Origin of the sequence: uncultured Megasphaera sp., from assembly GCF_900539295.1 — a bacterium.
Taxonomy (GTDB): Bacteria; Bacillota; Negativicutes; order Veillonellales; family Megasphaeraceae; genus Megasphaera.
In genome coordinates this window covers 1-56407 of the sequence record NZ_UQBH01000001.1, presented here as the reverse complement: position 1 = coordinate 56407, position 56407 = coordinate 1, and the positions used below count along the sequence as shown (strand labels likewise).

Sequence of the window (56407 nt, the reverse complement as noted above, 5' to 3'; positions counted from 1 at the left end):
CCATGGCGTCGAGGTTGAGGTTTTCCCGGGCGTAGTCGAAAATCTGGGACAGGACCCAGTCCGTGTAGAGGACGGTGTTGTCGAAGTCGGCTGCGCGGTTCAAATGGCCGTCGTCAAATTTTTGGAATTCCTTGGGGTAGCGGTTGCGGTATTCGATGTGGCTGCCCATGAGATGGAGGACGACGAAGTTCTTTTCCTTCGGATTGACCCGCTTGAGGAACTGTAAGAGGGCGCCGTCCTGCGTCGATTCCTTCAAATCGCGGTCGACCCATTCTGAAACGTCGGCTGTGTTGGCGACTAAGGTAATGGGCGTATCGGCGACGCCTACCGAGCCCTGGTTGCTGAACCAGTACGTCTTATAGCCGGCCTTTTTGGCCATATCGATGATGGAAATCGATTCGTTGAAAGGCTTGTTGTTGTAAAAATTCGATTCTGTCAAAGCGTGTTCGAGAACCGGCACGGTGTACCACACGCTGCTGTAGGCGTTAGTGAACAAGGTGAAATCCGGGTTGGCTTTCATAGCCGTCAGCCACGGCGTATTGGGAACGTGGTCGGGATTATAGGCATTCATCAAGGTCCGCGTTTCCGACTCGCCGATGACGACGACGACCGTATTGGGGTAGTCTGCCGGATGGAGCTGGATGGCTTGCAGGCCGTCGTATTTGGAGTCGTGGTTTTCGGCGTATAAGGCCGAGCGCTGCATATAATCGTGGGTGTCTAAAAAGGTTCTGACCGGGAACGATTCCGGCAGGATTTCTTCACCTAAGGCGACGATGGACGGGGCGATGATGAAGAGTACCGACAGAATCGGAATCAATTTGCGGTACGTTTCCGTCCGCGGCAGGACGTCCTGACGGTAGTTCAACAAGAACAAGGCGCCGAGAAGGGCGAGCAGACTGACGGCGATGGTCACGACTTTAGTAACGCCTAAGGATTGGAAGTACTCCAGGGTTTCGGCTGGTCCGGTCTGAAAGATGAGCAGAGCCCCCGACGTTGTGATCGACGAGTGGTACAAGGCGTAGTAAGCCCACTGGAGGAGGATGAGGAAGACCCCGAAGAGCTGGACGACGGTCATGATGAGGGACCCTAATTTTCGCGGTACGTACTGCTTGATGAGCATATTCAGGCAGAAGAAGATAGCGAAGAAATAGAGGCCGACATAGATGTCGTAAATATTGTTTAAATAGACCGTATTGGTGTTTATCAGTGAGACATAACTGAGATAGGGCCCGGTGACGATCCAGCCGAGGCCGATGAGGGCCGGCGGGAGGACGTTCTGTACCGACAGGTGGCGCCAGTAAAAAGCCAGGGACAAGACGACAGCCGTAACGCCCGGAAGCAGACCAAAGGTCATGTCTTCGATATTGTCAGGTCCCATGCCAAGGGATACGATAAATTGCCATTGAAAGCAGGCAATATAGATGATGGCAAAGACGAGAAACAGTCGCAGCAGTCTGTGCCGCCATTTTTTGAGTGCGTTCATTGCGAGGTACATGGATTGATCTACCCTCTCTATCTCTGTGTAAAAATGATGTAAACAATGTAAATAAAGCGTATTGCCTATATTATACATCAAATACACAGAATAACATAGAGGACACTGCAAGTTTTTCTCGATGAAAAATGGACTGAAATTTCTCTTTTCGTGCATAGCTGTAAACTATGAAAATCCCTCGACAGATACGTATTATACAGGCTGACCGGCCTATGGTACACTGATTGTAAAGAGACATAATGGCATAAAAATCGGAATTGCAAAGATTTGATGAAAAACTGTTTGCCAATGGAAACAGTCATAATAGTTGTACTTGGATATACCTTAAAGGAGGCAGTCATAATGGAAAAAGAAATGCTGAAGAAAATGGGTTTTGCAACACAGGCCATCCATGCCGGTGCTATGAAAAATGAATTCGGAGCCCTGACCAATCCGATTTATCAAACGTCTACCTTCATTTTTGACTCGGCTGAACAGGGCGGCAACCGCTTTGCTCTGCAGGAACCGGGTTATATCTATTCCCGTCTGGGAAATCCGTCGAATACCCAGGTTGAAGAAAAAGTCGCCATGTTAGAAGGCGGCGAAGCCTGCTGCTCTATGGGTTCGGGCATGGGCGCCATCTCGTCGGCTTTGTGGACCCTGCTCAGTGCCGGCGATCACGTCGTGGCCGGCGATACCCTTTATGGCTGCACCTTTGCCCTGCTGAACCACGGCATGACCCGTTACGGCGTAGAAGTATCCTTCGTCGACATTACCGATCTTGAAGCCGTCAAAAAAGCAATCAAACCGAATACGCGCGTCGTCTATTTGGAAACACCGGCTAACCCGACGCTGAAGATTTCCGATATTGAAGGTATCAGCAAAATCGCCCATGAAATGGGTGACATTACGGTCGTCGTCGACAACACCTTCTGCTCGCCGTACATCCAGAAGCCTTTAGATCTCGGTGCCGACGTCGTCGTCCACTCGGCTACAAAATATTTGAACGGCCACGGTGACGTCATTGCCGGCTTCGTCGTAGGCAAACTGGACTACATCACCAATGTCCGCCTTTTCGGCCTCAAAGATATGACCGGTGCCGTCCTCAGTCCCTTTGATGCCTTCCTCATCTCCCGCGGCATGAAAACACTGGCACTGCGCATGGAAAAACACTCGGCCAATGCCATGAAGGTCGCCGAATTCCTCGAATCCCATCCGGCGGTAAAGAGTGTGGCTTACCCGGGACTCAAGAGCTTCCCGCAGTACGAATTGGCTAAAAAGCAGATGAGCCTTCCCGGCGGCATGATTTCTTTTGAACTGAAGGGCGGCAAGGAAGAAGGGGCCGTCGTCATGAACAACGTTAAACTGTGCAGCCTGGCCGTATCCCTCGGCGATGCGGAAACGCTGATCGAACACGCTGCTTCCATGACCCACTCGACATATACGCCGGATGAATTAAAGGCTGCCGGCATCAGCGAAGGTCTGGTTCGCCTCTCCGTCGGTCTTGAAGATCCGGAAGACATCATTGCCGATCTCAAGCAGGCCCTCGATTTAGTCAAATAAAAAATTTCCTTTTTCATAAGGTAAGCATGCTGAGGCGTCCCGAAATGACTGCGGGACGCCTTTGGTGTATTTATTACAGCTTGAAGCTGTATTATAGATTGTTTTTATGGCTGAAATAGTATTTAACTATATAAACGTTAAGCGAATAGATATTATACAAGGAAATGAATATGATGTACAATAAAGAAAAGATCGTGAGAGGGGCCCTTACGCCGGGAATAATCCTTTAAGAAAGGACGGTTAAAACAAAATGGTTCGTGCGTAAGATCTTGTCAGTCCTTGGCGAAGGGCTGTCCGTCAGCCTGAAAACTTGTGATACGGTGCTGCTGCAGGTTTTATAAGGCCGGCAAAACGATATGCTGAATAGTGAAAGGAGACGACCTATGAAAGAAAATGAAGGCCTCGAAAAGAAGGTGGAACAGGCTATTACCGAAGAAAAATATTTTAAAGATCACCCTATAAAGCCAAACGGCCTGGCTTTGATTCCTTTTGTCGTATTCATTGCCGTCTATTTGGGCAGCGGCATTATTCTCGATATGAGCGGCATGGAAATGGCGTTCTATCAGTTCCCGGCTCCGCTGGCAGCGGCTATCGGTGCGATTACGGCATTCATCCTTATCCGGAACAGCAGCTTTGATGAGAAATTTGAAACCTTCGTCAAGGGCTGCGGCGATTCAAACATCATCATCATGTGCATCATTTACCTCATGGCCGGCGGCTTTGCCGCGACGTGCAAGGCCATGGGCGGCATCGATTCGACGGTTAACCTGGGCCTGACGTACATCCCGCCGGAATACCTGGCAGCCGGTGTCTTCGTCATTGCCAGCTTCATCGCCACGGCGACGGGAACCTCCGTCGGCAGTGCGGCCGCTATCGGGCCTATTGCCGTAGCCGTCGCTGAAAGAGCCGGCATCCCTCTGCCGCTGATGATCGGCTGCGTCATGGGCGGTATCATGCTCGGTGACAACCTGTCCATCATTTCCGATACGACCATCGCTTCGACGCGGACTCAGGGCTGTGCCATGAAGGATAAATTCCGCCTCAACTTTTGGCTGACCTTGGTGCCGGCCGTCTTGACGGTTATCCTGCTGATTTTCTTCGGCGGTTCTGAAACGGCTGTCAGTGCCGGCGATCACCCCTTTAACCTGATTAAAGTCCTGCCTTATATCGTCGTTTTGATCACGGCTGTTGCCGGGGCCAATGTCTTCGCTGTCCTCGCCGGCGGTACGATCCTGGCCGGGGCCATCGGCCTCTTTTACGGTGATTTTACGGCCCTTTCTTTTGCTCAGGCCATTTATCAAGGGTTCTTGGGCATGACCGATATCTTCTTCCTCTCCATGCTGACCGGGGGACTGGCGGCTATGGTTAATAAGGCCGGCGGCATTGCCTATCTCTTGGCGACGGTGCAGCGCTTCATTAAAGGGAAGAATTCGGCTGAACTGGGCATTTCTGCCTTGGTATCCATCACCGATATTGCGACGGCTAATAATACTGTCGCAATCATCATCAATGGGGAAGTAGCCCGCCGTATCTGCTACAAGTTCCATGTCGACCCTCGCCGCAGTGCGGCCCTCTTGAGCACCTTCTCGACGATTTTCCAAGGCCTCGTTCCCTATGGGGCTCAGATGCTGATCATGGCCGGCTTCACCAACGGCAGGGTATCGCCCTTGGAAGTCCTGCCATACTGCTGGTTTATTTATCTCCTCGGCATTTCAGCCATCATTTCTATTTTCATTCCCTTCTCAGACGGTTTTATCCGGAGGGATCCCTGGAATTACGAAGCCAAAAAGCCGCAGAGCCAGGTTGCAGATTCTTCGGGAAATGCACCGGCTGTGTAGCAGCTGAACGATGAATCTGAAAGAGCTCTCCCCAAGGCGTCTTGGGAAGAGCTCTTTTTTTGCTTCATATCATCGGGGGTGGTTCTTGGTGAACAGGCTTTGGGCGATGATTTCCGGGGCCTGTTTTGCCGGCTCTCCGGCGGCCATGACGTGACTGTGGACCAGATTTTTTTCGAGCTGTTCGATATAGGTTCGGGCTGCCAGGGGCAGGGGGATTTCCTGAAGCTTGATCCAGCCGACGCGCATGATATCTAAGGGGTTGTCCAGAGGAATGGCGGTGATGGGCCATTTTTTTCGGTCTCGGAATAAGATGCCCGTACCAATGGTATAGGCGTCAGTGGCGGCGATGATGCTGAATAAGGTCGAGCGGTCGGTAATATTGATTTCCTTCTCCGGTTTGATGTCGGGAATGACGACTTCTTCGGAAAATTGGTACGAATCCTCTTCCTGGGTATATTGAATATAAGGATAGGGACGGAGTTGGTCGATAGTAAGTGACGGGTATTTTGCCAAGGGATGGCCCGATTGAATGAAGACCGACGGCGGATACGAGAAGAGTTCTGTGAATTTCAGCCGGTTCTTGCGGAGCGTACGGGTCATGAATTTTTGCGTCATCTTGGAGATGAAGATGATGCCGATTTGACTGCGTTGAGTGACGACGTCCTGGATGACCTGAGACGTGCGGCCTTCGCGGAAGGTAATGGAATACTGCGGCTTTTTGGCGAGGGTCTGCAGGTAGTCCGTAAATGCGTCGACGGCAAACATATAGTGCTGCGACGAAATGGACAGGCGCAGCTTATTACGGCTTGGCTGCTGTGGCGTGAAATGCTCCCGCAGGTTGGTCGTCTGCTCGATGATATGATTGGCGTAATTGAGAAATTCCAGCCCTTCCGGCGTAAAAGTGATGCCGTGGCGGTTCCGCTCGAGAATGGTGATGTGGAACTCTTTTTCGAGGTCCTTGATGGTCGTACTCAGGCTGGGCTGGGCGATAAAAAGAGCTTCGGCGGCGGCCGAGATGGAATTGTGTTTCGATAATTCGACAATATAATAAAGCTGCTGCAGTGTCATGGGAGGTACTTCCTTTGTATAAATGATGGATAGCCGTATCACATACTGCTATGTATTGATGATTTTATTTTAACAGAGTCCCTGGTAAAGTTAAAGGTGAGGCAGGTCTGTAAGGCAGTATTGTCAGAATCTTGAAAAGAGGAAACCAAGGGTCAGTAAAAAAGATAAAAAAATTACTTGCAAAATCTGGACGGCCATGATAGAATAATTATCGTTGAGGCACTACGTGCCGATACAATGGCAAACGGCCCCGTGGTGTAGCGGTTTAACATGTCGCCCTGTCACGGCGAAGATCGTCAGTTCAAATCTGATCGGGGTCGCCATATTCTTTTTTTTTAATTTTATATGCGGTTGTGGCGGAATGGCAGACGCGCTACTTTGAGGGGGTAGTGAACGAAAGTTCATGGGGGTTCAAGTCCCCCCAACCGCACCACCTGAACGGTCCTACCGCTATGCGGCAGGACCGTTTTTTTTAGGCATGAATCCACTCCGACGGGAGGAAATACGCGATGGATAAGGAACACGTTTTTTTTGAAAACTATGCCAAACACTGGGATCGGGACCGGAAAGAGAGCAAGGCCGTCTTATCGGAGTTTTTAAGACTCATGGCCCTGCAATCGGGCTCGAATGTCCTTGATGCCGGCTGCGGGACCGGCGTGCTGCTGCCCTATTTGGCCGAAGCCGTCGGCAGCGGTGGATTGGTAGAGGCCTTTGATTATTCTCAGCAGATGATCGACGTGGCTAAAGAGAAGTTTTCGTCTCTGCCAAACGTCGTCTTTACGACAGGCGACGTTCTTAAATATCATTTTGAGGCTAAGGGCTACGATGCCGTCTGCTGCCTTAATTTCTATCCTCATATTGCCGGTCACAGCCGCGAAGTCATTCGCCGCCTTTACGACGCCATCGTTCCCGGCGGCATGCTGGTCATCATGCACGATATGTCCCGCAGGGCCGTCAACGCCATTCACGGTGGCGCTCCCATCCTGCCGCCGGTGGATATCCTAGAAGAAAAATTGATCAGCGCCGGCTTTTCCGTCGTCGCAGCCCTGGATACGGATCAGTTTTATTTCATCAAAGTCGTAAAAGGTGCCGAAGCCGATGATTTTGTCTATGAAGACGACGCGCCTCTGACGGCAGAGCCGGCTCACGGTCAGGCCCACCATCATCACCATGCAGAAACGAAGCGGGTCATCAACCGCTTATCGCGGATTACGGGCCATATCGAAGCCATTAAGCGCATGGTCGAAGAAGACCGGGACTGCAGCGATGTCCTGGTTCAGCTGGCGGCTGTCCATTCGGCCATTGCCGGCGTCAGCCGGGTCATCTTAAAGGATCATATCGACCACTGCATCGTCGATGCCATTCGCGAACAAGACCAAGGGGCCGTAGAAAATCTCAAGAAGGCTATTAATACCTTTGTAAAGTAATGGTATAATGGAGCTATCCATTGTGAAAGGGTGTGACTGCCATGCAGTTTAGGGTATTAAACGGTGATATATCGGAATGGAATACCGACGGAATCATCTATTCTGCCAGTTCAACCCTGTTGCCGACAAGTCCCGTCAGTCGTGAGCTTCATCAAAAAGGAGGCCTCTCCTTTTCGGCGTCCTGCCGCCATATCGGCATGTGCCACGTCGGCCATGCCGTCATGACCCGGGGATTCCAGTTAAAGGCATCTTTCGTCATTCATGCCGTAGGGCCTTACTGGGCCGGCGGCAAGCGGGAAGAAGAAGAATCCCTCCTGTCGGCCTGCCGCGAGGCCTTGAGCCTGGCCCGGGAAAAGGGGCTGAAGGAGCTGGCACTGGCACCGCTGAGTTCGGCTGATAAAGGCTATCCTCTTCAGCGGGCAGCGGCAGCTGTCGTTCCCTTGTTGCTTACGGAAGGCGAGGGCTTTGATCGTCTGGATATCGTCTGTGCCGATTCCGAAGAACAGGCGGCCTATACGAAATCGGCCGTGTTCTACTGGCTTCAGGAGCTGAGCGAAGCTTCTTCCGATGAAAGAGGCGATTTGGCATCGAAGGTCTCGACGGCCCTGGCCTTGCTGCAGAGCCGCGAAGGAACGCCGGATCCCATCGCCCTTTCCGGGAAGGTCAAAATTGTAGACAGCCTGATTCAGCCTTTTTTGCAATGGGAACGACCGAGCCTGGCCGATATCGAGCAGACCGCTTCGAAGATACGGGCTCTGTATTCAGAAAAATCAAGAGAAAGGGGAGTAGCCCATGGCAGCGACCATAGGAACTCATGAAATGGACGCTTCCGTCCAGTGCCCGGCGTGCAGTGCGTCCGGACTATTCCATACCTGGGATGTCATCGACGCCGGTGACGCATCCTTAAAGGACAGGGTCCTTTTTGATGAAAATTTATTTTTCTATACCTGTCCGCAGTGCCAAAGCAAGATTCATATTGAAAGCAAGTGCCTCTATATCGATCGCAGTAAAAAAATGTTGATATGGCACATCCCGTCTCCTGATGAAAAAATCACCTTGGATGAGGTGCATCAGGCCTTAGGGACAACCTCTTTTGCAGAATACACCTGCCGGGCTGCCCTGACTTGGGGCGAATGGCGGGAAAAGATCATCGAATGCGAGGGCGCTTACGATGACCGTCTGTATGAAATCATTAAATATGGTGCCTATCAGCTCCTCAGCAAGGACGATAAGGAACGGCTTCCTTTAGATGCCTACCATATCGACTACGCCGATGATGACCATGATCCGGAACGCTTAGCCCTCATTTTCATGCGCAAAGATGAAAAAGGAATGGCCTATGTCTATCCCATTACAGAGAAACTGAAAGATGTGACCAAAGACATCTTCATGCCGATTCTCAATCAGATTTCCGGGGATGGTCAGGCGCAGTTCGAGCGCTTCGGCTATGCCTGGGCCAGCCAATTTATGACCTATCTCATAAAAGCTGCTGAGGCCGATGCCAACCGGGAAACGTACGGAAATCTCATCGGATTCTGGATAAAAACTATCGGTGAAGAAGTCTTTCAAACGGCGGTGAAGCCCCAGGCATAAGTTTGGGGGGAGACGGCTTCGCTGTCAGCTGAATAAGGGGCTCCATGGGAAAACAAGTCCTTATGGGGCAGTCCCTTTTTATTGACAGATTATTTTATAAAAAATATAATATTATTAATAGTTTAGGGTCCGATGGTACCTGTTTATCTATTGATGTTTAGAGAAGAAAGGGCGCATTTGATGTTTTCAATTTTAAAACGAATTATGTTGACTACGGTTATTGCAATTGGCTTTATGATTGGTTCCATGACGGTGACGGCCCAGGCCGATATGCCGCCGACGATTGCCGAATCGGCGTGTATGATTGATATCGATACGGGAAAAGTATTATATCAAGTCAACCCGACGAAGTGGGTCCATCCGGCCAGTACGACGAAAATCGTTACCTTGATTACGGCATTGGATCAGTACAAAGATAAACTCGATCAGCCGCTGCAGATTTCTTGGGAAGCCGCCAATACGGAGCCTTCCAGTCTGGGAATTGCACCGGGAGATCCTATTTCTATCCGTGAAGCCCTGCGGGGCATGATGGTCGTTTCCGGCAATGATGCTGCCGTCGCCGTCGCTCAGACCTTGGGCGGCTCTGTCGAAGGCTATTCCGAAAAGATGAATGCCGAAGCTGTTAAAATGGGGGCAGCTCATACTAATTTCGTCAATCCCAACGGACTGACGGCAGCCCACCATTATACGACGGCTCTCGACATGGCCAAAATGGCAGCCTATGGTATGAAGAATTTTCCGGAATTCCGGTACATCGTCGGCCTCAAGGCCTATGACGTTCATTATTTGGACGGCCGGGCGCCGAAACGGGTCACGACGACCAATCATTTCCTGACCAGCGGCTATCAAGGGGCCAACGGCATCAAGACGGGCTTTACCAACGCTGCCGGCGACTGCTTGGTCGCATCGGCTACGAGAGACGGTCATACCTTGGTGTTGGTCCTGTATAATGATGATAATCGCTGGACCGATGCACCGGCTATTTTGGATTATGGATTCCGTCGCCTGCAGACTGGGAACTAGGCGGATGTAAGCGTTTCTGAGGGGGGGATTGTTATGGCGCGTGTATTAATTATTGATCAAGACCGAATGATCGCTGCGATTGAGCGTGATTTTTTGGAGACGAACGGTTTCGACGTGGCCGTCGCCATGACAGGAAAAGAAGGGATGAAGCTTTTTGACGGAGGCGATATCGAGGCGGTCATCCTCGACGTTACCCTTTCCGATACCGACGGTTTTACCCTGTGCCGAAAACTGCGGGCCCTCAGCAACGTTCCCATCCTTTTCATTACGGCCTGCGACGCCTTGGAGGATAAGATAAAAGGCCTCAGCCTGGGTGCCGATGATTATATCGTAAAACCCTTTAATCCGTCGGAAATGATCGCTCGCTTAAAGGCCCATATCGACATCCATGAACGCCTCTTAGGCAGCCGACTTACGGATAATGACGACAGCAAGCCCGATATCCAAATCGGCGACCTGCGCATCTTCGTCAAACGCCATCAGGTATTTAGAGGAAGCCGGGAAATTACCCTGACGGGGAAGGAATTCAATTTGCTGTTATTTTTGGCACGCCATCCCAACCAGGTATTTTCTAAGAAGTATCTCTTTGAAATGATCTGGCATCTCGATGCCTTAGGTGAATTGGCGACGGTTACGGTTCATGTCAATCGCCTGCGGGATAAGTTGAATGAAGTAGAACCGCCGTTTACGGCGATTGAAACGGTTTGGGGAAACGGCTATCGTTTTCGCGTAGAAGAATAACGTACTGCTATTTGTGCAGTAATAAAAAAAGGGAGCCCTCGTAAGAGGGCTCCCTTCGTATTGCTTAGTAGTTCGTAGCTTGGATTTCAAAGAAGGATTGCGGATGAGCGCAGACCGGACAGATCTTCGGAGCTTCGTCGGCTTCTACGATGAAACCGCAGTTGCGGCATATCCAAGTCTTCTTTTCGGAGCGTTTGAATACCTGTTTCGTTTCGATGTTGTTGAGGAGCGCTAAATAACGTTCTTCGTGATGTTTTTCGATTTGAGCGACTTTTTCGAACAAGAAAGCAATCTTGTCGAAGCCTTCTTCGCGAGCTTCTTTAGCGAAGGTCGGATACATTTCCGTCCATTCGTAATGTTCGCCGGCAGCAGCATCTTTCAATGCGTCTACGTCGTTGGGCATTTCGCCGCCATGGAGAAGTTTGAACCAGATTTTAGCATGTTCTTTTTCGTTGTTGGCCGTTTCTTCAAAGAATGCTTTAATCTGTTCGTAGCCTGCTTTTTTAGCTACGCTGGCATAATAGGTGTACTTATTGCGTGCCTGGGATTCACCGGAAAATGCAGCCTGTAAGTTTTTTTCTGTTTTTGAACCTTTTAATTCCATAACTCAATTCCTCCTTATTTGTAATCAATTCATTGGGACGTTGTATTTCAAGCACCCCTCTGGGTTGCTATTATTGTAACACCTTTTGATTTTACTGTCAACGAAGAGCGATTCTTTGTTGATAAAAAGGAATAGGCCGAATCACTGATTTTTTTCGTTTGAAGCGCGATTATTGTCGTGAACATCGGAGGTTTCAGCCCGGGACTTGGTCTCTTGACGGTCCGCATCCTGCCGCTGTTCTTTACTACGGGAAGGGCGATCGGATGACTTTTCGGAATCGGAAGCTTCCTCCCGTCTGCTGCGGTTATCGCTGTCGTCACTTAGTTTGGAATCCCATTCGCTCTGGAGGTCTGTGCCGACTGTTTCGGCCGAATCTTTTAAATTGCCGTACTTGGCTTTAAATTGACTTTCGATTTCGGCAGCTTTTTCAGGATACATGGTCCGCAATTTGTCGAGCATTTCGGCCTTGCTGGCGTCGCCCTTATCTAAAGCGCCTTGGAGTTCTTTATATTCCTTATAATAAGTCATCCAGCGCTTCAAGGCCGGATAGTCGCTGCTCATGAAGGACGTGTAGCTGCCGAAGGCAAAGGCCAGGGTCAGGAAGAGGCAGATGATAACGCGTGCCATAGGTTAAGACCTCCTTCCGCGGGCTGCTGAATGGCAGGCCTGGCCGGCATAGCTGGCCGTTAAGGCGGCAAAGAGAACGGTCAATACCGTAAGAATACGGGTCATGACGGAAATGGTGGGAAGGGGCAAAAGGTCCGAATAGGCATAGGCGGGAATGAAGGAAATGGCAATGGAGGCCAGGATGACCAGGGTGAGGCCGACGTACAAGAAGCTGGCGGCGATGCCGAATAAGGTGCCGAGAATGTCTAAAAAGGGACTGGCAACGGCCTTGGCCGTGTTGTTGGCTCCGTCATTCCAATTAAAATCCCGCCCTGTTTCCCCATCGGGGACTTCGTAGGACCGACGCCGTGACGGCCGGGGTTCGTAAGACGGCTGGGGGCGTCGGGGCTGGCGGTAGTCGTCCCGTTCTTCCGGCGGATAATAGCGAGATGATGCTGTACCGGGACCGAAGTCGTCATAGTCTTGGTACGAGTCGTCATAGTCATCTCCCGGCAGGCGCGGGTTGTCTTCCGGGACGATGGGTTCGCCGATGTAATAGCGGTAGATATTTTTAGGATGACCGAGTTTACAGCAGATTTCTTCTTCCGATTTTCCTTGGCTGGCACCGAGGCGGAACTGCTCTTCACAGTCTTCGATGATTCCTTTTAAGTCATTTTTATCACTCTTGCGGAAATAATACCGCAGGAGATCCATAAATTCATTCTTTCTCATGTTTTTGGTCTAGAGGCCCTTCCTTTCTTACCGATTCTTCATAGCGCTGGTGAAATGACGCGCCGTACTGCCAGACTGCAATGGTGACAGCAGCTGTGACGGCGATGAGGATGAAGACACCGTAGGTTGGCATATCCGGTAAAAAGGCAATCGATGCCAGCGGTTCTTTTTCTAAGGCGATACAGACGGCTATCCAGCCCAAAAGGGCGACCATGCACAAGGTCAGGACAGAGCCGACAGCATAACAGAGTCGATATAATCGGTGCAGGGTTTGCTGGTTCGTCGATGACGTCAAAAAAATCCCTCCTCGTTTCTGTAATTATCCCTTATCTTAACACAGCCGCTGGGGACGGTCAATTGCCGCCGCTCTTTTGCGGTCCGGCGACTTGATATGCCGTGGTTCAGACTATATAATGATATATATGCATTATTTAGCTTTCCATATAGAGGAGGAATTTTAATGGCTGATTTTGTTCGTTACTATGTAGGTGATGTGGTGCAGATGAAGAAGGCCCATCCCTGTGGCTGCAACGAATGGGAAGTACTGCGCATCGGCGTCGATTTCGTTATCCGCTGCACGGGCTGCGGCCACCGGGTCATGATCCCCAGACCGAAGTTTGAAAAAGCCGTCAAGAAGCGGCTCCGGTCGAATGGTGAAGATACAGAAAAAGCGTAAAAAATTAGAAAAAGGTATTTTTATTTTTGGAACTTTGTGGTACAATAATCAACAGTTAATATTTTAACACTTTACTAAGATAAAGCACTAAAGAAAGGATGGTCATAGGATGAACTACAATACCTTGGATGGAGTGAAGATGCTCCACCACGATGAAATGCGCAATTATGACCGAATCCAGGGAAAAATCATTTCCGTCATCATGAACCACGGCTGTAAGATTATTGAAACGCCGAGTTTCGAAGATTACGATGTATACCGGGACTTCTTTCCCCAACTCCGCCAGCAAATGGTCAAGACCATCGATACCGACGGCCGGGTTCTCGTCCTGCGCCCTGATGTAACCTTGCCGGTCGTTGAAACGGCGGCCCGTGAATTTCCCCGGGCTAACCAGCTCATTAAATTCGGCTACGTCAGCACGGTCTTTCGCGAATATTACGGCCGGTCGACGTATGGTAAGGATTTTTTGCAGGGCGGCATTGAAATTTTAGGCGATTCCAGTCCGGAATGCGACGGCGAAGTCATCGTCACGGCAGCTGAAATCTTAAAGGCCGTCGGCGTTGAAAACATCCGCATCGACATCGGTACGGCGGCTTACACCAAGGCCTTGTTCGAAGGACTTCCCATTTCGGCAGAGCAGAAGGAAACGCTGAAGCGATATATGGCCGAACGAAACCTCGTCGCCTGTAAGTCTTATATCGAAACCCTGTCCCTTTCACCGGAAGCCCGTCAGGCCTTAGAAGCCCTGCCGGTCCTGTTCGGCTCCTATGCCCAGACCCTCAGCAAGGCCCGAGACTATTCGATTAACAGCGGCATGCTGAACGCCTTGTCCCGATTGGAAGCCGTTTACGACTACATCCTCTATGCCGGCTATGCCGATAAGGTTCAGCTCGACTTCGGCTTTGCCAGCCCCTTGGGGTATTATACGGATACGGTTTTTAAAGTTTATGTTGACGGTGCCTTGTACGATATCATCGACGGCGGGCGCTACGACCGCCTGTCGGGCCGCTTCGGCGTCGATCGTCCGGCCTGCGGCTTCGGCATGAACATCAACCTCTTGTATGAATATATGAGCGATGCCGGCCTCCTCGAAGATACGGAGCCGTCCTTTCAGTTAGCTGTTTCCTATACGACCAGCGATCAGCCGTTGATTAGGGATCTCATGAACTGGCGCAGTCGGGGATTCCGCGTGGCGGCCTATCCCGATTCTTCCTTTATCGACAGTGCTGATTACAGTATTCATGCCATATACCGCAACGGTTCGTATTATAAGGACGGCAAGTGCCTGACGGCAGATGACTTGGAAACATTGATGGGGAGGTTGTAAAGATGGCCATTCACATTGCCCTGGCTAAGGGCCGCATTCATAAAGCAGTCATGAAATATCTGGCCGACAGCGGCTATGAATTTCCGACGTATTCCGAAGAAAGCCGCCGACTCATTTTTGAAGATGCCAAGGGCCAGCTCAAGGTAACCTTGGTCAAGTCCCCCGATGTGGCGGTCTATGTTGAACGAGGGGCCGCCGACGTCGGCATTGTTGGGAAAGACGTCCTTCTTGAAGAAGCACCGGGAGCGGACGTCTATGAAGTCATGGACCTCGGCATCGGCTGCTGCCGCATGGCTGTCGCCGGTATTGCCGGGAAAAAGGTCGACATGAGCAAGCGCATCACCATTGGCACCAAGTATCCGCGCATTGCACGAAATTACTTTGAAGCCAATCATCACAGCGTGGACATCATCAAGCTCAACGGTTCTGTCGAATTAGCACCGATCGTCGGCCTGTCCGACGTCATCGTCGACATCGTGGAAACGGGAAATACGTTAAAAGCCAATGGCCTGGAAGTCCTGAATTACTTCATGGATTTCAGTGCCCGCATGATATGCAATCCCGTTTCGTTTAAAATGAAGTACCGTGACATTCAGCTGCTCATGGAAGTCATCCGTCAGCACAGCATGAAGGCATAAGTAGGGGGGAATCAACGTGGAATGGATAGATGTACCCGATAAGGGGCTGACCTTGCGCGATATTCGCCGCATTACCCGGCGCGATCAGGCAGAAAGTGAAGATATCCGCAAGGCTGTAGAAAAAATTTTAGCCGATATCGAACAGGGCGGCGACGCCGCTGTTCGTGCTTATACAAAACAATTTGATGGCGTCGACATCGAAGACTTTCTGGTATCTCCGGAAGAGATAGAGAAAGCCGTCGCGGCCGTCGGGCCCGAATTTATGAGTATCCTCGAAGAAGGGGCGGCCAATATCCGGGCGTATCACGAACGACAGGTAGAAAAGACCTGGTTTGATACCTTCCGTCCCGGCGTCCGCCTGGGTGCTAAGTTTACGCCCATCCAGCGCGTCGGCGTCTATGTGCCCGGCGGCACGGCGGCCTATCCGTCGACGGTCCTCATGGATACGATTCCGGCTCACGTTGCCGGCGTCCCGTCGATTGCTGTCTTTACGCCTCCTGCTAAAGACGGTTCGGTCAATCCTTATATCCTGGCAGCGGCCCACGTTGCCGGTGCGACGGAAATCTACAAAGTCGGCGGGGCCCAGGGCATTGCTGCCGCTGCTTACGGAACGGAATCCATCGATCCGGTCTTTAAAATCGTCGGCCCGGGAAACGCCTATGTGGCCATGGCCAAACGGCTGGTCTTCGGCACTGTCGGCATCGACATGATTGCCGGCCCCAGTGAAGTTGGCGTTCTGGCCGACCACGATGCCAACCCGGTTTGGATTGCTGCCGATCTCTTGGCCCAAGCTGAACACGACCGTCGGGCTGCCGTATTTTTGGTCACGCCCAGTGCCTCTTTTGCCAGTGCAGTGGAACGCGAAATCGCACGCCAGTTAGAAGAACTGCCGCGAAAAGATATCGCTTCGGAATCGATTGAAAAATACGCTAAATTCTTCATCGTCAAGAATAAGGATCAGGCCGTCGACATCATGAATCTCATTGCACCGGAACATTTGGAAATCGCCTTTAGCGATGCCGAAGCCTACGCTGAGAAAATCGTCAACGCCGGGGCTGTCTTCATCGGTCCCTACACGACGGAACCCTTGGGCGATTACTTTGCAGGACCCAACCATACCCTGCCGACTATGGGGACGGCTGCCTTTTCATCGCCTCTCGGCGTCTATGATTTCGTCAAGCGAAGCAGTCTCTTGTCTTATAATAAGGAAGCCTTTGAAGCCGTCGCCGATAAGGTCATCCGCTTTGCCAATGTCGAAGGATTACAGGCGCACGGCCTGGCTGTAAGGAGGAGAATCGATGAATAATAAGTGGCTTCGCCGGACCATCCAATCTTTTAAGCCCTATGCGGCTCCGGAAATAAATGAAAAAATCGTCATTGATGCTAATGAAAGTCCCTACAATGTCTTTGATTTTCCAAAAGTAAAGGCAGCCTTTATGGCCCGCATGGAAAAGACGCCGTCTTATCACTATCCGGATCCATTTGCCAATGAACTGCGGGGGGCTCTGGCCAAATACGCCGGCTGCGGGCCTGATGAAATCCTGGTCGGCAACGGCGGCGATGAAATCATCAGCCTGATTATGAACACCTTCCTCAATCCCGGCGATATCCTGCTCACCCATACGCCGACTTTCGATATTTACGGCCTCGATGCCGAAGTTCTCGGGGCTGAGATCGTTACCGTATCCGACCTCGACGGCTATCGCCGCGACTGCGACGGGTTCCTTGCAAAAGTGAAGGAACTGCAGCCCAAGGTGACCGTCCTATGCAATCCGAACAACCCCACGGGCGAACTGCTGCCCCTGCCCTACGTGGAAGCCGTTCTTCAGGCCTCGGAAAATCCTGTCGTCGTCGATGAAGCCTACTTGGAGTTTTCCGGAGTGCCCAGCATCATCACCAAGCTTTCCCAATACGACAACCTCATCGTCATCCGTACCTTGTCCAAGGCCTTCGGTTTGGCGGGCTGCCGCGTCGGTTACGGCGTCGCGCAAAAAGCCGTCATCGATGCTTTGAGCCTCACAAAGCTGGTCTATAATCTGAATGTCTTGTCTCAAAATGCGGCTTTGGCAGCCTTGGAATATGCCGATGAAATCTTGGCCCATAATGTGCCGCCGACCCTGGCGGCCCGCGATGTTTTCTGCAAATCGTTGGCGGATGTACCGGAAATTACGGTTTATCCCAGTGCAACCAACTTCGTCTTAATCCGTGTCCCTGACGGGCCGGCTATGGATAAGGCTCTTCGCGATGCCGACATTTCCGTCCGCTCTTATAAGGCCGGCAACCTTAAAAACTGCCTGCGGATTACCATTACGACGGAAGACGTCGTCAAAAAGGTCGTCGCTGTTCTGAAGGAAGGGGTGAAGAACGATGCGTAGCGCTCAAGTTGAACGGGAAACGGCGGAAACGCAGATTGCCGTATCTCTCAATGTCGACGGGTCCGGAACTTTTGGCGGGTCGACGGGCATCGGCTTTTTCGACCACATGATGAACCTTTTGGCCTGCCACAGCGGCATGGATATTACCCTTCACGTCCACGGCGATCTCGATGTCGACACGCATCATGTCCTGGAAGATTTGGCCATCGTCTTTGGCGATGTTTTGACCAAGGCTTTGGGTGACAAGAAGGGAATTCACCGTTACGGCATGTTCTACTGCCCTATGGATGAAGCTTTGACGCGGGTCGTCATCGACCTCAGCGGCCGGCCGTACCTCGTCTACGATGTGAAGCTGAAGGTAGAACGAATCGGCGCCTTTGAAACGGAAATGCTCCGGGAATTTCTCTACGCCCTCTCCGTTCACGGCCGCATGAACCTTCACGTGACCAACTTATACGGCGAAAACGCCCATCACATCGTCGAGTCGGTCTTTAAAGCCTTGGGCCACGCCTTGAAGGAAGCCGTCCGCATTGACGGCGATGAAAACAGTGTCTTATCGACAAAGGGGGTGTTGTAATGAAGATTGCCGTTATTGACTATGAAGTCGGAAATCTGGCCAATGTATATAATGCCTGGAAGCGCCTCGGCATCGAAGCTTCCATTACCCGCGATGCGGCTGTCATCCGCGATGCCGACCTCATCGAACTCCCCGGCGTCGGTGCCGTCCGCGATGCCATGGGAAATTTGGAAAAATTCGACCTCATCCCCCTCCTTCAGGAACAAGTGAAGGCCGGGAAGTTCTTTATGGGCGTCTGCCTGGGGATGCAGCTCCTCTTTGAAAAGAGCTTTGAAGACGGAACACATCCCTGCTTAGGTTTTCTGCCCGGTGATGTCGTACCCTTCCACACTAAGCTGAAGATCCCTCACATGGGCTGGAATGCCTTGGAGTTTCAACAGGACCACTGGCTTAAGAAGGACCTTCCAAAGGAACCTTACGTCTATTTCGTCCATTCTTATCATAAGTCACCGGCGACGACGCCCGATGTCATTGCCACGGCGGACTACGGCGAATCGGTGCCGGCCATCTGCGGCCTGGACAACGTTCTGGGATTCCAGTTCCATCCGGAAAAGAGCGGCCGTGTAGGCGAACAGCTCCTTAAAAATGTCATCGATTACGTTACGCAGGAAGGATGAGACCATGATTGTATTTCCCGCTATTGATATCCAAAACGGCCGTGCCGTCCGCCTGCGCCAAGGCGTAAAGGACGACAGTACGACCTATTTTGACAATCCCGTTGAAGCCGCCGTAAAGTGGGCTGATGAAGGCGCTCTCTTTCTCCACGTCGTCGATCTGGACGGTGCTTTTTCCGGGAGTCTTGCCAACGCCGCGCTTATCGGCGAAATTTGTGAAGCCGTCGATATTCCTGTCGAAGTCGGCGGAGGCATCCGTAGTGAAGAAGCGATTGAAACTTATTTAGAGGCCGGTGTCAACCGGGTCATCATAGGCTCTAAGGCTGTAGAAGATCCGGATTTTATGGCCGCCATGGCTAAAAAGTACGGCTCTTCTTTGGCCGTATCCATCGATGCTAAGGAAGACGTCGTCGCTACTCGCGGCTGGGTCGACGGCAGCGATAAACGCGTTCTGCCTTTTGCTCAGTCCATGCTGGACCTCGGTATCAACACCCTGATTTATACCGATATCAGCCGTGACGGCATGCTGACGGGCCCGAATTTTACCATGCTCGGCCAGCTCCAGCAGCTGCCTTACATCCGCCTCATCGCTTCCGGCGGCATGAGCAGTATCGATGATTTGAAGAAGCTGCAGTCCATGGGCATCTACGGAGCTATTACCGGAAAAGCGCTGTACGAGGGGAAGATTACCATGGCTGAAATCCGCAGTTTAGGGGGGATGTAAGATGTTGGCAAAACGAATTGTGCCCTGCCTCGACGTCCGCAACGGCCGCGTCGTCAAGGGCCGTCAGTTTAAACACCTGCAGGATGTCGACGATCCGGTCAGTTTGGGGAAATTCTATTCCGACCAGCTGGCCGACGAACTCGTTTTTTACGATATTACGGCGACCCATGAAAAGCGCCAGATTTTTCTCGACGTCGTCCGCGCCGTGGCCGAAACGATAACCATACCCTTTACAATCGGCGGCGGTATCAGAAGTATCGACGATTTCCACCAGGTACTGCGGGCCGGGGCCGATAAAGTGTCAGTCAACTCGGCAGCTGTCCTGCGTCCGGAGTTGATTCGTGAAGCCGCCCAGCGCTTCGGCAGCCAGTGCGTCGTCCTATCTATCGACGCCAAGCGCGACAGTCATGGCAGCTGGCAGGTATACGTCGAAGGGGGCCGCAAGAATACGGGCATCGACGCCATGGCCTGGGCTAAGCAGGGCGTCGCCTTAGGGGCCGGCGAAATCTGCATGAATTCCATGGATGCCGACGGGGAAAAGGCCGGCTTTGACTTGGAATTGAACCGCCGCCTGGCAGCGGAACTTCCCGTGCCGATCATTGCCTCCGGCGGGGCCGGTACGATGCAGGATTTCAAGGACGTCTTCGATACCGGCGTCGATGCCGCCTTGGCAGCTTCGGTATTTCACTTTGGCCAAATCGACATTCCCGATTTAAAGGTCTATTTACAGGAACAGGGAATTCCCATGAGAGGGGCAGAAGTATAAATGGATAGTGTATCGATGAAAGATATAAAATTTGACAGTCGGGGACTGGTCCCGGCCGTCGTCCAGGAAGGCTGCAGCGGGAAAATCCTGATGGTAGCTTATATGAATGAAGAAGCCCTGCGGCGCACCGTTGAAATCGGTGATGCCTGGTATTACAGCCGCAGCCGAAATGAACTGTGGCACAAGGGCGAAACGTCGGGCCATTTTCAGCGCGTCCGCTCCATTGCCGTCGACTGCGATGCCGACACGATTTTATTGACTGTCGATCAAATCGGCGCCGCCTGCCATACAGGCCATAAATCGTGTTTCTTCCGCGCTATGACGGAATGGGAAAAAAGCTATACCGGAAGCCTGTCCATCTTGTCCGATCTCAGTCAGGAAATCAGTGATAAACGGGTTCATCCGACGGAAAAATCCTACACGTCCTACTTGCTGCAGACGGGTATTGATAAAATTTGCAAGAAAATCGGCGAAGAGTCGGCCGAAGTCATCATTGCGGCCAAGAACGCCGATCCCGTTTCTGATGATGACTCCGAAAAAGCTGCCGACCTTCGACTCGAAGTCTGCAAGGAGTCGGCTGACTTACTGTATCACCTGGCTGTCTTGTGGGAAGATACAGGGGTTACGGTCAACGACGTCATGAAAGTATTGGAAGAACGGTCTCATGTCAAGGGGAATAAGAAGACCGTCGGCCATTTAGATAAGACGTTTTAAGAAAAAGGAGTCTTATGAAAAAAGTAATTTTTGACGTCGACGGCGTCTTACTCAGTGAAAAAAGATATTTTGACGTATCGGCCCTGGTCCTTTGGGAATGGTACGGAAGTGATCGGTACATGAATTTAGGCCATGAATCGATTACGGCCGATCTCAGTGATGACGCCATTGACAGCCTTCGCCGGCGGTTTTGGAAGGACGATGTCATCTTACTGTGGCTCAAGAAACACGGCGTCAACAGCAACTGGGACATGGTTCACGCCCATTTGGTCGTCACCTTGTGGATCCTTTTAGAGTCTTATAAGGGAGATCGCCGTATCGCCGATATCACCTTAGATAGTCATGACGAGATCCGGCAGCTGGGAGCGTTATTACAGGAGTATGACCTGCCGACTGCCGATGACGTCTATGAGCGTCTGGCTGAAGCCGTACCGGATGAGGCCGGTAAGGACGATGTCTTTTCGTATCTGACGGAAGCCGTTGCTGCGTCGCTGGGCGAGGGGACGAGGCAGTGGACGCCCCTTCATTCGCCCTTATGGGAGTTGGCTTTTGAAGCCTTCCAGGACTGGTACTTCGGCGATGATCTCTATGAGCAGACTTATGGGAAAAAGCCTTATGCGCCGGGAAAGACGGGCTTTCTCACGCGGGAAGAGCCCTTGGGTACGGTCGACGGCATCCGCTCGATGTTTCGCGAGCTCAAACGCCGGGGCTACGACATCGCTATCGCGACGGGGCGGTCGCGGGCAGAAATGGAAATCCCCTTCCGTACGTATGGCTGGCTGGCAGAATTTGATGAACACTACGTGGCAACCTACAGTGACGTCGAAGAAGCTGAAGGCATGCTGCACCTGTCCCTCGATAAGCCGAATCCTTTCGTTTATTGTTTGGGGGCCTTTGGGAAAGATAAGGCTCACTACGGCGACTATGTGAGCCGCATGAAAGACTTTAAAGAAGGTACGTACTATGTCGTCGGCGACTCCCTGGCCGATGTGTGGTGTGCCAAAGCCTTGGGTGCCGTCATGATAGGGACTTTGACCGGTATCGACGGAGCCGATGCCAGAGCTATGTTTGAACAGGAACGGGTTTCCCATGTCGTCACGGCTGTTGAGGATATTTTAGATATTTTAGTATAGGACTTATGTATGAAGATTACAGAAATTGAAGTCGGGAAAATTGCCATCCCCTTAAAAACACCTTTCATTACGGCCCTGCGCCGCGTCGATGTGGCTGAAGACTTAGTCGTAAAAGTTCACACCGATGACGGTCACGTCGGCTACGGCAATGCGCCGGCAACGGTCGTCATTACCGGCGACAGTCACCAATCGGTAGCAGCTGCTGTACAAAACGTCATCGGGCCGAAACTGATCGGCATGGACATTGACGACCGCGAAATCATTTTAGAGACGATTCAAACGGCTATGGTTCACAATACGTCGGCCAAGGCGGCCCTCGACATCGCCGTTCACGATCTCTTCGGCCAGCACTACGGCCTGCCCCTCCATCGCTTTTTTGGCGGCCGCCGTCAGCGCATCGCCTCGGACCTTACGATCAGCGTCAATCCTCCGGACGTCATGGCAGCCGATGCGGTAAAAGCCGTTCAGGACGGGTACCATCATTTGAAGCTGAAAGTCGGCATCGACAGTGCCGTTGACTTCCAGCGCGTCGCCGCCATTCGACAAGCTGTCGGGCCGGATATCGCCATCCGCCTCGATGCCAATCAGGGCTGGAAGCCCAAGGAAGCCATCCGCCTTATCCGGAAAATGGAAGACGCGAACCTTGCCATTGAGCTCGTCGAACAACCGGTACGGGCATCAGATTTTGAAGGCCTGAAGCAGGTAACAGATCATGTCGATACGCTGATCATGGCTGACGAATCGGCCTTCAGTACGAGCGATGTATTTCGCCTCTTGACCATGCGGGCCTGCGACTTGCTGAATATAAAGCTCATGAAGGCCGGCGGCCTCGGACCGGCGGCTAACATTGCGGCCATGGCGGACGCTGCCGGTGTCGAATGCATGATGGGCTGCATGCTGGAATGCAAAATTGGCATCACGGCGGCAGCGGCCTTGTCGGCCGGGACGGCAGTCATTACGAAAAATGATTTGGATGCAGCCGACCTCATGGCGGCAGACCCGATTCACGGCGGCATTACCTATGATGGGGACCGGCTCGTCCTCTCGGAACGGCCGGGCCTTGGAATTGAAAATGTTGAAGGCTGGACCCTTTTTTAACGGAAAGGGGCCGGCTTTTTTCAGTTGACACGATGGCTGACATTTTTTATAATAAAAAAAGTATCATACAGTTTGTTAAAGAACCCTTCCGGCTTGTGCAGCAGGTCTGAAGGGTTCTTGTACGATGAATCCATTTATGAATCGAGGAGGATACATGCGTTTACGAAGAAAACCGTGGATTGACGAGGCTATCAAGGAGTACAGTGATTTTCTCCACCTCGACGATTGTCAAATCTATAAGGGGAAGTGGCATACGCTCTTTGACTCCCCGGAAGCGCCGCTGTGGGTAGAACTTGGGACCGGCAAGGGAAACTTCATTTCCCAATTGGCTCAGCTTCACCGCGATGTCAACTTCATCGGCATTGAAATCCAGGCCGGCGTTCTCTATTATGCCGGTAAGAAGTGCGCTGATGCCGAAGTCAATAATGTGCAGCTCCTGCGCTTTGATGTCGCTCGTTTGGAGGATATTTTTGAGCCCGGAGAAGTCGACCGCTTCTTCATCAATTTCTGCGACCCCTGGCCTAAAAAACGCCATGCCAAACGACGTCTGACCTACCGCAGCTTTCTCGACCGCTATGCCCGCCTCTTAAAGGAAGGCGGCAAGATTTACTTTAAGTCCGACAATGCCGGTCTTTTCGATTTTACGCTGGAAGAATTTAAAGCCTGCGGATGGCCCTTGTCGGAAGTGACCTATGATTTGCATAACAGTTCGGTATTGAATGAAGCGATGACCGAATATGAGGCTAAATTCAGTGCCAAAGGACAGCCTATTTTTCATTGTGTTGCCACACGCCCACAGGAAGTGATAGCTCATGTTGTCGAAACAGATGAATGCCGAAACGAAGGCCCGGAGGAGTAATCTCCTTTGGATGCTGGCCTCCATATCCCTCTTGATTGTCATCGGCTTGGAAAATATCCTCAGCTCGACCTTTGTCCTCGACGAAGGGGCATCCCTGTCCGGGTATTTAGGCAAGCAGCTGATGTTTTTAGGCGCCGGTCTTGTCGCTGCCCGGATCCTTTGGGGCAGGGGATATCAGTTTATCCGCCGCTGGTGCAGTAAGTTCGCGCTGTTTAATATCCTTTGCCTCATTGCTGTTAAATTCGTCGGCATTACCGTAAACGGCGCCCGGCGCTGGCTGGGTTTCGGAGCCGTCTCTTTTCAGCCGTCGGAATTTGCCAAGTTGGCAGCTATCGTAACGATGGCCGCAGCCATTGCTTTTTATTTAGAGCGCCATGGCAATAAGGAATTGATGTCTCTTCATTTGCGGAACATCTTTCCCATCGATAAGTTGGAACGAAAAATTCCTTTTGGGAAGCGGCTGTTTAGGCTTTTTTTGCATCGCTACGGCCTGTTTGCTTTTTTTCCGACCCTCTTTTTTGCCTTCTTGGTCTTACTGCAGCCCGATGCCGGGACGGCTATCGTTATCTTTCTTCCCGTCCTTATGATGTTTTTTTGCTGCGAACTTACGGTGATTCACACTAAATTTTCGACGAAGCAGCGCATTGCTTTTGGACTTGCTCTTGTCGCCATTATTGCCCTCTTCGTCTATCTTTTTGCCCACTCCTACCAGATGATGCGAATCGTTACTTGGTGGGATCCCTGGCCCTATAGTCAGAGCAGCGGCTACCAGACGGTCCAAAGCTATATTGCCGTCGGCTCGGGCGGTGTCTTTGGTCAAGGCATGGGGACCGGGATCAGTAAGTTCAATTACCTTCCGGAAGCCCATACCGACTTTGCCTTTGCCGTCATCGCTCAGGAATGGGGCCTTATCGGGGGCGTTGTCGTATTGTTTTTGTTCTGCAGCCTCTTGTCCGTCGGTGTAAAGACGGCTGTCCGCTGCCGCGACCGGTTTGGCACCTTCCTGGCTTTGGGGATTACCTTTTCTCTCTGCGGACAGGGCCTTATCAATATGGCTATGGTTACGGGCGTTGTCCCCGTCGTCGGCGTACCGCTGCCCTTTATCAGTTATGGCGGCTCTTCGCTTATTTTAAATATCATTTCGGCTACCTTTTTACTGCGCATCAGTTATGATAATTTTTGTGAAGCCGAAGCAGGGCAGAATGAGCCCGAACAGGAGCCGTTCTGACGGGCGGCTCCCAGTAAAACCTGTTTTTATAAGAATATCTGTCTTTAATGGGAGGAGATTGCATGCAACAACATAGGGTTATACACGTAGAAGAACGGCTTCCCTTACTGCCGACCATTCCTTTGAGCCTGCAGCATTTATTTGCCATGTTCGGTTCGACGGTATTGGTACCGTTCCTGCTTCATGTCGATCCGGCGACGGCTCTTTTTATGAACGGCGTCGGCACCTTGTTGTACCTGACTATTTGTAAATGGCGGCTGCCGGCCTATCTCGGCTCCAGCTTTGCTTTTATTTCTCCGGTCCTGGCGGTTACGGCTGCACCGGGCATGACCTATGGCGATGCCCAAGGGGGCTTCATCGTCTTCGGCCTGTCCTTTATCGTTCTGGCAGCTGTTGTCGACCGAGTAGGGACGAAGTGGATTGACGTCCTGTTCCCTCCGGCTGCCATGGGCTCCATCGTCGCCATCATCGGCTTGGAACTGGCACCCTTAGCTATGAACATGTCAGGCTATATGGGCGAAGTCCAGGGCATGTCCAATGAAACGGCCATGATCATCTCGACCTTTACCCTTATCGTCACCATTTTGACGACTGTCCTCGGCCGCGGATTTATCGGTATCATTCCTATCCTCATCGGTGTCATTGCCGGTTATATCCTGTCCTTCTTCATGGGGGTCGTCGACTTGACCCACGTACAGGAAATGCCCTGGTTTGCCCTGCCGACCTTCTACAAGCCGGAATTTAACTTCAGTGCCATCATGATGATTATGCCGGCCTTGTTCGTCGTCCTGGCTGAACACTTGGGCCATCTCTTCGTTACCAGTGATATCGTCGGCCGCGATCTTATTGCTGATCCGGGCCTTCACCGCTCGCTCTTCGCCGACGGCGTATCCAACGTCCTTTCGGGCCTCGTCGGTTCGACGCCGAATACGACGTACGGTGAAAATATGGGCGTCATGGCCATTACCGGCGTATACAGCACCTGGGTCATCGGCGGCGCTGCCATCTTTGCCATCCTCTTTTCTTTCATCGGCAAGATAGCGGCTCTCATCCATGCCATTCCGACTCCGGTCATGGGCGGCGTCTGCATCCTCTTGTTCGGCTTCATTGCCGCATCAGGCCTGCGAATGCTGGTTGAAAAGAAAGTCGATTATACTCGTTCGAAGAACCTTATTTTAACGGCAGTCACCATGATTTCCGGTCTCAGCGGTGCTACCGTTGTCCTCGGACCGGTCCAGCTCAAGGGTATGGGCCTGGCAACGGTCGTCGCCATGATCATGAGCTGCGTCTTCCTATTCTTTGAAAAAATCCATTGGGCCAACGAAGAATAAAAAAAGTATCTTCCCATTGGTCTGTAAGGGCTGCTTTTGGCGGCCCTGGAAGGAGATATTGTTATGAAGATTAAACCACCGAAAACCCGCGATGATTTAATCGCCCTGCTGAGTCTGACTGATCCCGACGAGCTGCAGGAATTGTATGATGCGGCCTATGCCGTCAAAGCGGAAAACGTCGGCCGCGTCGTCTACTATCGGGGACTCGTCGAGTTTTCCAATTACTGCATTAAGGATTGTAAATACTGCGGCATCCGCAAGAGCAACGACGAAGTGGAACGCTTCGATACGCCGCGGGAAGACATCCTCGATATGGCACGCTGGGCCTATGAAAATCAATACGGCTCCTTGACCATCCAGTCCGGTGAACGGCAGGACGAAGCCTTTATCGATTACGTCGAAGGCTTGATTCACGATATCAAGGCCTTGAGCAGCGGTAAGCTGGGGCTGACCCTCTGCGTCGGCGAGCAGACGGAAGAGACCTATCGCCGCTGGTTTGAAGCCGGCGCTCACCGCTACCTGCTGCGCATCGAGACCAGCAATCCCGCCCTCTACGCGACCCTTCATCCTGATGACGGCCACCATAAGTGGCAGGTCCGCAAGGCTTGCCTTGAAAGCCTGCGCCGCATCGGCTACCAAGTCGGAACAGGGGACATGATCGGTCTGCCCGGTCAGACCGTCGGCGATTTGGCAGACGACATCCTCCTCTACCGCGACATGGATATCGACATGATCGGTATGGGACCCTACGTCGTTCACCATAATACGCCGATTGGAAAAGCCGTCCTTGCCAGCGGCATGGACAGCAAGGAAGAGCAGCAGAAGCGACTGGAAATGGGTCTCAAAATGATTGCCGTTACCCGCCTCTTTTTGCCTGACGTCAATATCGCCGCGACGACAGCCCTGCAGGCCCTGCATCCCTTAGGCCGTGAACTGGGCTTAAAGGCCGGGGCAAACGTTCTCATGCCCATCGTTACGGTTCCCAAATTCCGGCCGCAGTACCTCTTGTACGACAACAAGCCCTGCGTCGATGAAGTACCGGACCAATGTAAAAACTGTATCAGTGCCCGCGTCGCCTCCGTCGGCGATACGATCGGTTTCGGTCAGTGGGGAGATTCGCCGCACTTTTTCCACCGCAAGTAAGGCTGGAAAAGATCTGCCTGGCATGCGGATAAGGTATATAGGTATATAAAAAAAGCAGGTCCCTTTAGGGACCTGCTTTTGTGATTGGCGGAAAGGGTGGGATTCGAACCCACGGTGCGTTGCCGCATCACTAGTTTTCAAGACTAGCTCCTTAAACCACTCGGACACCTTTCCACAACGAAAATATTATAGCAAAGTTTTGACAACTCCGTCAAGGTCGGCAGGGATACTTGATAATTGACGATTACATGGTATATAATTAGATGTATCTTTATGTCTAAATGATTTTGTTTATAGAAAAGGGGCTGTGATAATGTATCACATAAGTGTTTTGACAGGACGTCAGGATGAAGATGATTTTGGAGAGAGACTGCGCGATGTAGCGCGCGTTGAATATTGTCCTCCGGGAGATGAAGATGAATTAGCCGACAGGCTGCATGATACGGATGTCATCATCTGCCATGCCGAACCGATTACGGCTTCACTCCTTGAGGAACTCGATGACTTGAAACTCATTGTCGTCTTATCGACCCGGTCTGATAACGTCGACATAAAGGCGGCTCATGAAAAGGGCGTCATGGTCATCAATAATACTTCCTATTGTGTCGACGACATTGCCGATCATGCCTGCGCGATGATCTTGGCCTTGATTCGTCAACTTCCGGAATATCAAAGCGATATTCGGACCAACAACCGTTGGGAATTCGGGTCCGTCTCCTGGCCGCTTCACCGGGTCAGCAAAAATCTCATCGGTCTCGTCGGGTTCGGCCATGTAGGCCGTGCCGTTGCTTCGAGATTGCAGGCCTTCGGATGCAAAATCCAGGCTTACGATCCTTTCGTCAGTGAAAAGTTCATGATGGAAAGCAGCGTCCGTCCCGTCGATTTTGATAAACTTCTTCAGACTAGCGACGTCGTATCACTGCACATGCCGCTGAACGAATCGACACGCTATATTTTTCAGGATGAACAATTCGAAGAAATGAAGGAAGGGGCGATGTTCGTCAACTGCTGCCGCGGCGGTCTGGTTGATGAAGCGGCCCTGTACCACGCCGTCGATGACGGCCATATCCGCAGTGCCGCCCTCGATGCCCTGTCGACAGAACATCCGAGTCCGATGCTGCTGAAAATGATTGCCCGGCCGGAATTTTTATTGACGCCGAGCGTCAGCTTCCATTCCGTCGAAGCGGTGCGCGATGTCCGCGACGATGCCGAACGCTATATCCGGCTTTTCATGGCCGGTCACTATGATGAACTGCCCGTAGTTACCCTGCGGGACGGCGAATAATCTCGAGAGGGGCTGTACGATTTGCGCATCTGGAAATTGGCCTGTATGGCTCTGTTGAGCTGTCTCATACTGGCAGGCTGCGCGCTGGAAAATAAAACGGCTGACACGCCCGGGGCGGAGCAGGTTCCTCCCCGGGAAGTTGCCATGGCCGTACCGGAACAGGGGATTCCTGTTCTGATGTACCATATGATAGGCGACGTTCCGGATAATGACGCCGTTCTGTTAGAGTCTCATTTCCGGGAACAGATGAAATTCTTGAAAGATAACGATTTTCATCCCCTGACCATGGATCAGCTGTACGACTATGTAGCCAACGGCAAGCCCGTACCGGTCCGCCCGGTCGTCCTCACCTTTGATGACGGCTATCCCGATACGTACCGCATCGTCATGCCGATATTAAAAGAATACGGCTTTGCCGGGACGGTCTTCGTACCGACCTATGATACCGACCAGGGGACGCGCATCAATTGGCAGCAGGTAAAGGAAATGCAGGCTTCCGGCCTTACCATCGCTTCCCACAGCTATCGCCATGAGCGGGCGACGGAGATGTCGGGGAGTACCTTTGCGGACGAAATTAAAAAGAGTCAGGCCGAGTTGAAAGAGCAGCTCGGCATTACCAATGAATACTTCTGTTATCCCTATGGCGGATATACCCGGGAAGCCGGTGACGTCCTCAAGGCCGCCGGCATCAAACTGGCCGTGACCATGGATCCGGGCTGGGCTAAATACGGGGATAATCTGTACGCCGTCAAGCGAATTTGGATCGGCAATGCTGTCGATATAGAAAACTTTAAGCAGCGCGTCACGACACCGCACTACGAAGAACGTTAACTTTATTTTTTCGAGGTTACATATGAGGAAACACGTAAAAGAAATCGGTAAGTTTTTTATCTTTATCGCCATTTTTTTCTCCCTGACATCGCCCTTTGTCGTCCTCTTCGGACCCTTCGACAATTTGAAGCGCACCGTTGTGGGCGCCATCTTGAAAAGCCGCCATCCGCAGTACATCACGTGGCTTTTTACGCAGGAAGAAATCGATGAAATCTTAGGCGGTATCAGTTCGACGCCGAAGCAGGAGCTGTTTAATTTCAAGGCCCGCACGGACTCGACGCTTACCCTGAAAAATATCGATTCCAGCCGATTTAAGGGCTTCTTGCTGGAAGTTCCCGACCCCCATCGCCTGCAGGTCGCAACGGCAGCCAATATGGATGAAAAGGGCGATACGACGAGCGGCATTGCCGAACGCGTCGGTGCCGTAGCAGCTATTAATGCCGGCGGCTTTTATGATGCCAACGGGACCGGTACGGGCCGTCAGCCTTACGGCTTCATCATTCATGACGGGAAATACCTTCTCGGTCAGAACTCTTCCGATGATGAAACGAATGAATTCGTCGGCTTTACCTCCGGCGGCAACCTCATTGTCGGCAACTATTCTAAGGCTGAACTGAGAGAAAAGGACGTCGTCGAAGGCATTTCCTTCGGACCGGCCCTCATCGTCAATGGTGAAAAGATGATTACCCACGGCGACGGCGGCTGGGGCGTCGGACCGCGTACGGCCATCGGCCAGCGTAAAGACGGCACAGTACTGCTGCTGGTCATCGACGGCCGTCAGCCCGGCTATTCTGTCGGAGCGACCCTGCGTGACCTGCAGAACATCCTGTATGAAGAAGGGGCCGTCATTGCAGCCAACCTCGACGGCGGATCCAGCTCGACCTTATATTATAATGGCAAAGTTATCAACAAACCGGCGGACCTCTTGGGTGAACGCATGATTCCGACGGCGTTCGTCGTCAAGTAGGAGGGCAGGCTATGAGAATACGAAAGTTTATCGCCGTCTTTGTGGCCGGTATTGCCGTCCAAGCCGGCATTTATATTTATCTAGATCAAGTCTTGTTTGCGCCGACGTCGGATTTTCAAATCGGCGGTACGACTCAACAGGAAGCTATGGGCGACGGCACGGAAACGAATGGCCGCAGCTTCTATTCCTATGACAAGCGTTTCATGGCGACCATCCTCGACGATAAGGTCACCATCTATGAGGCCGGGAAAAAGAACGATCCCCAGCGCATCAATCTTCACGGCCGCAATGTATCTTTCTTTGAATGGCTCCCGGACCGTAACCTGGCTATCTTTGCGACCTATGGCCGCGACAATGAGACCGGGGAATACGGTGTCTATATCGCCCAGTACAATCCGATTTATCCCGATCGAGAATTAGATACGCCTATTGAAGATGCACCGGCAGACAGTAAAATTGTCGACGTCGCCTATTCGACGGCAACGAACGTCGTCTACATGAAGCTTCAAGTCGGCGAAGACCGTTACCGCATTTACCGGACCGACGCCAACTACGATACGCGGCGTATCCACGTCCAGGCTGAAAATATCGGCCGCATCGCCGTATTCTATGACTCGGATACCTTCTTCTATGACAACCTCAAGACGGGTGTCGTCTACATGCTCGATGGGGCTACCAGCAGCTGGCGTGAAATTTCGCCGAGCGGTGATTTCCGGCTCATCGGCCTTGACGGTCAGGAAATCTATATCGCTGAAATGAACCGCAGCGATAAAGTCATCGCTGCTTATCGCGGCCGCTTGGGCGTAGGCTTTAAGAAAATTGCTACCTATCAGACTCCGGAAGACTTCAACAGCATCACCTTAAACAGTATGCATGAAGCGTCGGAAAAGTCCGATAAAATGGAAAAGGAATAGGTGATTGGCCTTGGCAAAACATAAGATTCCTAAGAATCGTTCAATTGAAGATATGTTTAAAGGTGTGCAGGAAGAAGCTACCTTTGAAACGACGGGCTGGGAAGACGATGATGCAAGTCCTCGCCGTCAATCTGTCCGCAAACCGTCAGGAAAACAGACGGCCGGTGATTTTCGCCGCCAGTTCTTTACCGATGACCTTCAGGAAAAAGTGGGGTCCATCCTCCTCGATATCAAGATGGCCTATTTTAAAGACGGAGTCGGTGACATTTCTCTGGAAGTCGTGAAAGACGGCCGCAATGTGGTCATCAAAACGGCCCCCAAGACCAGTAAAAAACTGCGTAAATAGCTTCGCCGCCGATCGTCGTTGAAGGAGGCTTGGCCATGGAACACACGGACTTAGAAAAACAGTTTCACTGCGGCCCCATTACGGCTGTATATGAAAATTCAAAATGGTTTTCCGGATTTATGAAAGTCTTGTTTCTCCTAGTGGCCATTTACTTTTTCTGGCTCATGATGGGTGAAACCCACCTCGTCGAGCATCTCGACAACTGGGCCGTCCTGGCATTCTGTCTGTGGCGCATCCATCGGCAGAACGACGCCATGTGCTATGTGGCGGAAAAGGGAATTATCGTCCGCCGCCAGTTCCGCTCCCTTCACGAATTTTATGACGACCAGTTTCACTCTGATCGAAGCCTGGTATTTTTGCCTTATAAGGATATCTTTGTCATCGGTGATACGTGGCAGGAAATCCAATTGGGGCAGGCTGAAGAAGGTGGGCTCGTCGTACTCCCTGTCCGGCTCCAATTCCTGTCGAAGCGGAGCAAACAGCAGATTATCGACACCATTAAGGACAGGCAGGACAAGGGTGATGAAGCGTAACGGAGCGCTTTATTCAAGATATGCATCAATCAGCATGGAAACATGCTGATTTTTCATTGCAAAAACCCTTTATCTTTTTAACGAAATAAAGTAAAATATGTCTTATACATCAGGATGCGGTCTTTTCCTGTATATGATGACCGCCTTTGATGAAAGTAGGGAAACTCTGAGGGTTCGGATTGAGGACCGGGAAGGGAGTTTCTGACAGCCTTTAACCGTTATGTTACCTTGTAAGGAGGAATTTACATGAATTGGAAAAAAATATTGGCTGCCGGTGCTTTGACGGCAGCAGCGGCTGCATTGCTCGTCGGCTGCGGCAGTGATACCAGCAGCCAGGCAGAACAGAAACTGCCGGATAAAATCGTCATCGGCCTCGATGACAACTTCCCGCCCATGGGCTTCCGCGATGAAGGCGGAAATCTCGTCGGCTTCGATATCGACCTGGCTCAGGAAGCTTCTAAACGCCTCGGCGTCCCTGTCGAATTTAAGCCCATTGATTGGGACAGCAAAGAAGCGGCTCTTAAGAGCAAGCAAGTCGACCTGTTGTGGAACGGCCTGACCATTACGGACGAACGGTCTCAGCAGATCGCTTTTTCCAAGCCCTATATGCACAACCAGCAGCTCCTCGTAGTCCGGGCTGATTCACCGATTACCAATCGGGAAGGCCTGGCCGGCAAGGTTTTGGGAACCCAGGAAGGCAGCAGCTCTATCGATGCCTTGGAAAAGAACATGGACTTCCAGAAATCCTTATCTAAAGTCAATAAATACGGCGACTTCGTCAACGCCTTCATGGACCTTGAAATCGGCCGTATCGACGGTGTTCTCGTCGACAGTGTCGTAGGCCGCTATTACATGACCAAGAAGCCGGGCCAGTTCAAAGTCATTGACGACAAAATGGGTGACGAACAATTCGGCGTCGGCCTGCGTAAAGATGATAATCTGCTGCGGGATAAACTCAATGATGTCTTGAAACAGATGAGTGAAGATGGTACAATGACTAAGTTGTCCCAGAAGTGGTTTAACGAAGATATTACCATAAAAGTACGGTAATCGGGAAAGATGTACGAGAAAACAACCTTTCGGTCAGATGACGCCGACAGCTCCACGCCTTGGAGAGGTCCCCGGCATGGACGGAGAGGTTGTTTTTCCGTGTTGCACACTGCCTGTGTGAATCGCCGTGCCTGAAAAGGAGCCAGCATGGATTATTTAATTCAGATTGTGCCTGCCGTCGCTGCAGGCTTGAAAATTACACTACAAATTTTTATCATTACCATCGTCTTGAGTCTGCCCTTGGGCATCGTCATGGCCGTGGCCCGTATTTCTAAAATTGCCGTCCTGCGCAAACTCATGTATGCTTACATCTATGTCATGCGCGGTACGCCGTTGATGCTGCAGATTTTGTTCATCTACTACGGCCTGCCCTTTATCATCGACGGCTTTACCCTGCCGGCTTTTCCGGCGGCAATCATCGCCTTCGTCTTTAACTATGCGGCCTACTTTGCCGAAATTTTCCGCGGCGGCATCCAGTCCATCGACCGCGGTCAGTATGAAGGGGCTAAGGTGTTGGGGATGACCTATATTCAGACCATGCGCCGCATCATCCTGCCTCAGGTCGTAAAACGGGTTCTGCCGCCGGTATCCAATGAAACGATTAACCTGCTTAAAGATACGTCTCTCGTTTACATCTTGGCCATGAACGACATCCTGCGCATTACGCGGTCTATCGTTCAGCGCGACTTCGATACGACAGCCTTCTTGGTGGCTGCTGTATTCTATCTGTTCTTTACGTTTATCCTGACCAAAATTTTCGGTTACCTGGAAAAACGCTACGCCGTCTATGATGAATAAGGAGGACGTCTTGTTATGAGTTTTATTGAAATGGACCATATCCGAAAGAGTTTCGGGAGTTTGGAAGTATTAAAAGACGTCTCCCTCCACGTCGAAACGGGGGAAGTCGTTTCCATCATCGGCCCGTCGGGGAGCGGTAAGAGTACCTTTTTGCGATGTCTTTGCCAATTGGAAACCATCAACAGCGGTTCTATCGTCGTCGACGGCAAGACCATGGCCAGCACGCCTGCCGGAAGCCAGCGCGCCGTTTACGCACCGGCTGCGGATGTTCGGGCTATCTGCCGCCGCATGGGCATGTGTTTCCAGCATTTCAACCTGTTCCCTCATATGACTGTGTTGGACAACATCTTGGAAGCGCCCCGTGTCGTCAAGAAGATGAAAACCGAGGAAATCATGCCCCATGCAGAAGAACTGCTTAAAAAAGTAGGCTTGTGGGAAAAAAGAGATACCTATCCGTCACGCCTTTCCGGCGGCCAGCAGCAGCGCGTGGCCATTGCCCGGTCTCTGGCTATGGATCCGGACATCATGCTGTTTGATGAACCGACCAGCGCCCTTGATCCGGAGTTGACCGGTGAAGTCCTGCGCACGATACAGCAGCTGGCTGACGAAAACATGACCATGGTCATCGTAACTCACGAAATGGCCTTTGCGAAAGAAGTTGCCGATCGGGTCATTTTTATGGCGGACGGCATTATTCAGGAACAAGGCAAACCGGAAGACGTCTTTGAACATCCGCAGAACGAACGGACGCAAAGCTTCCTCCAGTCCATGCTGCGGTTCTGATTTTTAGAACTGCTCGCCTTACAGGCCCTGCCGCAAAAAAAGCCCCTATCGGGGCTTTTCTTTTACATGGGGCATTCAGTGCCCCGCAGGTGGCATAGTATACCCAATCTGTGCTATAATGATTTCATACGTGAATAAGACATTATTCTATCGAAAGGTAGTGACCTAACATGACACAATTAAAATTGCGTTCAGGATTTACTTTTGATGTAACCAATCTTTACGGCCCTCAGGCCGTCACAGAAGCTGAGGTCAAAGACTTTGCACCGGTCTATACCAAAGCCCATGAAGCTGTAATGAACATGCGTAAAAACGGTACGATGCCGGGCCATCTCTCCAAAGACGGGGAACCGGAAGCCGTTCTTTTTACGCAGCTCCCGTACATCGAAGATGGCAATATCAACAGTCCGGAACGCATTTTTGCCCTTGAAGAATTGGCACGGACGACGCGCAATCGCGTCGATGCCGTCGTATTCCTGGGGATTGGCGGTTCCTACTTGGGCGGCAAGGTACTGTTTGACGTCCAGTGCGGTGAATTTTGGAATATGAAGAGCACGGAAGAACGCAACGGCTACCCGAAAGCCTTCTTTGCCGGCAACAACGTCGACTCTCATAAAATGTCCGGCCTCATCCAGTTTTTGAAAAATGACAGCCAGAAGAAGCCGAATTACACGGTCATGGCCGTCGTCATTTCTAAATCGGGTTCGACAATCGAACCGATGTCGAACTACATGGTACTGAAACAGGCTATGAGCGACGCCGGTATTTCCCTTGAAACGGTAGCTGTTACCGATCCTCACGACGGCGGCGATAAAGAAACATTGCTCCACGGCCTGGCTAAAAAATCGGGCTGGCCTATTTTCTACGTTCCCGATGGCATCGGCGGCCGCTTCAGCGTCTTTTCCGAAGTCGGCCTCATCGTCGGCGCTTTAACGGGCTTCAGCATTCGTCAGTTCCTCGACGGCGCTCGTGACATGGATCATGCCTGCCAGGATCCGGATATTTGGAAAAATCCGGCTCTCCTCAACAGTGTCCTTAAATTCCTTGCCGGCAAGAATCACGGCCGCAATCTGGAAGTTCTCATGCCCTATGCCGACACCTTGAAATCCTTGTCGGAATGGTACATTCAGCTCCTGGCGGAATCCCTCGGCAAACGCCTCGACAAACAGGGCAATGTCGTCAACTATGGCCGTACGCCGATCGTTGCTGTCGGTACGACGGATATGCACGCCCAGACCCAGGAACATCAGGAAGGCCCGAAGGATAAAGTCGTCCAGTTCGTCTCCATCGAAAACTGGCCTGATGACGTTACGGTTCCTCACCTTTACGATGAATATCCGAAGTTGGCTGCCTTCAGCGGTCTGCCCCTCAGCCAGATTTTGGAAGCGGCCCGCAGTTCCAACGCCGAAGCCCTTGCCGGTGACGGCCGTCCCAGTGCCAACTATATCATGCCGGCCATGACACCGTATCACTTGGGGGAATTGATGTTCATGCTCTGCCTGTCCATTGCCTATGAAGGCGAATTTGCTAATGTCGATGCTTTCAATCAGCCCGGCGTCGAAGTTTATAAGAAATTCCTCGGCGGCCGCCTGAAAAAATTACAGGAAGGTTAATCTATGAATGTATTAGTTACGGGCGGTGCGGGATATATCGGCAGCCACACGGTCAAGGCGCTGCTGGCAGAAGGCCATAAGGTCGTCGTCATTGACAACTTGTCCCGCGGCCATCGCGCAGCCGTTCCGGAAGAGATTCCCTTTTACGTCGTCGATATCCACGATATCGATGCCGTTCGCCGGATTCTCGAAGATATGAATATCGATGCTGTCATGCATTTTGCGGCTCACAGTCAGGTTGGCGAATCGATGGACAATCCGACCATTTATTACGATAATAATGTCGTCGGGTCCTATAGTTTGCTTGAAGCCGTTCGCCAGGCGAAGGTCAAATACTTCGTATTCTCGTCGACGGCCGCCGTCTATGGCGAGCCGGAACAGACGCCGATTACGGAAGATATGCCGTACCAGCCGACCAATGTCTACGGCCAGACCAAACTCATGATCGAAATGATGCTGGCTCAGTTCAGCCGAGCTTACGGTCTGCACTATGTGGCCCTGCGCTACTTCAATGCTGCCGGAGCGGATGGAGGCGGAGCTATCGGGGAAGATCATACGCCCGAAACGCACCTCATTCCTTTGATTTTGCAGACGGCTTTGGGACAGCGTGACAGTATTAAAATTTTTGGTACCGACTATCCGACTTCCGACGGGACCTGCATCCGTGACTACATCCACGTCACCGATCTGGCAGATGCTCACGTGCGGGTTCTTCGCTACCTGTCCGAAGGCGGCGAGTCGCAGTACTTTAATCTCGGTTCTCAGAACGGCTTCAGTGTCCGGGAAATGATTGAAGCCGCTAAAAAAGTTACGGGCCGGGATTTTAAGGTCGAAGAAGCACCGCGTCGTGCCGGAGATCCGGCAGTTCTCATTGCAGGATCTGAAAAAATCCGCCGCTTTACAGGCTGGCAGCCGACGCACAGTAAGGTAGAACAGATTATTGCTGATGCCTGGAACTGGCATCAGCATCATCCGCAGGGGTATGGCGATAAAAAATAGGGGTTTATCGCTCCTGCAAAAAGCAAGGAACGGTATCGTTCAACGTCGCAAGACATGGCTTCCCTATGTGGGGATACTTGTCTGCCTTGGCGCTGTTTGGTTTTTGTGGGAAGAGCCCCAGGGACAAGTAAACATAAAACGGGATGCCTCTCAGCAGCAAGCTGGGAAGCATCCCGTTTTTGATACGCCGGAAGAGGAGTCAGAGGCTCGCCTTGTCTACGACGTGCGGCCTGCGATACAGTATAAGCCCTTGCCCGACTTATTTGGCGGCAGTTTGCCGAAGAAGACTGCTGCCGCAGAACAAATAGGGGGACAATCCGTTTCGCCGACAGTACCGCCCGTGAAGGAAAGAAAAGTCCTTCAGCCGCAATGGACCTTGCCCACCGTTGGCGGGTTTATTCATCAAGGTCAGGAGAGCCTGGTCATTTTGCAGTGGCAGGGGAAATCGGCTGCCTGCTCTGCCGGAGAAACCTGGCAGGGCTGGTACGTTGCCTATATTAACCGACAGGCTGTAGGACTCATACGGGACGGAAAACTTTGGGAAATTCGTTTGTGATGGGGAGAAAGGAAGTGTCATGAATTTTTATACCAAAGCCTGGGCGGCGGCCGTCTGTTGTTTCCTGCCTTTTCAGGCCTCCGCAATCGATATCCAGGTGAGGGATGTCCCTGTTCGGACGGTTCTCGAAGGTCTGGCACGATCCGGCCATATTAATCTTATCGTCGATGACAGTGTAGAAGGGACCCTTTCTATGACCCTGCATGATATCAGTATCGAAGATGCGCTGCGGGCGATTTCCGACAGCAAAGGCCTTTTTTACGATGCCTCCGGCCCGATACGAACGATAACCGGACCGCGTACCGGGAAGAATGTAAAAACCTTTCATACGTGGCAGCTCCGGTATGCCGATCCGGAAGCGGTGAAGAAAGCCGTCGAAGCTGCCGTTCCCGAAGCCGATGTACGCTGTCATGGTGATACAAATACCGTCGTTGTCGGCGGGTCCATGCAGACACAGGCGGCGGTACAGGCCCTGGTCAAACGCCTCGATGTGCCGCCGCGGCAGGTTGACGTGTCTGTCGAAATTGCCTCTATTGAGGACAGCCTGCTGAAACAAACCGGCATCGAATACAACTGGTCGACCGTAGAAGGCGGTGCCGACCACAGTATTTTTTCCTTGTCCGGGACGATTCATGCTTTAGAGGAACGGGGCAAGGCTGAGATTTTAGCCCGGCCCCATATCGTCGCCAGCAACGGCAGAGAAGCGCACATCCTCATTGGCGATAAGATTCCCGTTCAGACTGAGCACCTTTCCGGCCAGGACAGGTCCATCAGTACGGCCTATGAAGAGGCGGGAATCAAATTGACCTATACGCCGCAGGTCCATCCCGATAACTCGGTGACGGCCGACCTCTTTGCTGAAGTCAGTACGCCGGTATTTGTGCCCGAGCTGAAGGCTTACCGGATTGCGACTCGTCAGGCCCGGACGACGGTACGGCTGCAGGAAGGGGAGCCCTTGGTTATCGGCGGCCTCATTCGCCGTGAAGATATTGAACATTTTCGAAAAGTGCCTCTTTTAGCAGACCTGCCTCTGATCGGGAAATTATTCCGCTATCATTATAAGTCGCATAAAAATACAGAACTGGTTTTGATTTTACGATCGAAGGTACTGCCTGATTAGTACGACGTTTTACGCCAATTTAGTCGATTTTTAGGGAAAGATTTTCTTGACTTTCATTTATTTTCCTGTATAATCTAGTTCAACAATTAATTTCCTGATAACAGTTGTGACGGAAAAAAGTAGGGCCTTTAAACTTTTCAGAGAGTATCCGGGTGGTGTGAGGATACAGGGGACGAGGCGTGAAGTTCATTCCTGAACTGTACGGCTGAACATTAGTAGGCTGTACCGGGGCGGCTGCCGTTATACGGCCATGAGTTGATCGATTCAAGATAAATAGGGTGGTACCGCGGATTTTCCGTCCCTGGGTGCCACCCTTTTTTTATTCTATCGATAAATTGGGTGGTACCGCGACTTCGTCGTCCCTTTTTAGGGGCGATTTTTTTTCGGGAAATTAAGAAGAGAGGAGTTTTTATTATGGGAACAACAGGAATTCAAATTGTCATTATTTTAGCCTATATCGGCGTACTCTTCGGCATCAGTTGGTATGTGAAGCGCAAGGCTGCGGCATCGGCCGAAGCTTATGTATTGGCTGGCCGCAGATTGACGACGCCCCTTATCATGGTATCCATCGTCGGCTTGGCCGTCGGCGGGGCCTCGACGATCGGCGTTGCCGAGCAGGCTTATAAAGTCGGCCTGTCTGCCGGCTGGTACACGGCGGCTTGGGGCATCGGCGCCATCGTCATGGGACTGACCGTTGCCAAGAAGTACCGCCGCCTCAATATTACGACCGTGCCGGAACTTCTCGAACGGTATTATGACCGCCGCAGCATGGTCGCCGGCATCGCCTGCCAGGTCTTGGTACAGCTCGTCGTCATGAGCCTCCAGTACGTTGCCGGAGGGGCCGTCCTGGCAGCCCTCATGCCGGATATCTTCACGCCGGTGACGGGCATGTTCACCAGTGCTGTCGTCTTCATCGGAATTACCCTGATCGGCGGCATGTGGTCAGCCAGCCAGTCCAATATCCTCAACGTGACCCTGCAGTACATCGGTATTACCGTAGCCGCCTTTCTCATCGTAGCCATGGCCGGCGGCATCGACATCGTTGCCATTCAGGCGCCGTCGGTGACGACGATGGATTTCTTCAGCGGTGTCGGCCCGATGACGATTGTTACCTGGATCGTCGTCTTGATTACGGTCAATATTTCCCTCCAGGCTATCATTCAGATTTCTCTTGGCGCCAAAGATGTACAGACGGCTCGCAGAGGATTCATCATCGGCGGATTGGTCATGCTTCCCGTCGGCTTCATCGCAGCGCTGCTCGGCGTCATTGCCTCGGAAATGTATCCCTCTATTTCGCCGACGACGGCTTTGCCGCAGCTTATCATGTCGCTCAATCCCTGGATTGCCGGGATTACCTTAGCTTCTTTGTGGGCAGCTGACGTCAGTACGGCCTGCAACTTACTCTTGTCGGCAGCGACCCTTTATTCTCACGATATTCATAAGCAGTTCATCGATCCCCGGATGTCGGATAAGAAATACATGGCTGTCACCCGCATTTCGGTACTCCTGTTAGGCCTTTTGACGCTGGGCTTTGCCCTCACGATCAGCGGCATCATTTCAACGCTCATGGCGGGCTTGTCGCTTATGACGGCCTTTGCGGTCATCGTACTCATGACCATGTATGCGCCGGCCTACTGCTCGCGACAGGCCGCCTTCTATACGATCATGGTCTCGATTATCGTCCTCGCCGCCTGGATGCTCGTTCCGGCCGTTCGCGTTCTGCCCCATGTCATCTATGCCGAATGGATCGTCTGCAGCCTTACTTTCTGCGGCATCAGCCTGGCATCCAAAAAGTCTATTTCGACGGAAGGCCTGTCTGAGAAAATCAGCGCACCGGCCCAGCATTAAAACCTTATTGCCAAAAGGCGTTGCCGACGGCAAACCCGAGCCAGCAGCAGAGAAAGCCGCCGATGACGTTGAATGAAAAATAGGCGGCTGCTGATAAGATGTCGCCTGTGCGGACCAGGGTCAGCAGCTCCATGTTGTACGTGGAAAATGTCGTAAAGCCGCCTAAGATACCGGTAACGAAGAAGAGTTTGACTGTCGGCGGCAGAGTGGACATTTGAGTAAAGAATACGAAGAGGAGGCCGATGCAAAAAGACCCGATGGTGTTAGCCAGAATCGTGCCGTAAGGAAGGCTGACGGCTCCGCAGCGAACTGTCAGCTGTGTGATTCCGTAGCGCAGGGCGGAACCGATGCCACCGCCGAGGGCGATGAAGATGATTTTTTCCATGAGATACTCCTTTTATAAATGCAATGAAATGGATTCAATTGACGGTATTGCCTTTTATAAGATAGCATGATGTCCCTTCAAGGGCAACCGACTGGGAGCGGATTTTCTTTTCCGTCGCTCTGTTTTTACGGGCTGCTGGCCCGTTGAAGCAATCTGTGATACAATATAGGATACCTAAGACGAGAGCCGTCTCTTCAGGCGACTTGGTGGATCTTGAAGGATTTGCACGGAAAGCTCCCTTAGCCGGGGAGCTTTTGCCGTATAAAGGGGGAATGTCGATGAGCTGGCAAGTAGAGAAGGCACTGGATGAACTCATGAGTCAGGAAACCGGTGCCGTTATCTATCCGTTTGGGACGCGGCGGGCTATGGCTATTTGTTATCCCAATACGTATGACGTTGCCATGAGCAATCTGGGGATGCAGATTATTTACCGCGAAGTAAACAGCCGTGAGGACTGGCTCTGTGAGCGAGCATTCCTGCCGGATAAAGAATTGATGAAAGTCTTTGAGAAGACCGGTGAACCGCTGGTCTCTTTAGAGAACAGGCGCCCGCTTTCGGACTTTGAAATCCTCGGCCTGTCCGTCAGTTTCGAGATGGATTATTTCAACGTACCGGCCATTTTGAAAATGGGGCGGATTCCTGTTTTAGCCGCCGACCGCGGCGACGACGACACGCTGGTCGTCATGGGAGGGCCCGTTGCCTTCTTTAATCCCGAGCCGCTGTCGCCTTTTGTCGACGTCGTCATGGTCGGTGAAGGTGAAGGCTTTATCCATGCCTTCCTCGATGCCTACCGTGAGGCCAAGGACCAGGGACTCGGGCGGCACGATCTCCTGCGCTATTTGGCGCAGCACGTGCCGGGTATCTATGTGCCGTCTCTCTACCGACATGAGTACGATGATGACGGCCATCTTCTGCGAATCGTCCCGGAAGAAGGGATTCCGGCGAAGGTAGAACGGCAGTGGCGCGAACTGACTCAGCCGGGAGAAACGGTCATTGCCACGCCGAATACGGAATTCGGTGCTATGTATCTCATTGAAATCGCCCGGGGCTGCGGTCGTCACTGTCGTTTTTGCATGGCCGGCTACTGTTACCGGCGGCCTCGCGTCCGACCCTTGGAATACGTCAAATCGGCGGTCCTGCGCGGTAAGAAATTGGGGAAGAAAATCGGCCTCATGGGGGCAGCTATTTCAGATTATCCTTATATCGATGAATTAGTCACCTTTATTCGTGAACAGGGCCTCGGCTTTTCCTGTGCCTCCCTCAGGGCTGATTCGATTACGCCGGCCATCGTAAAGGGGTTGGCTGAGAGCGGGCAAAAGACGATTACCCTGGCACCGGAAGCGGGCAGTAAACGGATGCGGGATATCATCAATAAGGGGATTACGGAAGAACATCTGCTGCAATCCATCGACCTTGCGACGGAAGCGGGAATTCGTCATGTGCGCATGTATATCATGGTCGGCCTGCCCATGGAAGAAGATGCCGATATTGAAGGCATCGCTGCCATGACCCGCCGCGTTCAAGAGCATATGAAGGCCATCGGCAATACGAGCCGCATTACTCTCAGTATCAATCCCTTTATTCCTAAGCCGCTCACGCCGTTTCAGTGGATGGCCATGACCGATAAGAAGGTCGTTGAGAAACGGCTGGCCTTTTTAAAGAAGGCCTTAAAAGATAAACAGATCGAGCTGCTCATCGAGCCCTTGCGGTCGGCTTACATCCAGGGCGTCCTGTCCCGGGGAGACCGCCGTGTCGGGGACCTTTTGGCCAAAGCCTGTGAATACGGCGGCGTCAAAGGCTGGAAGCGGGCAGCTAAAGAGCTTCATTTTGATATCGACGGATTTTTATATGACCAGCGGCCCCTCGATGCGGTCTTACCTTGGGATACCTTGGATCCCGGTTTGGTGCCGACCTATCTGACCGACGAGTTAAAGAAGGCCGAAGCCGGTGATTACACCCTGCCTTGCTTTGAGGGCTGCCGCCGCTGCCATATTTGTGGAGGCTGAAATGACCAAGTGGGTAGAACATGAAAACGGGATTTGTTGGGAAGAAAGCACGTTGTTAAAAGATGTCGGCGTCTGTCATGGCGTGACCGGACGCAGCGGCGGCGTCAGTGAAGATCCCTTTCGGTCACTGAACCTGGGCCTTCACGTCGATGACCGTGCCCAGAACGTCCTTGAGAACCGGCGACGTCTCTGTACGCTTTTGGGCTGTGATCTGCAGCGCCTTACGACGGCTAAGCAGACTCATGAGGACCATATCGTCGCTGTCGGCCCGAGTGAAATTGGCCGCGGCGCCGGAAGCTATGCCGATGCCTTTCCTCACACGGACGCCCTGATGACCAATATTCCCGGCGTACCCCTCATGATGTGCATTGCCGACTGTGTGCCGGTCATCGTGTTTGATCCGGTAAAAAGGGCCTGTGCCGTCATCCATGACGGTTGGCGGGGAACGGCAAAAAGGCTGGCGTCTAAGACCGTATTAGCGATGGAGCTGGCCTATGGTTCGAAGCCAAAAGATCTGCTGGCTTATATCGGCCCGTCTATATCGAAGGCCCATTTTGAAGTCAGTGAGGATACGGCTATGACCTTTCAGCAGTTAGGGCCGGCTTACGGCGAGTGCACCGGTAAACAGAACGGGGCCTGGGTTGTCGATTTGTGGCAGGCCAATCACCTTCTCCTGACCGATGCCGGCCTGATTCCGGAACATATCGAGACGACGACCAGCTGTGTCTTCAGGGAAGAGGAGAAATTCTTCTCCTATCGCCGTGACGGCGGCCATACGGGACGCATGGGGGCCTTTGTTATTTTGTAAAAGCAGATGAATAAATTTTTAAATATGACTAGCTTTTATAGGGCTAACTATATATAATAAAAGAAGTGTAATGTTTTATAAATACATATAATTGCATGCACGACGGAGGGATAGGCTTGATTAAGGAAAATCTTGAGGCAGTACACAAGAAAATTGCTGATGCAGCTGCCCGTGTCGGCAGAACTGACAAAATTACGCTGGTTGCAGTGACGAAAAATCATCCGGTAGAGATGATGGAAGAGGCCGCCCGGTGCGGTGTTACTGATGTCGGTGAAAATCGAGTCCAGGAAGCGATTCAAAAACTGGAAGCATTTCCGGACAACGGATTGACCTGGCATTTAATCGGACATTTACAGACCAATAAGGCGAAACATGCCGTAGAACACTTCCATCTTATCCACTCCATCGATTCGGAGCACTTGCTGAAAGCTGTGAATAAGGAAGCCGGTAAAATTGAAAAGGTGCAGGACATCCTCTTGCAGGTCAATGTAGCCCGCGAAGAAAGTAAATTTGGTATGGAAGTTGAAGATTTTCCTGCGATTTGTGAATTGGCAAAGGGATTGGATCACGTCTGTGTCCGGGGGCTGATGTGCATGGCCCCGAACTACGAAAACGTCGAAGACGTGCGGCCCGTGTTCCGCATTGCCCGCGCTTTATATGAAGATATGAAGCCGAAGTTCCCAGAAGGCCAGATCCGGTATCTGTCCATGGGGATGACCCATGATTTTGAAATAGCGATTGAAGAAGGCGCCAATGTCGTCCGCGTCGGTACGGCAATCTTTGGGGCACGTAATTACTAAGGAGGAGTATTTACTATGAAGAAAAAGAACATGTGGGATAGATTAGTAAATGTCGTAAGCGGCGTAGGCAATGTCAACGAAGACGACGAATTTGAAACGGATGAATATGAAGATGAATTGGAATATGAAGAAGAACGCGTACCGCGCCGCACTCCTGCCGTAGCACCGAGCCGTACCAGTGTCAACTATACGCCGACTCCGGCAAAACCGCTGCGCATGGTCATCGTTGAACCGGAAACCTTTGATGACTCGCAGAGCATTGCCGATTATATCCGCGACCGCAAGCCCGTTGTCATCAATTTTGAAGCGACGCCGGAAGACGTTGCTAAACGCGTCGTTGACTTCGTCAGCGGGGCTACCTATGCCATCGACGGCAATATTCAGAAGGTAGGCAAGGAAATCTTCCTCTGTGTGCCCAGCAATGTTACCGTAGACCATGGCAAGCGCGATGACTACAGCGATTTTAATGCACCGCCTCTCACGTGGAATGTCGGCGGTACAAATAATGACAACAACGGCGGCAATACACCGCTTCGTTAATGATTGAGGGATTGTTTTGAAGAATAGAGATAGAATTATCCGCTATTATCAGGGAACTGATAATGGGGAGTTAGCTGCCCGTCTTATCGATTTGGCAGACAGTGCGGCTAAGGGACGTCCGTATGCCGTCAGTGAATTCGTATCGCCCGGCGCCGTCCAGATCGGCGAGACCATTCAGGCCCATGTGCCGTCTTTGGTACTGCGTACTTCCGGCGGCTACGAAGGGGCTGAACGGGTTAAATTGGCCTTTGTCGGCGTTGACTATGACGGTCCTGTCGATTTTGGCATTACGGCTTGTAAACTGAGCTGGGATGACCGCTACCGCCTCTTAGGCCACCGCGACGTCCTGGGTTCGCTCATGGGCCTCGGCATCGACCGGGGACGCTTTGGCGATATCATCATGCAGGATGCCGGCGCCGTCTTGTTGGCGGAAACGCAGCTCGTCCCGTATTTACAGCAGAACTTTACGAAAATCGCGATGGTAAACGTGGCGATTGAAGAAATACCCCTGAGCGACATTACGCCGCGTCAGGAAAAAGTGAAAGAAATCAAGACGACTGTGGCCTCGCTTCGCCTGGATGCCATCGTTTCATCGGGATTCGGTATTTCCCGCACCAAAGCGGCCGATGCCATTAAAGGTGAACGGGTACAGGTCAATTGGCAGCCTGCCAAGGGCCCCAGCCAGGAAGTTCGTCAAGGTGATGTCATTTCTCTCCGCGGCAAAGGGCGGATGGAGCTGGCCGAAATTACCGGAACGTCACGAAAAGGCAGAACCGGCGTTCTGTTGAAGCGCTATATGTAATTCCCTTTGTACGGAGGAGATACCATGCTTACACCAATGGATATTCATAATAAGGAATTTAAACGCGGTTTTCGCGGCTACAGCGAGGAAGATGTCGATGCTTTCATGAACAATATTGCCGGTGACTACGAAAAAGTATACCGGGAATACTGCGAACTGAAAGAACGCTGTGACAGCCTTCAGGACAAGCTGACGCAGTACGAAAAAATGGAAGCTACCATGAACAGCACACTCATGCTGGCTCAACAGACTGCTGAAAATGTCAAGGTTTCGGCCCGTAAGGAAGCAGAACTGATTTTGCAGGAAGCAGAAAGCAAAAAGCAGAAGATGCTTGACGAAACGATGATGAGCCTGCAAAATTCACAGCAGGAATGGGAAAAGCTCAAAGCTCAAACGGGAGCCTATCGCGCAAAATGCCGGGCTATACTGACCAGTCAGCTGCGGCTGCTCGATGACATGGCCGCCGATGGAGAAGAAAAGACGGCCGACGTCTTAAGCCAGGTTGATGCGGCTCCGGCTGTTTCGGTCAACGAAAAGTCGGCTCAGCAGGCACGTCCCGATCAGGGGCGGAAACAGGGCAGTAAAGATGCCGACAAAGCCAAATAATACGTATTCGTGAATATGCTCTCTTTCAGGTATGACATATGTTAGACCCGGCGGGGAGTATATTTATTTATGGGAGGAACGACGATGAAGAAAATTTTCCTTTTGCTGGCAGCCTGCCTCTTTCTGGGGGTTGTGAGCCCGGCCGGTGCATATAATCCGTATGCGCCCAACCAATTTGACAGTGTTGACAGGAGTTCTTGGGAATACAAGGCTGTCTACGCCTTGTCTGAAGCCGGACTGACCGGGGCTCCCATGGAACGGTTTGACCGTTCTTATAACTTGACGCGCTATGAAGTGACGGCTATGATTGCCGTTGCCATGAAGAACCGCAGTAAGGCTACGGAACAGCAGCAGCAGTCCATTGACAGACTGGCTAAAAGCTATGCCGATGACCTGCAGTATCTTACGGATACGCCCCAAAAAGCCGATGAAATGCCAAAAGGCGTGGCGTTTGATTGGAAGGGAGCGAATCAATAATGGAAACCATCAAGATGATTACGATTGACCTCGACGGAACGTTGCTGCGAAGTGACGGAACCGTTTCGGACCACACTGTTGAGACGCTCCAAAAAGCACGTCAGAAAGGCGTCATCGTCGCTATTGCAACGGGCCGCATGTATCAGACGGCCAAGGCTTATGGCGAACGGCTGGCTTTGGGTGACAGCCCGATGCTGCTCTTTGCCGGCGGTCTGGTTGAAACGCTGGAATCGAAGAAGATTCTCTTTCAGCAGACGATTTCTCGGCAGGATGCTCAAGAATTGGTCTATTTGGCACGAGAACAGTGCTGGCAGATGCAGACCTATATTGACGACGTGCTGCGGGTTGAACTCGATGAACCGTGGATTCGTGACTATGAACGAATCACCAAGGCCAAGGCTGTCATCTGCGGTGATGACTTTTATCGGGTACAGGGAGACTGCAACAAGCTGCTCAGCCGAGGCGAACATGAAGATCTCCTAGGCCGTAAGGCCCTCATTGAAAAGACCTTCCCGGGCCGGTTCAATGTCCTTTTTTCAGATTTGACCTTTTTAGAAATCATGCCCCTTGGCGTCGATAAGGGAAATGGCATCCGACGCCTGGGAGAATATTATGGCATTGATATCAAAAATATCATGGCTATCGGCGATTCCCAAAACGATTTGGACATGCTGAGAGCGGCCGGTTTTTCTGTCGCTATGGCCAATGCGGCACAGGAAGTCAAGGATGCCGCCGACTACGTCACCTTGTCTCATGATGAAGACGGTGTCGCTGCCGCTGTCGAGAAATTTGTATTGTAAACAGGAGGTTCTTATGGACCATTTTCATTTGATTATCGTCACCGGCATGTCCGGTGCCGGCAAGACCCATGCCGTTCAAGTCTTAGAGGATATCGGTTATTTTTGTATCGACAACATCCCGCCGGTATTAATCCCTAAGTTTGCGGAATTATGCATTAAAGGCGGCGAACGAGTTCGTCACGTCGCCCTCATTGCCGATATTCGCGGCGGTGAATTTTTTGATGCCATGAGTCAGTGCCTGAAAGACCTGAAAGATTTGAAAGAAGAAGGTATTTCTTATGAAATCGTCTTTATCGAGGCGTCTGACCAGGCCTTGGTCCGCCGCTATAAGGAAACGCGCCGGGTCCATCCCTTAGCGCCTCACGGACGCATCAGCCAGGGCATTGCCGAAGAACGGAATCGCTTGGCATCTTTGCGGAGGAAAGCCGACTTTATCATCGATACGTCGAACCTGCAGCCTAAACAGCTGAAGGAAATTCTGGTCAAGCGCTATGCCATTACAGACAGCAAAAAGAGCATGACCGTTACCGTCGTATCCTTCGGATTCAAGCACGGCATGCCCATCGATGCCGATATCGTCGAAGACGTCCGCTTCCTGCCGAATCCTTATTATATCGATGATTTTCGCCATAAGTCGGGCCGTGTGCCCTGCGTGCGGGACTACGTCGAAAGTTTTCCCATTACCCAGGTGTATAAAGAAAAATGGTTTGATATGATCGACTTCCTCCTTCCGAATTATGAACGGGAAGGCAAGAGTCAGCTGGTCATTGCCGTCGGCTGCACCGGCGGTATGCACCGCAGCGTCTGCATGGCCGAAGCCATGTACAAGCACTTGCGGGACAACGGCGTCGATGTATCCATCGAACACCGCGATATTCAGAAAAACGACGTTGAAGAAGATGCGCCGGGGTACGAAGGCGAAGCGTAGGAGGTACTGTCATGCGTTTTATGAAATGGCTCCATCCGGGACTGCATATCAAGCGCTGGCTCTTTCTTTTCGGGCTGGGCATGATGTTCTCCAGCTTCGGCATCATCCTGACTTTTAACTATCAGTGGTTAGGTGAAGTAGAAGAGTGGGCCTTCCGGCTGCTCTATGAAATGACGGGACATTATAATTACACGATTCTGGCCAGTTTGGGTATCTTGGTCATCATCGTCGGCATGGCCATCATGGGCTGGGCGACGCGGCGGCTGATACGGACCATGATCGGTGTCGTCATGCCCGGTGAATCGGGGAATTTCAGCGATTTGATTTTTTCCAAGTTCCAGCTTTCAAAAGGGCCGAAAGTCGTCGTCATCGGCGGCGGCACCGGTTTGTCGGTCATGCTGCGCGGCCTCAAGTCGAAGACTTATAATCTGACGGCTGTCGTCACCGTTGCCGATGACGGCGGTTCGACCGGACGAATCCGCGAAGATTTGGATATCATTGCTCCCGGTGATCTGCGCAACTGCCTGGTTGCCATGGCTGATAAAGAAGGGCTCATGGAACAGCTCTTTGCCCATCGCTTCGGCGGTTCCGGGGACCTGACGGGACATAGTTTCGGCAACCTGTTCATTGCAGCGCTTATCGAAGTCCTCGGCGATGTCGAAGAGGCCATGGATGCGACGAGCAAGATCCTGCGCGTCCGCGGCAAGGTCATCCCTTCGTCAGCCGAAAAAATCCGCCTCAATGCCAAGATGACCGACGGCCGTATCGTCGAAGGCGAGTCGCAGATTCCCCATGCTCACGGCCGTATCAAAAGTGTCTTTACGACGCCGGAACACCCGAAGGCCATCAAGTCGGCCGTCGACGCCATCAAAGGCGCCGATGCCATCGTCCTCGGGCCGGGGAGCCTCTATACGAGCATCATGCCGAATTTGTGCGTTCCTGACATCATTGGGGCTATTCGGGACAGCAAGGCCCCTAAAATTTATATTTGCAACGTCATGACCCAGAAGGGGGAAACGGATGACTATACCGTCTCCGACCATGTCAAAGCCATCAATAAACAGGCCGGCGACAAGATTATCGACTTCGTCATCGCTAATAACGGCGACGTCGAACCGGCTGTGCTGCAGCGCTACGTGGCTCACGGCTCCCATCCGGTCATGATCGATAAAAAAGAAATCGGCGAAACCGGTGCTACCTTGATCCTGTCAGACCTTATCAATAAGGAAAACAGTGCCACTCACGATACGAAGAAACTGGCCAATGTCCTCTTTGACCTGATCAATGCCTTGCGGACTGATTTGTCACCGGAATTGCTTCACTATTATCTTAAGCGTTATACCCTTACCCACCGTTAGGAGGCGGCAGCCATTGTCTTTTGCGGAAGAAGTGAAAAATGAGATTGCCCATTACAAACCGGAGAACCCTGCCTGCCGCTTTGCTGAGCTGGCAGCCCTCCTTTGTATGGGCGGCTCACTTATTCTCGGCTCTCACGGGATGATTGGCATCGAATTCAGTACGTCGAACAATGCCGTCGCCCGAAAGGTGCTCAAGATGTGGATGGAGGCCTTTACCGTCCGTCCTGAAGTGCGGGTCCGTCAGGGACTGCGCTTGCGAAAGAAAAATTATTATATCCTGCGCGTGTCGCCGTCACCGGAAAGTACGGCGATTTTGCGCGACCTGTCCCTCTTCCCGACGGATGCGGAGTTTTCTGCCATCGACTTGCGCAAGACGGAGTGTCAGCGGGCTTTTTTGCGGGGGGCCTTTATGGGTGGAGGTTCCGTTAATCAGCCTAAAAGGGACTACCATTTGGAATTAGTGACAGGCAATGCAGCCTTTGCGGAAAAACTGCTTAAAATCATGCGCCGCTTCCGCCTGCCTGCCAAGATTACCGACCGCAAGGGCGATTATTTGGTCTATATAAAGGAAGGCAACGGCGTGTCCCACTTTCTGCAGTATATCGGGGCCTCTCAAGCGTATTTAACCTTTGAAGAGGTTCGCGTCGTAAAGGAAATGCGCAACAACGTCAATCGCGTCGTCAACTGTGAAACGGCCAACCTTCAGAAAACTGTCGATGCCGCTTTTCGCCAGCGCAGGGCCATTACCCGGATTCAGGAGTCGGGCCTCTATCAGCGCATGTCGGCTAAGCTCCGCGAGGCCGCGGAACTGCGCATGGCCAACCCCGAGGCTTCGATGAGTGAATTGGCGGCCCAGTCGGGACTGACAAAATCCGGCTTAACGCACCGTTTCAAAAAAATTGCCGATATAGCAAAACAGATAGAAGGTCAACAACATGATGAACATTAAGAAACTATGTACCTATATTGCCGGTCTTTTGACGGCCTTTATACCCCTTGGAACCTCCTTGGCGGCAGGACTGCCGGGAGTTGACGATCCCGATGTTATGAGCCGTGTCGTCGTCCAGCCTATGAAGTCTATTTCCATGACGCCGCCCATCGATACGGGGACGCTCCTCCTTTCCGACAGTCCGGAATACGCCGAAAGTGACGGTATCCTCTATGGGGATATGGTCAGTGGCGACGTGCGTCTTTACTTTTATCACGTCAATCAGCAGTCGACAGATCGAAAAATCGTAGCCATGCTCTATAACCCCCATGACTATCCGATCGATGCCATTCTTCAAGGCTATCAGTACACGCGTCCCAGTACCGACTATTATCAGGTCGGCAAAGAGCTGTCGACCCTGTATTATGAAGGCAATATGACCGTCAACAAGGTGACGGTAAAGCCTCACGACTACGCCTTGGTCGGGGAACGGCTCAATGAAGTCGTCGTTCGGCCGGATCAGCTTTTTTCGGGCATTATCAATGTCAGCCTTCCGGAACCGATGATTTTATCGTCCATGATTTTACCGACGAAAGCAGATCCGATGGCCTTTGTTCGCCAGCTCCGATATCTGCCCAGTGATTCCGTCAAACTGCGGGGAACCTTCCACGGCAAGGACCGCTTTATGAGTACCCTTACGCCTTACTCTACGGACAGCGGCATCGGGTACATCCTCTTAGCCGACGGCGTCATGGACCGCTTCCTTCAAGGAAAGGACGTCATGGATAATCGGTCGTCGGAAGATACGGGAAACTATGGCCTTGACTACACCATCCATCTGCGGACCCAGGGGACGGGAGACGTACATCTCTATTTTAATCCCCAAGGCGGTGAATATGCCGGTGTAGCCGAACTGATTTACAGCGACCCCAAGGTGGGGGAAGATAAAAAGATCGTTGAATTGCCGCGCAATCGCCATTCCATGGGGCTTAACGACCCTTATGCTATGGAATATGTCGACACCTTTCCGGCCGGGACGGATATGACCATCCATATCATGCCGCCCGGTGCAGCCAACTTGCCGGTTCGATTCTTAGTCGTGCCCGACAGTAAGCTGCAGCCTCTTCGCGAAGCCGTACAGAGCTCGCGTGAAGCGGAAGAACGGCGGGCTGCCGAAGCCAAAGCCAGACGGAAAGCGGCTCGTCGCGATACGACCATCCAGCCTGAAGAACTCCAGTCTGACAATCAGACGCCATTTACGTCTCTGAAGGACCGCATGGCAAAACTACAGGAGCAAAAGAAAAAGTAAGCATAAGAAAACAGCCATCCAGATGGATGGCTGTTTTCTTATGTTGTTGACGGTCGACACCGTTCGAATGCAAAAAGCCTTTAAGCTTTATTTATTCGGTGCTGTGCCAAACCATTTCTGATAGATCTTGTCGTACGTGCCGTCGGCTTTGAGTTCTTTCAAGGCCTGGTTGACTTGATCGGTCAGTTCCTGTTTGTCTTTGCTGATCCCCATGGCTACGCCGCGAGAGGTGATCGGAGCGCCGACGAGTTTGAGCTTGTCCTTTCCGCCCTGCTGGAGATAGTATTGGGCGACGGCCTGGTCGATGGAGACGGCATCGCAGGTGCCGGCTTCAAGTTCCATCCAACCCTGAGTATTGGTGTCGAACTCCTTGACGTTGGCACCGTGTTCACGGGCGTAGTCGGCAGCTTTGGATCCGACCTGGGCGCCGACGGTCTTGCCGGCGATGGAATCATATCCCGTAATGTCCGTATTGCCTACGGGGACGACGATGGTGTAGCCGCCCTGATAGTAGACGTCGGTGAAGTTAATCTGTTTCTTCCGTTCTTCCGTCGCATCCATGCCGGCGGCGATGATGTCGATCTGGCCGCTCTTCAAGGCCGGGATAAGGGCATCGAAGCCGAGGTTCTTGACTTCCATCTTGTAGCCCAATTTGTCGCAGATGGCCTGAGCTAAATCGATGTCGAAGCCGACGTCCTTGTCATTTTCCGTAAATTCAAAAGGCGGGAAGGTCGGCTCGGTCCCGACGATGAGGGTTTTGTCGCCCTTGGAGCCGCCGGCGGCTTGATCCGTACTGCCATTGGAACCGCAGCCGGAGAGTAAGGTCAGGGCGGCTATCGAGGCCGCTGCCAAGGTCATAACTTTTTTCTTCATCATAGTAAGTTCCTCCAATTAGGGAATAGAAAGGATGTCACTAAGGTCTTTCATGATCGCTTCGTGGGGAAGGGAGACGAATTCACTTTCCGTCGTCGTCCCTGTCGTTACGGCGGCAAAGGCGACGCCGGCATTTTGAGCTGCCTTGGCATCGATGGTATTGTCGCCAATATAGAGGACGTCTTTTTTATCCAGGCCGAAATGGTCGCAGACTCGGTTGATGCCGTCAGGGGCGGGCTTGGCATTGTCGACGTCTTCCATGCCGACGACGAGGTCGATGAGTGATTCCATGGCGTATTTTGTGAGCGTTTCATTGATCCGCGAACGGGTCTTGGTCGATACGATGCAGCAGCGGCTACCTCTTTCCTTAAGGGCTTTCAGCGTCGGAAGCGTTTCCGGATAGAGATGGGTATTGGCCGTCATATACTTGTCGGAGAAGCGGACCTTATATTCTTTGATCAGGTCATAGATGCGGTCTGAATCCGTTTCGCCGGTAAGACTTGCCATGGCATCATACATCGTCATGCCGATCGTGCGGCGAATGGCATCTTCGGGAATGCCTCGATAGCCTTCCGCGTCAAAGAGGAGCTGGAAGCACATGACGATGCCCTTTTCCGAGTTGGCCAAAGTATAATCGAAGTCGAAGATATATGTCTTATACATGGATTACATCTGAGGGTCGACGCCGAACCATTTTTTGTAGAGGTTGGCATAGGTTCCGTCGGCTTTAAGGTCAGCCAACGCCTTGTTGACCTTTTCGAGGAGGGCCGTTTTATCCTTACCGACAGCCATGGCAATACCGGCATCGGTTTTCTTGGAGTCGCCGACGATCTTAAGATCTTTGTCGCCGCCTTCTTTCAAGTAGTAGAGAGCGACCGACGTGTTGATGATGACGGCGTCACAAGTGTTGCTCTGCAGTTCCATCCAGCCCTGGCTGTTGGCATCGTACTGCTTGACCGTTGCGCCGGCTTCGGTTCCGAGGTCTACGCCCTTGGTGCCGACCTGAGTGCCGACGGTACGGCCTTTGAGGTCATCAAAACCGTGAATGGTGTCGTTATCCTTGCGGACGACGACAGAATAGCCGTCCTGGAAGTACGGTTCTGTAAAGGAAACTTGTTTCTGCCGTTCCGGCGTAGCATCCATGCCGGAAGCAATCATATCGATCTGGCCACTGCGAAGGGCCGGGATAAGGGCGTCGAAGCCGAGGCTCTTGACTTCAACCTGCATGCCCGTCTTTTCACCGATGGCGTTGGCTAAATCGATATCGAAGCCGACATACTTGCCGTTGTCCGTGAATTCAAAAGGCGGGAAAGTCGGTTCCATTCCGACGACGAGGGTTTTCTGCTCATCGGCAGCACCACTCTGATTGTCTGTTGAAGAACCACATCCGGCGAGTAAGGTGGCAGCTGCAGCCGTAGCTACCGCCATAACTAAATACTTTTTGTTCATACGTAACAACTCCTGTTCCTTTATATAAGCGGAAATATAAAATATAACTCCACATAATTATACTATAAAAGGCCACGCCTTTGAAGGAAAACTTTACGAGACCCCTGATTTTTTGCTTGACAAGGTATCCTTTGAGTAGTATACTAAACAAGCTGTCAGGGGGAAGCCCCGAACGGCCCGGCTGAGACAACAGCCGCAAGCGAAGTTTTTTGAAAGTTCTTTCAAAAACGTGCTTGACAAGCTCCTCGGAGTTTGGTAAGATAAACAAGTCGTCACTACGACGGCAGATGACCTTTGAAAACTGAACAATGAACTGAATGAACGCCAGTAAATGAATCTTTAGATTTGTTTATACCGAGTTTTACTCGGGAGTGCAGGTCATTTTCGTAAGAAAATAACCGAATCAATTCAAACGTCCGGTGTAAGCCGGACACCAAAAACAATAAGTTGAGCTAGTAAGCTCTTCCATACTATCATGGAGAGTTTGATCCTGGCTCAGGACGAACGCTGGCGGCGTGCTTAACACATGCAAGTCGAACGAGAAGAGATGAGAAGCTTGCTTCTTATTAATTCTAGTGGCAAACGGGTGAGTAACGCGTAAGCAACCTGCCCTTCAGATGGGGACAACAGCTGGAAACGGCTGCTAATACCGAATACGTTCTTTCCGCCGCATGACGGAATGAAGAAAGGGAGGCCTTCGGGCTTTCGCTGGAGGAGGGGCTTGCGTCTGATTAGCTAGTTGGAGGGGTAACGGCCCACCAAGGCGACGATCAGTAGCCGGTCTGAGAGGATGAACGGCCACATTGGGACTGAGACACGGCCC

The 56407-nt window shown here is 51.9% G+C and carries 59 protein-coding genes, 3 tRNA genes, 1 rRNA gene and 1 other annotated feature (1 of these 64 cut by a window edge); of the genes, 52 read left to right on the top strand and 11 right to left on the bottom strand.

What is annotated here, in order from left to right:
- Positions 1 to 1495, bottom strand: the 5' portion of a protein-coding gene (locus tag QZQ46_RS00315; protein ID WP_296825975.1) for a phosphoethanolamine transferase. Its footprint begins 326 nt before the window's first position; only the first 1495 of its 1821 coding nucleotides appear in the window; it begins with the start codon at positions 1493 to 1495; the stop codon falls past the left edge of the window.
- Between the two features lie 342 nt (positions 1496 to 1837).
- On the opposite strand from QZQ46_RS00315, the gene megL reads away from it, so the two are divergent.
- Entirely contained in the window at positions 1838 to 3037 is a 1200-nt protein-coding gene (gene megL / locus QZQ46_RS00310; protein WP_296825974.1) for a methionine gamma-lyase, read from the top strand.
- A gap of 383 nt (positions 3038 to 3420) precedes the next feature.
- Entirely contained in the window at positions 3421 to 4875 is a 1455-nt protein-coding gene (locus QZQ46_RS00305; RefSeq protein WP_296825973.1) for a Na+/H+ antiporter NhaC family protein, read from the top strand.
- Between the two features lie 69 nt (positions 4876 to 4944).
- Here QZQ46_RS00305 and QZQ46_RS00300 read toward each other — a convergent pair whose 3' ends face one another.
- Positions 4945 to 5943 (bottom strand): LysR family transcriptional regulator, encoded by a 999-nt coding sequence (locus QZQ46_RS00300; protein WP_296825972.1) that lies wholly within the window; start codon positions 5941 to 5943, stop codon positions 4945 to 4947.
- A gap of 246 nt (positions 5944 to 6189) precedes the next feature.
- Here QZQ46_RS00300 and QZQ46_RS00295 point away from each other — a divergent pair.
- The 7 genes from QZQ46_RS00295 (at position 6190) to QZQ46_RS00265 (ending at position 10727) form a co-directional block, all read left to right on the top strand.
- Positions 6190 to 6266: transfer RNA gene (locus tag QZQ46_RS00295), tRNA-Asp, on the top strand.
- 24 nt (positions 6267 to 6290) lie between these two features.
- Positions 6291 to 6376, top strand: a tRNA-Leu gene (locus tag QZQ46_RS00290).
- Positions 6377 to 6452: 76 nt separating this feature from the next.
- Complete coding sequence (locus QZQ46_RS00285; protein WP_296825971.1) at positions 6453 to 7370, top strand: metal-sensing transcriptional repressor; 918 nt, start codon at positions 6453 to 6455, stop codon at positions 7368 to 7370.
- Between the two features lie 41 nt (positions 7371 to 7411).
- A complete protein-coding gene (locus QZQ46_RS00280; protein WP_296825970.1) occupies positions 7412 to 8188 on the top strand; it encodes a macro domain-containing protein in 777 nt (258 codons plus the stop codon).
- Positions 8163 to 8963 carry a CpXC domain-containing protein gene (locus tag QZQ46_RS00275; protein ID WP_296825969.1) on the top strand — a complete coding sequence of 267 codons (801 nt, stop codon included), beginning with the start codon at positions 8163 to 8165 and terminating at the stop codon, positions 8961 to 8963. Before QZQ46_RS00280 ends, QZQ46_RS00275 begins: the two co-directional genes overlap by 26 nt.
- 180 nt (positions 8964 to 9143) lie before the next feature.
- Complete coding sequence (locus QZQ46_RS00270; protein WP_296826047.1) at positions 9144 to 9986, top strand: D-alanyl-D-alanine carboxypeptidase family protein; 843 nt, start codon at positions 9144 to 9146, stop codon at positions 9984 to 9986.
- 33 nt (positions 9987 to 10019) lie between these two features.
- Positions 10020 to 10727, top strand: coding sequence for a response regulator transcription factor (locus QZQ46_RS00265; RefSeq protein ID WP_296825968.1), 708 nt, complete (start codon positions 10020 to 10022; stop codon positions 10725 to 10727).
- Between the two features lie 64 nt (positions 10728 to 10791).
- On the opposite strand, the gene rbr is transcribed toward QZQ46_RS00265, so the two are convergent.
- From rbr to QZQ46_RS00245, 4 genes are all read right to left on the bottom strand, one after another.
- Entirely contained in the window at positions 10792 to 11331 is a 540-nt protein-coding gene (gene rbr / locus QZQ46_RS00260) for a rubrerythrin (protein WP_296825967.1), read from the bottom strand.
- A 141-nt stretch (positions 11332 to 11472) separates the two neighbouring features.
- Positions 11473 to 11958, bottom strand: coding sequence for a hypothetical protein (locus QZQ46_RS00255; RefSeq protein ID WP_296825966.1), 486 nt, complete (start codon positions 11956 to 11958; stop codon positions 11473 to 11475).
- A 3-nt stretch (positions 11959 to 11961) separates the two neighbouring features.
- Positions 11962 to 12669, bottom strand: a complete 708-nt coding sequence (locus tag QZQ46_RS00250) for a DUF1700 domain-containing protein (protein ID WP_296825965.1) — start codon at positions 12667 to 12669, stop codon at positions 11962 to 11964.
- Positions 12656 to 12964, bottom strand: coding sequence for a hypothetical protein (locus tag QZQ46_RS00245; RefSeq protein ID WP_296825964.1), 309 nt, complete (start codon positions 12962 to 12964; stop codon positions 12656 to 12658). The genes QZQ46_RS00250 and QZQ46_RS00245 overlap by 14 nt, the downstream gene beginning before the upstream one ends.
- Positions 12965 to 13129: 165 nt before the next feature.
- Here QZQ46_RS00245 and QZQ46_RS00240 point away from each other — a divergent pair, with 165 nt between their 5' ends.
- From QZQ46_RS00240 to hydE, 16 genes are all read left to right on the top strand, one after another.
- Positions 13130 to 13345 (top strand): DUF951 domain-containing protein, encoded by a 216-nt coding sequence (locus tag QZQ46_RS00240; protein ID WP_296825963.1) that lies wholly within the window; start codon positions 13130 to 13132, stop codon positions 13343 to 13345.
- A 109-nt stretch (positions 13346 to 13454) separates the two neighbouring features.
- Positions 13455 to 14672 carry an ATP phosphoribosyltransferase regulatory subunit gene (locus QZQ46_RS00235; RefSeq protein WP_296825962.1) on the top strand — a complete coding sequence of 406 codons (1218 nt, stop codon included), beginning with the start codon at positions 13455 to 13457 and terminating at the stop codon, positions 14670 to 14672.
- Positions 14673 to 14674: 2 nt separating this feature from the next.
- Positions 14675 to 15310, top strand: coding sequence for an ATP phosphoribosyltransferase (hisG, locus tag QZQ46_RS00230; RefSeq protein WP_296825961.1), 636 nt, complete (start codon positions 14675 to 14677; stop codon positions 15308 to 15310).
- 16 nt (positions 15311 to 15326) lie between these two features.
- On the top strand, positions 15327 to 16616 hold the full coding sequence (gene hisD, locus QZQ46_RS00225) for a histidinol dehydrogenase (RefSeq protein WP_296825960.1): 1290 nt from the start codon (positions 15327 to 15329) through the stop codon (positions 16614 to 16616).
- Positions 16609 to 17685: a histidinol-phosphate transaminase gene (hisC, locus tag QZQ46_RS00220; RefSeq protein WP_296825959.1), complete on the top strand. Its 1077-nt coding sequence runs from the start codon at positions 16609 to 16611 to the stop codon at positions 17683 to 17685. The genes hisD and hisC overlap by 8 nt, the downstream gene beginning before the upstream one ends.
- Complete coding sequence (gene hisB, locus QZQ46_RS00215) at positions 17678 to 18262, top strand: imidazoleglycerol-phosphate dehydratase HisB (RefSeq protein ID WP_296825958.1); 585 nt, start codon at positions 17678 to 17680, stop codon at positions 18260 to 18262. Before hisC ends, hisB begins: the two co-directional genes overlap by 8 nt.
- A complete protein-coding gene (gene hisH, locus QZQ46_RS00210) occupies positions 18262 to 18879 on the top strand; it encodes an imidazole glycerol phosphate synthase subunit HisH (RefSeq protein WP_296825957.1) in 618 nt (205 codons plus the stop codon). Before hisB ends, hisH begins: the two co-directional genes overlap by 1 nt.
- 4 nt (positions 18880 to 18883) lie before the next feature.
- Positions 18884 to 19600, top strand: a complete 717-nt coding sequence (gene hisA, locus QZQ46_RS00205; RefSeq protein WP_296825956.1) for a 1-(5-phosphoribosyl)-5-[(5-phosphoribosylamino)methylideneamino]imidazole-4-carboxamide isomerase — start codon at positions 18884 to 18886, stop codon at positions 19598 to 19600.
- 1 nt (position 19601) lies between these two features.
- On the top strand, positions 19602 to 20366 hold the full coding sequence (gene hisF, locus QZQ46_RS00200; protein WP_296825955.1) for an imidazole glycerol phosphate synthase subunit HisF: 765 nt from the start codon (positions 19602 to 19604) through the stop codon (positions 20364 to 20366).
- Positions 20367 to 21080, top strand: a complete 714-nt coding sequence (gene hisIE / locus QZQ46_RS00195) for a bifunctional phosphoribosyl-AMP cyclohydrolase/phosphoribosyl-ATP diphosphatase HisIE (protein WP_296825954.1) — start codon at positions 20367 to 20369, stop codon at positions 21078 to 21080. It begins immediately after the preceding gene.
- A 14-nt stretch (positions 21081 to 21094) separates the two neighbouring features.
- Positions 21095 to 22213, top strand: coding sequence for an HAD family hydrolase (locus QZQ46_RS00190; RefSeq protein ID WP_296825953.1), 1119 nt, complete (start codon positions 21095 to 21097; stop codon positions 22211 to 22213).
- Between the two features lie 9 nt (positions 22214 to 22222).
- Entirely contained in the window at positions 22223 to 23311 is a 1089-nt protein-coding gene (locus QZQ46_RS00185; RefSeq protein ID WP_296825952.1) for a dipeptide epimerase, read from the top strand.
- Between the two features lie 154 nt (positions 23312 to 23465).
- Complete coding sequence (trmB, locus tag QZQ46_RS00180; protein ID WP_296825951.1) at positions 23466 to 24170, top strand: tRNA (guanosine(46)-N7)-methyltransferase TrmB; 705 nt, start codon at positions 23466 to 23468, stop codon at positions 24168 to 24170.
- Positions 24124 to 25398 (top strand): FtsW/RodA/SpoVE family cell cycle protein, encoded by a 1275-nt coding sequence (locus QZQ46_RS00175; RefSeq protein ID WP_296825950.1) that lies wholly within the window; start codon positions 24124 to 24126, stop codon positions 25396 to 25398. The genes trmB and QZQ46_RS00175 overlap by 47 nt, the downstream gene beginning before the upstream one ends.
- A 62-nt stretch (positions 25399 to 25460) precedes the next feature.
- The gene (gene uraA / locus QZQ46_RS00170; RefSeq protein WP_296825949.1) at positions 25461 to 26729 is read left to right on the top strand and encodes a uracil permease; all 1269 of its coding nucleotides are present in this window, start codon (positions 25461 to 25463) and stop codon (positions 26727 to 26729) included.
- Positions 26730 to 26792: 63 nt separating this feature from the next.
- The gene (gene hydE, locus QZQ46_RS00165) at positions 26793 to 27872 is read left to right on the top strand and encodes a [FeFe] hydrogenase H-cluster radical SAM maturase HydE (RefSeq protein ID WP_296825948.1); all 1080 of its coding nucleotides are present in this window, start codon (positions 26793 to 26795) and stop codon (positions 27870 to 27872) included.
- Between the two features lie 85 nt (positions 27873 to 27957).
- Here hydE and QZQ46_RS00160 read toward each other — a convergent pair.
- Positions 27958 to 28046, bottom strand: a tRNA-Ser gene (locus QZQ46_RS00160).
- A 139-nt stretch (positions 28047 to 28185) separates the two neighbouring features.
- On the opposite strand from QZQ46_RS00160, the gene QZQ46_RS00155 reads away from it, so the two are divergent.
- The 14 genes from QZQ46_RS00155 (at position 28186) to QZQ46_RS00090 (ending at position 41515) form a co-directional block, all read left to right on the top strand.
- Complete coding sequence (locus tag QZQ46_RS00155; protein ID WP_296825947.1) at positions 28186 to 29157, top strand: C-terminal binding protein; 972 nt, start codon at positions 28186 to 28188, stop codon at positions 29155 to 29157.
- Positions 29158 to 29178: 21 nt separating this feature from the next.
- Positions 29179 to 29988: a polysaccharide deacetylase family protein gene (locus tag QZQ46_RS00150; RefSeq protein ID WP_296825946.1), complete on the top strand. Its 810-nt coding sequence runs from the start codon at positions 29179 to 29181 to the stop codon at positions 29986 to 29988.
- A gap of 22 nt (positions 29989 to 30010) precedes the next feature.
- A complete protein-coding gene (locus QZQ46_RS00145; protein ID WP_296825945.1) occupies positions 30011 to 30955 on the top strand; it encodes a phosphodiester glycosidase family protein in 945 nt (314 codons plus the stop codon).
- Positions 30956 to 30966: 11 nt separating this feature from the next.
- Positions 30967 to 31869 carry a hypothetical protein gene (locus QZQ46_RS00140; protein ID WP_296825944.1) on the top strand — a complete coding sequence of 301 codons (903 nt, stop codon included), beginning with the start codon at positions 30967 to 30969 and terminating at the stop codon, positions 31867 to 31869.
- Between the two features lie 10 nt (positions 31870 to 31879).
- Positions 31880 to 32215 carry a hypothetical protein gene (locus QZQ46_RS00135; protein WP_296825943.1) on the top strand — a complete coding sequence of 112 codons (336 nt, stop codon included), beginning with the start codon at positions 31880 to 31882 and terminating at the stop codon, positions 32213 to 32215.
- Positions 32216 to 32250: 35 nt separating this feature from the next.
- Entirely contained in the window at positions 32251 to 32748 is a 498-nt protein-coding gene (locus QZQ46_RS00130; protein WP_296825942.1) for a hypothetical protein, read from the top strand.
- A gap of 246 nt (positions 32749 to 32994) precedes the next feature.
- Positions 32995 to 33798: an amino acid ABC transporter substrate-binding protein gene (locus QZQ46_RS00125; protein ID WP_296825941.1), complete on the top strand. Its 804-nt coding sequence runs from the start codon at positions 32995 to 32997 to the stop codon at positions 33796 to 33798.
- Between the two features lie 147 nt (positions 33799 to 33945).
- On the top strand, positions 33946 to 34596 hold the full coding sequence (locus tag QZQ46_RS00120; RefSeq protein ID WP_296825940.1) for an amino acid ABC transporter permease: 651 nt from the start codon (positions 33946 to 33948) through the stop codon (positions 34594 to 34596).
- A 15-nt stretch (positions 34597 to 34611) separates the two neighbouring features.
- Complete coding sequence (locus tag QZQ46_RS00115) at positions 34612 to 35379, top strand: amino acid ABC transporter ATP-binding protein (RefSeq protein ID WP_296825939.1); 768 nt, start codon at positions 34612 to 34614, stop codon at positions 35377 to 35379.
- Between the two features lie 170 nt (positions 35380 to 35549).
- On the top strand, positions 35550 to 36992 hold the full coding sequence (locus QZQ46_RS00110) for a glucose-6-phosphate isomerase (protein ID WP_296825938.1): 1443 nt from the start codon (positions 35550 to 35552) through the stop codon (positions 36990 to 36992).
- A gap of 3 nt (positions 36993 to 36995) precedes the next feature.
- The gene (gene galE / locus QZQ46_RS00105; RefSeq protein WP_296825937.1) at positions 36996 to 37991 is read left to right on the top strand and encodes a UDP-glucose 4-epimerase GalE; all 996 of its coding nucleotides are present in this window, start codon (positions 36996 to 36998) and stop codon (positions 37989 to 37991) included.
- Positions 37992 to 38058: 67 nt separating this feature from the next.
- Positions 38059 to 38547: a hypothetical protein gene (locus tag QZQ46_RS00100; protein WP_296825936.1), complete on the top strand. Its 489-nt coding sequence runs from the start codon at positions 38059 to 38061 to the stop codon at positions 38545 to 38547.
- Between the two features lie 19 nt (positions 38548 to 38566).
- The gene (locus QZQ46_RS00095) at positions 38567 to 39667 is read left to right on the top strand and encodes a type II secretion system protein GspD (RefSeq protein ID WP_296825935.1); all 1101 of its coding nucleotides are present in this window, start codon (positions 38567 to 38569) and stop codon (positions 39665 to 39667) included.
- A 97-nt stretch (positions 39668 to 39764) separates the two neighbouring features.
- Positions 39765 to 40034 (top strand) — a binding site (T-box leader).
- Between the two features lie 47 nt (positions 40035 to 40081).
- Entirely contained in the window at positions 40082 to 41515 is a 1434-nt protein-coding gene (locus QZQ46_RS00090; RefSeq protein ID WP_296825934.1) for a sodium:solute symporter family protein, read from the top strand.
- A 4-nt stretch (positions 41516 to 41519) separates the two neighbouring features.
- On the opposite strand, the gene crcB is transcribed toward QZQ46_RS00090, so the two are convergent.
- Positions 41520 to 41900: a fluoride efflux transporter CrcB gene (crcB, locus tag QZQ46_RS00085; protein ID WP_296825933.1), complete on the bottom strand. Its 381-nt coding sequence runs from the start codon at positions 41898 to 41900 to the stop codon at positions 41520 to 41522.
- Between the two features lie 278 nt (positions 41901 to 42178).
- On the opposite strand from crcB, the gene QZQ46_RS00080 reads away from it, so the two are divergent.
- From QZQ46_RS00080 to QZQ46_RS00025, 12 genes are all read left to right on the top strand, one after another.
- Positions 42179 to 43906, top strand: coding sequence for a radical SAM protein (locus QZQ46_RS00080; RefSeq protein ID WP_296825932.1), 1728 nt, complete (start codon positions 42179 to 42181; stop codon positions 43904 to 43906).
- Position 43907: 1 nt separating this feature from the next.
- Positions 43908 to 44714 carry a peptidoglycan editing factor PgeF gene (pgeF, locus tag QZQ46_RS00075; protein ID WP_296825931.1) on the top strand — a complete coding sequence of 269 codons (807 nt, stop codon included), beginning with the start codon at positions 43908 to 43910 and terminating at the stop codon, positions 44712 to 44714.
- Positions 44715 to 44830: 116 nt separating this feature from the next.
- The gene (locus QZQ46_RS00070; protein WP_296825930.1) at positions 44831 to 45514 is read left to right on the top strand and encodes a YggS family pyridoxal phosphate-dependent enzyme; all 684 of its coding nucleotides are present in this window, start codon (positions 44831 to 44833) and stop codon (positions 45512 to 45514) included.
- Positions 45515 to 45529: 15 nt separating this feature from the next.
- Positions 45530 to 46054 carry a cell division protein SepF gene (locus tag QZQ46_RS00065; RefSeq protein WP_296825929.1) on the top strand — a complete coding sequence of 175 codons (525 nt, stop codon included), beginning with the start codon at positions 45530 to 45532 and terminating at the stop codon, positions 46052 to 46054.
- Between the two features lie 16 nt (positions 46055 to 46070).
- Positions 46071 to 46856: an RNA-binding protein gene (locus tag QZQ46_RS00060; protein WP_296825928.1), complete on the top strand. Its 786-nt coding sequence runs from the start codon at positions 46071 to 46073 to the stop codon at positions 46854 to 46856.
- 24 nt (positions 46857 to 46880) lie between these two features.
- The gene (locus tag QZQ46_RS00055; RefSeq protein ID WP_296825927.1) at positions 46881 to 47462 is read left to right on the top strand and encodes a DivIVA domain-containing protein; all 582 of its coding nucleotides are present in this window, start codon (positions 46881 to 46883) and stop codon (positions 47460 to 47462) included.
- A gap of 84 nt (positions 47463 to 47546) precedes the next feature.
- A complete protein-coding gene (locus tag QZQ46_RS00050; RefSeq protein ID WP_296825926.1) occupies positions 47547 to 47939 on the top strand; it encodes a hypothetical protein in 393 nt (130 codons plus the stop codon).
- On the top strand, positions 47939 to 48739 hold the full coding sequence (locus QZQ46_RS00045; RefSeq protein WP_296825925.1) for a Cof-type HAD-IIB family hydrolase: 801 nt from the start codon (positions 47939 to 47941) through the stop codon (positions 48737 to 48739). The genes QZQ46_RS00050 and QZQ46_RS00045 overlap by 1 nt, the downstream gene beginning before the upstream one ends.
- A gap of 13 nt (positions 48740 to 48752) precedes the next feature.
- A complete protein-coding gene (gene rapZ / locus QZQ46_RS00040) occupies positions 48753 to 49667 on the top strand; it encodes an RNase adapter RapZ (RefSeq protein ID WP_062411912.1) in 915 nt (304 codons plus the stop codon).
- Between the two features lie 11 nt (positions 49668 to 49678).
- Positions 49679 to 51025, top strand: a complete 1347-nt coding sequence (gene yvcK / locus QZQ46_RS00035) for a uridine diphosphate-N-acetylglucosamine-binding protein YvcK (protein WP_296825924.1) — start codon at positions 49679 to 49681, stop codon at positions 51023 to 51025.
- 13 nt (positions 51026 to 51038) lie between these two features.
- Positions 51039 to 51974 (top strand): DNA-binding protein WhiA, encoded by a 936-nt coding sequence (gene whiA / locus QZQ46_RS00030; RefSeq protein ID WP_296825923.1) that lies wholly within the window; start codon positions 51039 to 51041, stop codon positions 51972 to 51974.
- Complete coding sequence (locus QZQ46_RS00025) at positions 51961 to 53262, top strand: hypothetical protein (RefSeq protein ID WP_296825922.1); 1302 nt, start codon at positions 51961 to 51963, stop codon at positions 53260 to 53262. Before whiA ends, QZQ46_RS00025 begins: the two co-directional genes overlap by 14 nt.
- Before the next feature lie 87 nt (positions 53263 to 53349).
- Here the strand turns inward: QZQ46_RS00025 and QZQ46_RS00020 are convergent, their stop codons facing one another.
- From QZQ46_RS00020 to QZQ46_RS00010, 3 genes are read right to left on the bottom strand one after another with little or no spacing between them, the layout of a single operon-like run.
- Positions 53350 to 54138 carry a basic amino acid ABC transporter substrate-binding protein gene (locus QZQ46_RS00020; protein ID WP_296825921.1) on the bottom strand — a complete coding sequence of 263 codons (789 nt, stop codon included), beginning with the start codon at positions 54136 to 54138 and terminating at the stop codon, positions 53350 to 53352.
- A 15-nt stretch (positions 54139 to 54153) separates the two neighbouring features.
- The gene (locus QZQ46_RS00015; protein ID WP_296825920.1) at positions 54154 to 54798 is read right to left on the bottom strand and encodes an HAD family hydrolase; all 645 of its coding nucleotides are present in this window, start codon (positions 54796 to 54798) and stop codon (positions 54154 to 54156) included.
- A 3-nt stretch (positions 54799 to 54801) separates the two neighbouring features.
- Entirely contained in the window at positions 54802 to 55584 is a 783-nt protein-coding gene (locus QZQ46_RS00010; RefSeq protein ID WP_296825919.1) for a basic amino acid ABC transporter substrate-binding protein, read from the bottom strand.
- A 472-nt stretch (positions 55585 to 56056) separates the two neighbouring features.
- On the opposite strand from QZQ46_RS00010, the gene QZQ46_RS00005 reads away from it, so the two are divergent.
- A 16S ribosomal RNA gene (locus QZQ46_RS00005) occupies positions 56057 to 56407 on the top strand; the annotation flags it as partial.

What these genes read in the sequence shown, in the direction of transcription:
- megL (WP_296825974.1), top strand. Translation starts at nt 1,838, where the DNA reads ATGGAAAAAGAAATGCTGAAGAAAATGGGTTTTGCAACACAGGCCATC.
- QZQ46_RS00305 (WP_296825973.1), top strand. Translation starts at nt 3,421, where the DNA reads ATGAAAGAAAATGAAGGCCTCGAAAAGAAGGTGGAACAGGCTATTACC.
- QZQ46_RS00300 (WP_296825972.1), bottom strand. Translation starts at nt 5,943, where the DNA reads ATGACACTGCAGCAGCTTTATTATATTGTCGAATTATCGAAACACAAT.
- QZQ46_RS00285 (WP_296825971.1), top strand. Translation starts at nt 6,453, where the DNA reads ATGGATAAGGAACACGTTTTTTTTGAAAACTATGCCAAACACTGGGAT.
- QZQ46_RS00280 (WP_296825970.1), top strand. Translation starts at nt 7,412, where the DNA reads ATGCAGTTTAGGGTATTAAACGGTGATATATCGGAATGGAATACCGAC.
- QZQ46_RS00275 (WP_296825969.1), top strand. Translation starts at nt 8,163, where the DNA reads ATGGCAGCGACCATAGGAACTCATGAAATGGACGCTTCCGTCCAGTGC.
- QZQ46_RS00270 (WP_296826047.1), top strand. Translation starts at nt 9,144, where the DNA reads ATGTTTTCAATTTTAAAACGAATTATGTTGACTACGGTTATTGCAATT.
- QZQ46_RS00265 (WP_296825968.1), top strand. Translation starts at nt 10,020, where the DNA reads ATGGCGCGTGTATTAATTATTGATCAAGACCGAATGATCGCTGCGATT.
- rbr (WP_296825967.1), bottom strand. Translation starts at nt 11,331, where the DNA reads ATGGAATTAAAAGGTTCAAAAACAGAAAAAAACTTACAGGCTGCATTT.
- QZQ46_RS00255 (WP_296825966.1), bottom strand. Translation starts at nt 11,958, where the DNA reads ATGGCACGCGTTATCATCTGCCTCTTCCTGACCCTGGCCTTTGCCTTC.
- QZQ46_RS00250 (WP_296825965.1), bottom strand. Translation starts at nt 12,669, where the DNA reads ATGAGAAAGAATGAATTTATGGATCTCCTGCGGTATTATTTCCGCAAG.
- QZQ46_RS00240 (WP_296825963.1), top strand. Translation starts at nt 13,130, where the DNA reads ATGGCTGATTTTGTTCGTTACTATGTAGGTGATGTGGTGCAGATGAAG.
- QZQ46_RS00235 (WP_296825962.1), top strand. Translation starts at nt 13,455, where the DNA reads ATGAACTACAATACCTTGGATGGAGTGAAGATGCTCCACCACGATGAA.
- hisG (WP_296825961.1), top strand. Translation starts at nt 14,675, where the DNA reads ATGGCCATTCACATTGCCCTGGCTAAGGGCCGCATTCATAAAGCAGTC.
- hisC (WP_296825959.1), top strand. Translation starts at nt 16,609, where the DNA reads ATGAATAATAAGTGGCTTCGCCGGACCATCCAATCTTTTAAGCCCTAT.
- hisB (WP_296825958.1), top strand. Translation starts at nt 17,678, where the DNA reads ATGCGTAGCGCTCAAGTTGAACGGGAAACGGCGGAAACGCAGATTGCC.
- hisH (WP_296825957.1), top strand. Translation starts at nt 18,262, where the DNA reads ATGAAGATTGCCGTTATTGACTATGAAGTCGGAAATCTGGCCAATGTA.
- hisA (WP_296825956.1), top strand. Translation starts at nt 18,884, where the DNA reads ATGATTGTATTTCCCGCTATTGATATCCAAAACGGCCGTGCCGTCCGC.
- hisF (WP_296825955.1), top strand. Translation starts at nt 19,602, where the DNA reads ATGTTGGCAAAACGAATTGTGCCCTGCCTCGACGTCCGCAACGGCCGC.
- hisIE (WP_296825954.1), top strand. Translation starts at nt 20,367, where the DNA reads ATGGATAGTGTATCGATGAAAGATATAAAATTTGACAGTCGGGGACTG.
- QZQ46_RS00190 (WP_296825953.1), top strand. Translation starts at nt 21,095, where the DNA reads ATGAAAAAAGTAATTTTTGACGTCGACGGCGTCTTACTCAGTGAAAAA.
- QZQ46_RS00185 (WP_296825952.1), top strand. Translation starts at nt 22,223, where the DNA reads ATGAAGATTACAGAAATTGAAGTCGGGAAAATTGCCATCCCCTTAAAA.
- trmB (WP_296825951.1), top strand. Translation starts at nt 23,466, where the DNA reads ATGCGTTTACGAAGAAAACCGTGGATTGACGAGGCTATCAAGGAGTAC.
- QZQ46_RS00175 (WP_296825950.1), top strand. Translation starts at nt 24,124, where the DNA reads ATGTTGTCGAAACAGATGAATGCCGAAACGAAGGCCCGGAGGAGTAAT.
- uraA (WP_296825949.1), top strand. Translation starts at nt 25,461, where the DNA reads ATGCAACAACATAGGGTTATACACGTAGAAGAACGGCTTCCCTTACTG.
- hydE (WP_296825948.1), top strand. Translation starts at nt 26,793, where the DNA reads ATGAAGATTAAACCACCGAAAACCCGCGATGATTTAATCGCCCTGCTG.
- QZQ46_RS00155 (WP_296825947.1), top strand. Translation starts at nt 28,186, where the DNA reads ATGTATCACATAAGTGTTTTGACAGGACGTCAGGATGAAGATGATTTT.
- QZQ46_RS00145 (WP_296825945.1), top strand. Translation starts at nt 30,011, where the DNA reads ATGAGGAAACACGTAAAAGAAATCGGTAAGTTTTTTATCTTTATCGCC.
- QZQ46_RS00140 (WP_296825944.1), top strand. Translation starts at nt 30,967, where the DNA reads ATGAGAATACGAAAGTTTATCGCCGTCTTTGTGGCCGGTATTGCCGTC.
- QZQ46_RS00130 (WP_296825942.1), top strand. Translation starts at nt 32,251, where the DNA reads ATGGAACACACGGACTTAGAAAAACAGTTTCACTGCGGCCCCATTACG.
- QZQ46_RS00125 (WP_296825941.1), top strand. Translation starts at nt 32,995, where the DNA reads ATGAATTGGAAAAAAATATTGGCTGCCGGTGCTTTGACGGCAGCAGCG.
- QZQ46_RS00120 (WP_296825940.1), top strand. Translation starts at nt 33,946, where the DNA reads ATGGATTATTTAATTCAGATTGTGCCTGCCGTCGCTGCAGGCTTGAAA.
- QZQ46_RS00115 (WP_296825939.1), top strand. Translation starts at nt 34,612, where the DNA reads ATGAGTTTTATTGAAATGGACCATATCCGAAAGAGTTTCGGGAGTTTG.
- QZQ46_RS00110 (WP_296825938.1), top strand. Translation starts at nt 35,550, where the DNA reads ATGACACAATTAAAATTGCGTTCAGGATTTACTTTTGATGTAACCAAT.
- galE (WP_296825937.1), top strand. Translation starts at nt 36,996, where the DNA reads ATGAATGTATTAGTTACGGGCGGTGCGGGATATATCGGCAGCCACACG.
- QZQ46_RS00095 (WP_296825935.1), top strand. Translation starts at nt 38,567, where the DNA reads ATGAATTTTTATACCAAAGCCTGGGCGGCGGCCGTCTGTTGTTTCCTG.
- QZQ46_RS00090 (WP_296825934.1), top strand. Translation starts at nt 40,082, where the DNA reads ATGGGAACAACAGGAATTCAAATTGTCATTATTTTAGCCTATATCGGC.
- crcB (WP_296825933.1), bottom strand. Translation starts at nt 41,900, where the DNA reads ATGGAAAAAATCATCTTCATCGCCCTCGGCGGTGGCATCGGTTCCGCC.
- QZQ46_RS00080 (WP_296825932.1), top strand. Translation starts at nt 42,179, where the DNA reads ATGAGCTGGCAAGTAGAGAAGGCACTGGATGAACTCATGAGTCAGGAA.
- pgeF (WP_296825931.1), top strand. Translation starts at nt 43,908, where the DNA reads ATGACCAAGTGGGTAGAACATGAAAACGGGATTTGTTGGGAAGAAAGC.
- QZQ46_RS00065 (WP_296825929.1), top strand. Translation starts at nt 45,530, where the DNA reads ATGAAGAAAAAGAACATGTGGGATAGATTAGTAAATGTCGTAAGCGGC.
- QZQ46_RS00055 (WP_296825927.1), top strand. Translation starts at nt 46,881, where the DNA reads ATGCTTACACCAATGGATATTCATAATAAGGAATTTAAACGCGGTTTT.
- QZQ46_RS00050 (WP_296825926.1), top strand. Translation starts at nt 47,547, where the DNA reads ATGAAGAAAATTTTCCTTTTGCTGGCAGCCTGCCTCTTTCTGGGGGTT.
- QZQ46_RS00045 (WP_296825925.1), top strand. Translation starts at nt 47,939, where the DNA reads ATGGAAACCATCAAGATGATTACGATTGACCTCGACGGAACGTTGCTG.
- rapZ (WP_062411912.1), top strand. Translation starts at nt 48,753, where the DNA reads ATGGACCATTTTCATTTGATTATCGTCACCGGCATGTCCGGTGCCGGC.
- yvcK (WP_296825924.1), top strand. Translation starts at nt 49,679, where the DNA reads ATGCGTTTTATGAAATGGCTCCATCCGGGACTGCATATCAAGCGCTGG.
- QZQ46_RS00025 (WP_296825922.1), top strand. Translation starts at nt 51,961, where the DNA reads ATGATGAACATTAAGAAACTATGTACCTATATTGCCGGTCTTTTGACG.
- QZQ46_RS00020 (WP_296825921.1), bottom strand. Translation starts at nt 54,138, where the DNA reads ATGATGAAGAAAAAAGTTATGACCTTGGCAGCGGCCTCGATAGCCGCC.
- QZQ46_RS00015 (WP_296825920.1), bottom strand. Translation starts at nt 54,798, where the DNA reads ATGTATAAGACATATATCTTCGACTTCGATTATACTTTGGCCAACTCG.
- QZQ46_RS00010 (WP_296825919.1), bottom strand. Translation starts at nt 55,584, where the DNA reads ATGAACAAAAAGTATTTAGTTATGGCGGTAGCTACGGCTGCAGCTGCC.